Origin of the sequence: Paenibacillus sp. GCM10023252 (assembly GCF_042653305.1) — a bacterium.
Taxonomy (GTDB): Bacteria; Bacillota; Bacilli; order Paenibacillales; family Paenibacillaceae; genus Pristimantibacillus.
Genome location: NZ_JBHSHW010000009.1, coordinates 57,672 through 114,721, shown reverse-complemented (window position 1 = coordinate 114,721; position 57,050 = coordinate 57,672). Strand labels below are relative to the sequence as shown.

Annotated in this window: 54 protein-coding genes (2 of these 54 cut by a window edge); 13 read left to right on the top strand and 41 right to left on the bottom strand. The window is 53.7% G+C overall.

Annotation, left to right across the window (positions count from 1 at the left end; all coding sequences use genetic code 11):
* The 6 genes from ACFO9Q_RS06480 to ACFO9Q_RS06455 all read right to left on the bottom strand — a co-directional run.
* Positions 1 to 623 carry the 5' portion of an XdhC family protein gene (locus ACFO9Q_RS06480; protein ID WP_379179924.1) on the bottom strand. Its footprint begins 454 nt before the window's first position, so only the first 623 of its 1,077 coding nucleotides appear in the window; its start codon is at positions 621 to 623; its stop codon lies beyond the left edge, outside the window.
* 284 nt (positions 624 to 907) lie between these two features.
* On the bottom strand, positions 908 to 1,558 hold the full coding sequence (locus tag ACFO9Q_RS06475) for an NTP transferase domain-containing protein (protein ID WP_379179922.1): 651 nt from the start codon (positions 1,556 to 1,558) through the stop codon (positions 908 to 910).
* A 37-nt stretch (positions 1,559 to 1,595) separates the two neighbouring features.
* Positions 1,596 to 2,927 (bottom strand): 5'-deoxyadenosine deaminase, encoded by a 1,332-nt coding sequence (locus ACFO9Q_RS06470; protein ID WP_379179920.1) that lies wholly within the window; start codon positions 2,925 to 2,927, stop codon positions 1,596 to 1,598.
* 1 nt (position 2,928) lies between these two features.
* The gene (locus ACFO9Q_RS06465; protein ID WP_379180602.1) at positions 2,929 to 4,542 is read right to left on the bottom strand and encodes a PucR family transcriptional regulator; all 1,614 of its coding nucleotides are present in this window, start codon (positions 4,540 to 4,542) and stop codon (positions 2,929 to 2,931) included.
* Positions 4,543 to 4,837: 295 nt separating this feature from the next.
* Entirely contained in the window at positions 4,838 to 5,185 is a 348-nt protein-coding gene (locus ACFO9Q_RS06460; RefSeq protein WP_379179918.1) for a hypothetical protein, read from the bottom strand.
* A gap of 23 nt (positions 5,186 to 5,208) precedes the next feature.
* Positions 5,209 to 5,538 (bottom strand): hypothetical protein, encoded by a 330-nt coding sequence (locus ACFO9Q_RS06455; protein WP_379179916.1) that lies wholly within the window; start codon positions 5,536 to 5,538, stop codon positions 5,209 to 5,211.
* Positions 5,539 to 5,676: 138 nt separating this feature from the next.
* Here ACFO9Q_RS06455 and asnB point away from each other — a divergent pair, with 138 nt between their 5' ends.
* The gene (asnB, locus tag ACFO9Q_RS06450) at positions 5,677 to 7,521 is read left to right on the top strand and encodes an asparagine synthase (glutamine-hydrolyzing) (protein WP_379179914.1); all 1,845 of its coding nucleotides are present in this window, start codon (positions 5,677 to 5,679) and stop codon (positions 7,519 to 7,521) included.
* A 128-nt stretch (positions 7,522 to 7,649) separates the two neighbouring features.
* Here the strand turns inward: asnB and rdgB are convergent, their stop codons facing one another.
* The 3 genes from rdgB to ACFO9Q_RS06435 all read right to left on the bottom strand — a co-directional run bounded on the left by rdgB (position 7,650) and on the right by ACFO9Q_RS06435 (position 10,276).
* A complete protein-coding gene (gene rdgB / locus ACFO9Q_RS06445; RefSeq protein ID WP_379179912.1) occupies positions 7,650 to 8,297 on the bottom strand; it encodes an RdgB/HAM1 family non-canonical purine NTP pyrophosphatase in 648 nt (215 codons plus the stop codon).
* Entirely contained in the window at positions 8,298 to 9,038 is a 741-nt protein-coding gene (rph, locus tag ACFO9Q_RS06440; protein WP_379179909.1) for a ribonuclease PH, read from the bottom strand.
* Between the two features lie 161 nt (positions 9,039 to 9,199).
* A complete protein-coding gene (locus tag ACFO9Q_RS06435; RefSeq protein ID WP_379179907.1) occupies positions 9,200 to 10,276 on the bottom strand; it encodes a GerMN domain-containing protein in 1,077 nt (358 codons plus the stop codon).
* Positions 10,277 to 10,404: 128 nt separating this feature from the next.
* Here ACFO9Q_RS06435 and ACFO9Q_RS06430 point away from each other — a divergent pair, with 128 nt between their 5' ends.
* A complete protein-coding gene (locus ACFO9Q_RS06430) occupies positions 10,405 to 10,944 on the top strand; it encodes a phosphatidylglycerophosphatase A (RefSeq protein ID WP_379179905.1) in 540 nt (179 codons plus the stop codon).
* A gap of 141 nt (positions 10,945 to 11,085) precedes the next feature.
* On the opposite strand, the gene ACFO9Q_RS06425 is transcribed toward ACFO9Q_RS06430, so the two are convergent.
* The 3 genes from ACFO9Q_RS06425 to ACFO9Q_RS06415 all read right to left on the bottom strand — a co-directional run bounded on the left by ACFO9Q_RS06425 (position 11,086) and on the right by ACFO9Q_RS06415 (position 13,382).
* The gene (locus ACFO9Q_RS06425; RefSeq protein ID WP_379180600.1) at positions 11,086 to 11,511 is read right to left on the bottom strand and encodes a GNAT family N-acetyltransferase; all 426 of its coding nucleotides are present in this window, start codon (positions 11,509 to 11,511) and stop codon (positions 11,086 to 11,088) included.
* A 106-nt stretch (positions 11,512 to 11,617) separates the two neighbouring features.
* A complete protein-coding gene (locus ACFO9Q_RS06420) occupies positions 11,618 to 12,643 on the bottom strand; it encodes an MBL fold metallo-hydrolase (RefSeq protein ID WP_379179903.1) in 1,026 nt (341 codons plus the stop codon).
* Positions 12,612 to 13,382: a class I SAM-dependent methyltransferase gene (locus ACFO9Q_RS06415; protein WP_379179901.1), complete on the bottom strand. Its 771-nt coding sequence runs from the start codon at positions 13,380 to 13,382 to the stop codon at positions 12,612 to 12,614. Before ACFO9Q_RS06415 ends, ACFO9Q_RS06420 begins: the two co-directional genes overlap by 32 nt.
* A 189-nt stretch (positions 13,383 to 13,571) precedes the next feature.
* Between ACFO9Q_RS06415 and ACFO9Q_RS06410 the strand changes: the two genes are divergently transcribed.
* The 3 genes from ACFO9Q_RS06410 to ACFO9Q_RS06400 are packed head-to-tail and all read left to right on the top strand — an operon-like array spanning position 13,572 to position 17,100.
* Positions 13,572 to 14,906 (top strand): spore germination protein, encoded by a 1,335-nt coding sequence (locus ACFO9Q_RS06410; protein WP_379179899.1) that lies wholly within the window; start codon positions 13,572 to 13,574, stop codon positions 14,904 to 14,906.
* Positions 14,903 to 16,012, top strand: a complete 1,110-nt coding sequence (locus ACFO9Q_RS06405; protein WP_379179897.1) for a GerAB/ArcD/ProY family transporter — start codon at positions 14,903 to 14,905, stop codon at positions 16,010 to 16,012. Before ACFO9Q_RS06410 ends, ACFO9Q_RS06405 begins: the two co-directional genes overlap by 4 nt.
* Positions 16,012 to 17,100, top strand: coding sequence for a Ger(x)C family spore germination protein (locus tag ACFO9Q_RS06400; RefSeq protein WP_379179895.1), 1,089 nt, complete (start codon positions 16,012 to 16,014; stop codon positions 17,098 to 17,100). Before ACFO9Q_RS06405 ends, ACFO9Q_RS06400 begins: the two co-directional genes overlap by 1 nt.
* Here ACFO9Q_RS06400 and fni read toward each other — a convergent pair.
* The 8 genes from fni to ACFO9Q_RS06360 are packed head-to-tail and all read right to left on the bottom strand — an operon-like array spanning position 17,093 to position 26,405.
* Complete coding sequence (gene fni, locus ACFO9Q_RS06395) at positions 17,093 to 18,160, bottom strand: type 2 isopentenyl-diphosphate Delta-isomerase (RefSeq protein ID WP_379179893.1); 1,068 nt, start codon at positions 18,158 to 18,160, stop codon at positions 17,093 to 17,095. The genes ACFO9Q_RS06400 and fni overlap by 8 nt on opposite strands.
* A gap of 27 nt (positions 18,161 to 18,187) precedes the next feature.
* Positions 18,188 to 19,669, bottom strand: coding sequence for a phytoene desaturase family protein (locus ACFO9Q_RS06390; protein ID WP_379179891.1), 1,482 nt, complete (start codon positions 19,667 to 19,669; stop codon positions 18,188 to 18,190).
* Positions 19,666 to 20,958 (bottom strand): glycosyltransferase, encoded by a 1,293-nt coding sequence (locus ACFO9Q_RS06385; RefSeq protein ID WP_379179889.1) that lies wholly within the window; start codon positions 20,956 to 20,958, stop codon positions 19,666 to 19,668. The genes ACFO9Q_RS06390 and ACFO9Q_RS06385 overlap by 4 nt, the downstream gene beginning before the upstream one ends.
* Positions 20,934 to 21,686 carry a lysophospholipid acyltransferase family protein gene (locus ACFO9Q_RS06380; protein WP_379179887.1) on the bottom strand — a complete coding sequence of 251 codons (753 nt, stop codon included), beginning with the start codon at positions 21,684 to 21,686 and terminating at the stop codon, positions 20,934 to 20,936. Before ACFO9Q_RS06380 ends, ACFO9Q_RS06385 begins: the two co-directional genes overlap by 25 nt.
* Complete coding sequence (locus tag ACFO9Q_RS06375) at positions 21,655 to 22,461, bottom strand: carotenoid biosynthesis protein (RefSeq protein ID WP_379179885.1); 807 nt, start codon at positions 22,459 to 22,461, stop codon at positions 21,655 to 21,657. Before ACFO9Q_RS06375 ends, ACFO9Q_RS06380 begins: the two co-directional genes overlap by 32 nt.
* Positions 22,458 to 23,348 carry a phytoene/squalene synthase family protein gene (locus ACFO9Q_RS06370; protein ID WP_379179883.1) on the bottom strand — a complete coding sequence of 297 codons (891 nt, stop codon included), beginning with the start codon at positions 23,346 to 23,348 and terminating at the stop codon, positions 22,458 to 22,460. The genes ACFO9Q_RS06375 and ACFO9Q_RS06370 overlap by 4 nt, the downstream gene beginning before the upstream one ends.
* Entirely contained in the window at positions 23,317 to 24,864 is a 1,548-nt protein-coding gene (locus ACFO9Q_RS06365; protein WP_379179881.1) for a phytoene desaturase family protein, read from the bottom strand. The genes ACFO9Q_RS06370 and ACFO9Q_RS06365 overlap by 32 nt, the downstream gene beginning before the upstream one ends.
* Entirely contained in the window at positions 24,855 to 26,405 is a 1,551-nt protein-coding gene (locus tag ACFO9Q_RS06360) for a phytoene desaturase family protein (RefSeq protein WP_379179879.1), read from the bottom strand. Before ACFO9Q_RS06360 ends, ACFO9Q_RS06365 begins: the two co-directional genes overlap by 10 nt.
* A gap of 245 nt (positions 26,406 to 26,650) precedes the next feature.
* On the opposite strand from ACFO9Q_RS06360, the gene nagB reads away from it, so the two are divergent.
* Both nagB and nagA read left to right on the top strand, forming a co-directional pair.
* Positions 26,651 to 27,376, top strand: coding sequence for a glucosamine-6-phosphate deaminase (gene nagB / locus ACFO9Q_RS06355; RefSeq protein WP_379179877.1), 726 nt, complete (start codon positions 26,651 to 26,653; stop codon positions 27,374 to 27,376).
* Positions 27,373 to 28,593 carry an N-acetylglucosamine-6-phosphate deacetylase gene (gene nagA / locus ACFO9Q_RS06350; protein ID WP_379179875.1) on the top strand — a complete coding sequence of 407 codons (1,221 nt, stop codon included), beginning with the start codon at positions 27,373 to 27,375 and terminating at the stop codon, positions 28,591 to 28,593. Before nagB ends, nagA begins: the two co-directional genes overlap by 4 nt.
* A 185-nt stretch (positions 28,594 to 28,778) precedes the next feature.
* On the opposite strand, the gene ACFO9Q_RS06345 is transcribed toward nagA, so the two are convergent.
* The 7 genes from ACFO9Q_RS06345 to citZ form a co-directional block, all read right to left on the bottom strand.
* Positions 28,779 to 29,573, bottom strand: a complete 795-nt coding sequence (locus ACFO9Q_RS06345) for a DeoR/GlpR family DNA-binding transcription regulator (protein WP_379179873.1) — start codon at positions 29,571 to 29,573, stop codon at positions 28,779 to 28,781.
* Between the two features lie 2 nt (positions 29,574 to 29,575).
* On the bottom strand, positions 29,576 to 30,532 hold the full coding sequence (locus tag ACFO9Q_RS06340; protein ID WP_379179871.1) for a sugar kinase: 957 nt from the start codon (positions 30,530 to 30,532) through the stop codon (positions 29,576 to 29,578).
* Positions 30,533 to 30,571: 39 nt separating this feature from the next.
* Entirely contained in the window at positions 30,572 to 30,997 is a 426-nt protein-coding gene (locus ACFO9Q_RS06335; RefSeq protein WP_379179869.1) for a hypothetical protein, read from the bottom strand.
* A 133-nt stretch (positions 30,998 to 31,130) separates the two neighbouring features.
* Positions 31,131 to 33,341, bottom strand: coding sequence for a DNA helicase RecQ (gene recQ / locus ACFO9Q_RS06330; RefSeq protein ID WP_379179867.1), 2,211 nt, complete (start codon positions 33,339 to 33,341; stop codon positions 31,131 to 31,133).
* A 108-nt stretch (positions 33,342 to 33,449) separates the two neighbouring features.
* Positions 33,450 to 34,391 (bottom strand): malate dehydrogenase, encoded by a 942-nt coding sequence (gene mdh, locus ACFO9Q_RS06325; RefSeq protein WP_379179865.1) that lies wholly within the window; start codon positions 34,389 to 34,391, stop codon positions 33,450 to 33,452.
* Positions 34,392 to 34,443: 52 nt separating this feature from the next.
* Entirely contained in the window at positions 34,444 to 35,739 is a 1,296-nt protein-coding gene (gene icd, locus ACFO9Q_RS06320) for an NADP-dependent isocitrate dehydrogenase (protein WP_379179863.1), read from the bottom strand.
* 110 nt (positions 35,740 to 35,849) lie between these two features.
* Positions 35,850 to 36,962 carry a citrate synthase gene (gene citZ, locus ACFO9Q_RS06315; RefSeq protein ID WP_379179861.1) on the bottom strand — a complete coding sequence of 371 codons (1,113 nt, stop codon included), beginning with the start codon at positions 36,960 to 36,962 and terminating at the stop codon, positions 35,850 to 35,852.
* A gap of 361 nt (positions 36,963 to 37,323) precedes the next feature.
* Here citZ and ppx point away from each other — a divergent pair, with 361 nt between their 5' ends.
* Complete coding sequence (gene ppx / locus ACFO9Q_RS06310; RefSeq protein WP_379179858.1) at positions 37,324 to 38,859, top strand: exopolyphosphatase; 1,536 nt, start codon at positions 37,324 to 37,326, stop codon at positions 38,857 to 38,859.
* Between the two features lie 4 nt (positions 38,860 to 38,863).
* Here the strand turns inward: ppx and ppk1 are convergent, their stop codons facing one another.
* From ppk1 to ACFO9Q_RS06265, 9 genes are all read right to left on the bottom strand, one after another.
* Positions 38,864 to 40,921: a polyphosphate kinase 1 gene (gene ppk1 / locus ACFO9Q_RS06305; RefSeq protein ID WP_379179856.1), complete on the bottom strand. Its 2,058-nt coding sequence runs from the start codon at positions 40,919 to 40,921 to the stop codon at positions 38,864 to 38,866.
* Between the two features lie 85 nt (positions 40,922 to 41,006).
* Positions 41,007 to 41,408 (bottom strand): FxsA family protein, encoded by a 402-nt coding sequence (locus ACFO9Q_RS06300; RefSeq protein WP_379179854.1) that lies wholly within the window; start codon positions 41,406 to 41,408, stop codon positions 41,007 to 41,009.
* Positions 41,409 to 41,427: 19 nt separating this feature from the next.
* Complete coding sequence (locus tag ACFO9Q_RS06295; RefSeq protein WP_379179852.1) at positions 41,428 to 41,958, bottom strand: acyl-CoA thioesterase; 531 nt, start codon at positions 41,956 to 41,958, stop codon at positions 41,428 to 41,430.
* A 101-nt stretch (positions 41,959 to 42,059) separates the two neighbouring features.
* Positions 42,060 to 43,814 (bottom strand): pyruvate kinase, encoded by a 1,755-nt coding sequence (gene pyk / locus ACFO9Q_RS06290; protein ID WP_379179850.1) that lies wholly within the window; start codon positions 43,812 to 43,814, stop codon positions 42,060 to 42,062.
* Between the two features lie 93 nt (positions 43,815 to 43,907).
* Positions 43,908 to 44,975, bottom strand: coding sequence for an acetyl-CoA carboxylase carboxyltransferase subunit alpha (locus ACFO9Q_RS06285; RefSeq protein WP_379179848.1), 1,068 nt, complete (start codon positions 44,973 to 44,975; stop codon positions 43,908 to 43,910).
* Complete coding sequence (accD, locus tag ACFO9Q_RS06280; RefSeq protein WP_379179846.1) at positions 44,965 to 45,843, bottom strand: acetyl-CoA carboxylase, carboxyltransferase subunit beta; 879 nt, start codon at positions 45,841 to 45,843, stop codon at positions 44,965 to 44,967. Before accD ends, ACFO9Q_RS06285 begins: the two co-directional genes overlap by 11 nt.
* Before the next feature lie 41 nt (positions 45,844 to 45,884).
* On the bottom strand, positions 45,885 to 46,073 hold the full coding sequence (locus ACFO9Q_RS06275) for a glutamate decarboxylase (protein ID WP_379179844.1): 189 nt from the start codon (positions 46,071 to 46,073) through the stop codon (positions 45,885 to 45,887).
* 60 nt (positions 46,074 to 46,133) lie between these two features.
* Entirely contained in the window at positions 46,134 to 46,628 is a 495-nt protein-coding gene (locus ACFO9Q_RS06270) for a phosphatidylglycerophosphatase A (protein ID WP_379180598.1), read from the bottom strand.
* Between the two features lie 974 nt (positions 46,629 to 47,602).
* Positions 47,603 to 51,268, bottom strand: a complete 3,666-nt coding sequence (locus ACFO9Q_RS06265) for a DNA polymerase III subunit alpha (RefSeq protein WP_379179842.1) — start codon at positions 51,266 to 51,268, stop codon at positions 47,603 to 47,605.
* Positions 51,269 to 51,358: 90 nt separating this feature from the next.
* On the opposite strand from ACFO9Q_RS06265, the gene ACFO9Q_RS06260 reads away from it, so the two are divergent.
* The 3 genes from ACFO9Q_RS06260 to ACFO9Q_RS06250 all read left to right on the top strand — a co-directional run bounded on the left by ACFO9Q_RS06260 (position 51,359) and on the right by ACFO9Q_RS06250 (position 52,750).
* Positions 51,359 to 51,784, top strand: a complete 426-nt coding sequence (locus ACFO9Q_RS06260) for a YtrH family sporulation protein (RefSeq protein WP_379179840.1) — start codon at positions 51,359 to 51,361, stop codon at positions 51,782 to 51,784.
* 6 nt (positions 51,785 to 51,790) lie between these two features.
* Positions 51,791 to 52,306, top strand: coding sequence for a hypothetical protein (locus ACFO9Q_RS06255; protein WP_379179838.1), 516 nt, complete (start codon positions 51,791 to 51,793; stop codon positions 52,304 to 52,306).
* A 144-nt stretch (positions 52,307 to 52,450) separates the two neighbouring features.
* Positions 52,451 to 52,750, top strand: coding sequence for a YtpI family protein (locus ACFO9Q_RS06250; protein ID WP_379179836.1), 300 nt, complete (start codon positions 52,451 to 52,453; stop codon positions 52,748 to 52,750).
* Between the two features lie 28 nt (positions 52,751 to 52,778).
* Here ACFO9Q_RS06250 and ACFO9Q_RS06245 read toward each other — a convergent pair whose 3' ends face one another.
* Entirely contained in the window at positions 52,779 to 54,131 is a 1,353-nt protein-coding gene (locus tag ACFO9Q_RS06245; RefSeq protein WP_379179834.1) for a DRTGG domain-containing protein, read from the bottom strand.
* A 93-nt stretch (positions 54,132 to 54,224) separates the two neighbouring features.
* Complete coding sequence (locus ACFO9Q_RS06240) at positions 54,225 to 54,692, bottom strand: hypothetical protein (RefSeq protein ID WP_379179832.1); 468 nt, start codon at positions 54,690 to 54,692, stop codon at positions 54,225 to 54,227.
* Positions 54,693 to 54,886: 194 nt separating this feature from the next.
* Here ACFO9Q_RS06240 and ACFO9Q_RS06235 point away from each other — a divergent pair, with 194 nt between their 5' ends.
* Positions 54,887 to 55,228 (top strand): helix-turn-helix domain-containing protein, encoded by a 342-nt coding sequence (locus ACFO9Q_RS06235; RefSeq protein WP_379179830.1) that lies wholly within the window; start codon positions 54,887 to 54,889, stop codon positions 55,226 to 55,228.
* Between the two features lie 79 nt (positions 55,229 to 55,307).
* On the opposite strand, the gene ACFO9Q_RS06230 is transcribed toward ACFO9Q_RS06235, so the two are convergent.
* The 3 genes from ACFO9Q_RS06230 to ACFO9Q_RS06220 form a co-directional block, all read right to left on the bottom strand.
* Positions 55,308 to 55,601, bottom strand: a complete 294-nt coding sequence (locus ACFO9Q_RS06230) for a hypothetical protein (RefSeq protein WP_379179828.1) — start codon at positions 55,599 to 55,601, stop codon at positions 55,308 to 55,310.
* 100 nt (positions 55,602 to 55,701) lie between these two features.
* Positions 55,702 to 56,130 (bottom strand): GNAT family N-acetyltransferase, encoded by a 429-nt coding sequence (locus ACFO9Q_RS06225; protein WP_379179826.1) that lies wholly within the window; start codon positions 56,128 to 56,130, stop codon positions 55,702 to 55,704.
* A 38-nt stretch (positions 56,131 to 56,168) separates the two neighbouring features.
* Positions 56,169 to 56,504 (bottom strand): YlbF family regulator, encoded by a 336-nt coding sequence (locus ACFO9Q_RS06220; protein ID WP_379179824.1) that lies wholly within the window; start codon positions 56,502 to 56,504, stop codon positions 56,169 to 56,171.
* 211 nt (positions 56,505 to 56,715) lie between these two features.
* On the opposite strand from ACFO9Q_RS06220, the gene ACFO9Q_RS06215 reads away from it, so the two are divergent.
* On the top strand, positions 56,716 to 57,050 hold the 5' end (the start) of the coding sequence (locus ACFO9Q_RS06215) for a YheC/YheD family protein (protein ID WP_379179822.1). Its footprint extends 1,036 nt past the window's final position; 335 of the gene's 1,371 nt are visible here — the first part of the coding sequence; the start codon lies at positions 56,716 to 56,718; its stop codon lies off the right edge, out of view.

Sequence of the window (57,050 nt, the reverse complement as noted above, 5' to 3'; positions counted from 1 at the left end):
AGCAATCCTTCACGCCGATCGACGACGATGACAGAGAACCCTGAACAAGCGGCCAGCTGCACAACCGGCTGAGCATCCTGGCCAGCACCGATGACGATAAGACGTGGATTAGGCTCGTAGATCAAGGTAAGCCTATAATCTGGACACTGTTCACTCCCACGGCCGAACCGGGCATATTGTCCTCCCTCCGTCATCAGCCGATATTCGCTTACCGTTCCATCTTGGCTACACGAGCGCTGCAGCTTCAAACTGCCGCCTAGATCAAGTGCCTCCTCCATCGCACGAAGCACACGCCGAAGGTTCCCTTGAACTGGCTCCAACAGCACTTGAAGGCGTCCTCCGCATCCGACGGCCTCTCCCCAAGACAGGTCGTCCTCCGTCCTCATGTCATACTCTACTAGCGTGGTGATGCCTGAATTCCGCACGGATTCCGCTTGACCGTGCAGGTCTGACTCCACACAGCCAGGACTAAGCTGGCCGGCTGACCAACCGTTCTCACCAAGCAGCATCACGGCGCCGGCCTTGCGGTAAGCATGGCCTTCCGCTCCAATCAGGGTTGCCAGGACATAGCGCGCGGAGCTGCCGGAGTTCAGAAGCTTAAGCAAGGAATGCAGACTGTTCATATGCCGATCCCATCCTCTCCCGCTAATTGTCGACTTGCAGCAGGCCTTCTCCCATTCACCTTATCCATCCCATATCCGATATCCCAAAATACTTAAAATCAATATATGAAAACGTTATGTAAGTGTCAACTAATCTGACACAAGTTTGTCGATGAAGCCAAAAACAAAAGCGGTGCTTGTGCTCTATGCACTTAACACCGCTTAAATGTAACCTATAAATAACCCCGCTGCGGAAGTTGTTGCGCTGTTGTTCCACAACGATTACTCAGTTATTAAGCATAGTCCTACGTTCCGGAAACCAGCCCCTGATCCCTCCACTTGCATACCTTGTCCCAATCCTCAGCTGTATCCACATCATAGAAAAAATGTGGTTCCGCTCGGACGAAGGCTCCCCTCAGGGCACCATCCCCCAACAACCTCCTTGCCCCTTCATCCCCTCGAAGCATATAGGCGGCTTCATATAGGGATGAAGCAAGCAGCACAGGCGGCTTCATGACATCCTCGTCCAGAGATGCGGCATAGTCTAGGCCAAGGGATTGCCTCCAGCACCTGACCAAGCTATCCAGATGATTCGAGTCAATGAACGGCTGGTCTCCCAGAATAACTACAACCGCCTCAGCATGAGCCTCCTCTGCAGCTGCGACACCCGCCTGCAAGGAGCTGGACAAGCCTTCTACAGCAGAAGAGCAAGGAACAACCATACATCTGTCATCAAGCAAGGCCTGCTCCGGCATCCATATCAACTCATCATCCGGCCGCACCACGATATAGATGCGGTTCATCTCCTGCGAACGGAGTGCAGCACGCAGCGCTTCTCCGCCTAGATAACCGTTCCCATCGGGCCAAGCAAGACTCTGCTTCGGGCGGCCCATTCGCTTACTGAAGCCTGCAGCCAGATAGACGACGGCAATCCTCTCACTCTCACTCCGCTTCATTTTCGTCCTCCCTCTCTTGGAGAGCTGAATGGACTCTCTAAGAAGGGATAGCCCGAAGCAAGCGTGCAATCGCACGATCTGCCTCTGGCAGGATGAGCTGCTTGTCAACCGTCCGCAGCCGCTTCCTCTCCATCACTTCGCGGCCATCTATCCAGACCGAATCCACATCACCGCGTCCGGCAGCATACACCACTCGTGAGAACAGATCAGCATCATAGGACGGGAAGGTATGGAATTGATCCAGATTAAGCAGAATCATATCCGCCTTCTTGCCGACCTCCAGACTGCCAATCTCCCGTTCCATTCCTAGCACTTCAGCTCCGCCCATCGTCGCCATACGAAGCACCTTGCGGGCATTCATCGCCGTAGGGCCATGGCTCACCTTGTGAATAAGCGCGGTCAGCCTCATCTCTTGGAACATATCCAGCGTATTGCTGCAAGGCGCGCCGTCCGTGCCGATTCCAACCGGGATTCCTTGCTCCATTAGACCAGGCACGCCGGCAATGCCAGAGGCGAGCTTCAGGTTGGAAGCCGGACAATGCGTCACCTTCGTCCCTGTCCGCTTAATGATCTCGCGTTCCATATCGTTCAGCCAGATGCAATGGGCCAGCACAAGCCTTGGCGAGGCGAGACCGATATGCTCCAGATACTCGATATTGCGCATACCCGTCTCTCTCTGAACGATCGCAATCTCCTCTTGATTCTCAGCCGCATGGGTATGAACCAGAACGCCGTACTGTCTCGACAACTCAGCTACCTGCCGCAGCAGCTCCTCAGTGCAGGAGACGACGAATCTCGGGCAGAAGGCATACTTCAGACGCCCTCCGTCATAGCCGTCCCACTTATCCAGCAAGCGAACACTCTCCGCCAGCGACTGCTCCGTATTCTCCTGGAGGACAGCCGGTACATCGCCGCCCTTCTTATCCATCATAACCTTGCCAGACACCGCCCGAATCCCGCTCTCCGCCATAGCCCGGAAGGCGGAATCGGTATGGTTCACCGTCTCCATATCGAGCAGAGTCGTCGTCCCGCTCTGAATGAGCTCGCCAATACCAAGCATGGCCGAGTAGTAGACAGACTCCTCATCATGTGCAGCCTCAAGCGGCCATATTCGCTTCCGCAGCCAGTCCATCAGCTCCATGTCATCCGCCCGCCCCCGGAACAAGGTCTGGCAGAGATGGACATGCGTCTGAACGAAGCCCGGGAGCAGCACTTGCCCTCTAGCCTCCACAATCTTATCCGCCTCGGCATCGAGCCCCTGCCCGATCTGGGTAATTCGGTCTCCCTCTATGAGCACATCCCCGGTCAACACTTCATTGTCCCCGTTCATCGTAACAATCTCAGCTTGTCTAATTAGGACTCTCCCCATGCTACTTCCCCCTGTTGCTGTAATCGACAACCGCATCCTCCCGAACAACCTTCCGGAATAAGAAGGCGAGCTTAAGCCTCAGCAAGTCCATCGTCCGCTTGAAGTCAACCTCTAGCATCTCGGATATCTTCTCAAGACGGTAAGCAGCGGTATTACGGTGAATATATAGATGCTTGGCCGCTTCCCCCACTTGAGCATCCTGCTCCAGGAATACCTCCAGCGTTCGCATCAGCTCGCGGTCTCCCTCACTCTCTTCCTCATCAAGCTTGCGGAACATGAGCCGGCAGAATCGAGCCATCCGCTCTCGCGGCACTCCTTCGAACAAGTATGCAAGCTCCATCTCCACGAACGGAATGACTCTTGCTTCCGGGGCAAGTACAGCCCCAAGCCTAGCCGTGTCTACACATTCGGAGTAGGCTTCTCTCAGATCACTTGGCCCTGACTTCTTATGCGACACCGCCATGCGAAGGAGCGGCATTCCGCCCCTCTTGTCCAGAGCTGCGATACATTCCTTAAGCACCGCACTTACTCCTTCTACATTATGAAATTTCTCAGCGGGTATGACGAACAAGCTCCCCTCCTCCACCGTGAAGTGAACGATCTGAAGACCGGTCAGACGAGGATGCGTCATCATCGCTTCACTAAGATAACGATCGACCCCGGAGCTTCCAGCTCCCTTGCCGCTTACCCCCGTGTGGCTGTGGGTGCTTAGAATACAGTAATATTCCCCGTTGCATAACATGACTCCGATGCGGCGAGCGCGGTCCATTAAGGCTCGAACCGTCGCATTGCCCTGCAGATAACGAAGGAACAGCGTTCCCAGATCATCCTGCGCAGGAAGACCGTAGCTCGGTCTGCTCCAATCCTCCAGATGATGCGATATGATCTCCGATGCTTGATGCAAGAGGCTCTCCTCCATCTTCGCGAGCGGGCCAGAGACACGGTAGAGCACATGTCCGATACGCTCTTCCCCAAGGACGAGCGAGATTCGGCACAAGGATACGCCGGCGATTGTCATCCACCTCTCGCGCTTCGGCCATGGCCATTGCTTGAGCAGCTTCGCCTCATCCACCATCGTGGAGTTGAACACGAGCCGGCCATGCCCGTTCACAACGGCGATGGGAAGATTAAGGATGGTCGACAGGGAGGCGAAGCGCTCTTGCGCCGGCTCTCGCCGGAGAGCGAAGCGCATCAGCTTCTTCTGCTTGTCTAGAACCGTCTGCGCCGCTTGCATATGACCCTGCATCTCCGCACGGAACAGTCCTCCAACCTGATCAGAGAAGGTGAATCTAGCCGGCAGCTCTATGAGCGGGAAGGACAAGCGATCAGCTTCCTCTGTAATAGAGGCAGAGATGGCATCCCACTCTGGACCAGGCTTCACACCAAGTCCTGCTGAACCCTGCTCGTTAAGCTTGCGAAGCAGCCGTACATCTCCGTCACATTCCTGAAGCATATAGGAAGTCATGAACAACATCTCGCCTTCCCTCACCCATCTGGATAAGTCAGGCGTCTCCATGACATTCACTGCTCTCACAATTCGCTGCAGACCTGCCCCGCCCGCAACCAGCTTTCCTTCCGACAAGGGGTATACCGCTAACGCTTGCTCCACCGTCATATGCACCTTGCATCCCTCCAAGAAGCCAGATTCAAGATTCACCGTTTGCGACATGTCAATTTATATGACATTTTAAGCCTCATATCTGGTTTTTGGCAATACATATGTTATGTAACCTCACTCATCTTTCGTTTATCGGTTCCATAATTTCCAATTCTTATCTCTTTTTCGCATCGTAAAAAGGCCGTTCCTAAGGTCATCTCTTGGTGACCTGGAACAGCCTCAGCCTCATTCACATACACATACAATCTCAGCGCCAGCTATAGATAGGCACGCGGCAGATGCCACGCGAAGCTTACTCCTGACTTAACTGCCTGGCGAGCCCGTCTCTCACATCCCCGTGAGCGAGCACCTGCTCCTTGAAGGACTCGCGCGCTCCCCAATCCGTCTTCACATTCTCATTCTCGAACAGCTCATTCGTTATGTTCTCGAACGCTTGGTGCATATTGTTGTCGTACCAGTCAATAGCTGTATTCGCGTCATTACGGACAACAGCTTGCAGATCATAATCATTGTCCAGCGAGGAGGAGAAGTAGGCAAGCACCGATTCCGCTTCCGGGCTGTCTGTCTGGACCTCTACCTCTACACAGCGCAAGCCGTCGCGATCAACAGCTCTCCGAACATGTGCATCGATTACATGCATGAATGTGATTAACCTCCCTCATTCTAGAACAGCTGCATCGTCTCGATATGCCGCTTCGTCTGATCTGTTCCGCATTCATAGAGCAAGCGATAGATGCTCTGAATAAGCTGGTCATACCCGGCATTTATTCGCTCAACTCCCGTCGCCCCATAAGGATGCCAGCTGAAGTGCACCGCCTGCGCTTCATCCATCGAGCTAAGCTCCTCCATCAGCTCCTGGAGGCGGTTCAGCTCTTCCTCATTAGCTGTTATCTCAAGCTCATAGGCGGCTGCTCCGGGATCTTCGAGAATCTGACCCGCTCCTACCGATACGTAGAACGGCTTGCGGTCCAGCTTGGCGCTCTGATCGTCCATATCAGGATGCCAGCTCCTTCCTTGTTCATGACTTGTTCCTTCCGTAGCATCCCCATTGGGACAGACATTTTATCCCTTTTTTCAGCATATAACTGATATTATCGTTGCAGTAGTCCAGCAATAGAGAGGAATGAGATCATGTGTGGAATTACCGGCTGGATCGATTGGACCCGTAACCTTACTCATGCAAGCGACAGTCTGGAGAGAATGACCGAGACATTGGCGCTGCGGGGACCGGATGCTGCAGGCACCTGGATATCCTCCCATTGCGCGCTGGGGCATCGACGTCTGTCGGTCATCGACCCGGAGAACGGTGCTCAGCCGATGATTCGACATACCGGAGACGACACTTATGTAATCGTCTATAACGGAGAACTGTATAATGCGCTGGAGCTGCGGGCAGAGCTTGCAAGCCGGGGAAGACAATTCACGACAAGCTGCGATACGGAAGTGCTGCTGGTCGCTTATATGGAGTGGGGCAAGTCTTGCATCGAGAGGTTCAACGGAATATTCGCCTTCGCCATCTGGAGTCAGACCGAGCAGGAGCTGTTCCTCGCCCGAGACAGGCTTGGCGTGAAGCCGCTGTTCTACAGCAGAGCTGGAGGACTGTTCCTGTTCGGCTCCGAGCCGAAGGCCATACTAGCTCACCCTGCTGTCGCACCGGAGGTCGGAGCAGAAGGCTTGGCTGAGATCTTCATCATGGGACCGGCCCGCACGCCCGGCCAAGGAGTCTACAAGCATCTGACCGAGCTGAAGGCTGGGCAATGCATGACGGTTGACCGGTCTGGCGTCCGCGTGACAACCTATTGGAAGCTGGAGAGCAAGGAGCATGAGGATGACGTGGAGACGACCGCCAAGCGGGTGGGAGAGCTCCTGCGGGACACGACCGAGCGGCAGCTGATCTCGGATGTGCCGGTTGGCACCCTGCTCTCGGGAGGTCTGGATTCCAGTGCGCTCACTACGCTGGCTGTTCGTTATTACGAGCAGACCGGGCAAGGCAAGGTACACACATATTCCGTCGATTACGTCGACAATGACAAGAACTTCCAAGCCCATGCATTCCAGCCGAATGCGGATGAACCCTGGATTAACCGGATGACTACCCATCTGGGGACGATTCATCATCCGATTCAATTCGATACGCCTGAGCTGGTAAGCGCGCTTCGCGATGCGACGCTCGCCCGCGACCTGCCAGGCATGGCTGACGTGGACGCGTCCTTGCTGCTATTCTGCCGGGAGATTAAGAAGGGAGCGACCGTGGCCATCTCTGGTGAAGCTGCAGATGAGATATTCGGCGGCTACCCCTGGTTCCACCGGGAAGAGGCACTGAATGCCGGCACCTTCCCATGGTCACTCGCCTCATCCATGCGTACAGAGCTGCTCTCGCCAGACATCGCGGAGTGGATTAAGCCGCTTGACTATATTGGCGACCGCTACAGCCAGGCTATTGCAGAGGTGCCTCATCTAGATGGTGAGAGCGAAGCCCTTCGGAAGATGCGGCAGATGTCCTATCTGAACATTACCCGCTTCATGCCTACGCTTCTTGACCGCAAGGATCGGATGAGCATGGCAGCTGGACTGGAGGTGCGAGTCCCCTTCTGCGACCACCGGCTCGTTGAATATGTGTGGAACATCCCATGGGACATTAAGACGGCAGGAGACCGGGAGAAGGGCATCCTGCGTAAGTCGCTGAAGGGCGTACTGCCGGATGATGTGCTCACGCGCAAGAAGAGCCCTTATCCGAAGACACACAATCCGAACTACCTCGCCGCGGTGAAGGAGAAGGTTATTGCCATATTGGATGACCCCTCTTCGCCGCTGCTGCCCCTTATTAATGTGAAGAAGGTCAGAGAGCTGGCCGAATCGGATTCGGCGAAGTCGAATACCCCATGGTTCGGTCAATTAATGTCCGGCCCGCAGCTGTTCGCCTATCTGTATCAGGTGAATGTGTGGCTGAAGGAATATAAGATTGTCGTAGGTTAATGCGTTCCGCAAAAAAAACTGCCCCGCTGCAAGCTTCTCTGTTACGAAGCCTGCAGCGGGGCAGTCTATGTTGGCGATATTTTGCTCTGGCTCACATCGGAGTGGGCCCAGATGCAGGCCATCACCTCCTATAATGCAAGGTGAGCAATCAAGCGGGCAAGCGCATGGCCTCTGTGGGAGATCGCTTGCTTCTCCTCTGTCGTCAGCTCAGCCATCGCTCTACCCTGCGAAGGCAGCCAGAACAACGGGTCATACCCGAAGCCTCCTTCACCGCGCGGACGGTCTGCGATGAAGCCGTCAACCGTACCCTCCGCTTCCAAGAAGCTGCCCGTTGCAGGATCATACAAGGCAAGCGCACAGACGAATTGAGCCTCGCTCAGCAGCTTCGTTCCGTCAGCAAGTACATCTGCACGGTCGACTGGTCCCAGCTTCCCAAGCTCTGCAAGAAGCTTCGCATTATTATCAGAGTCCGAGGCGTGCTCGCCCGCATAACGGGCGGAGTAGACTCCAGGCTCCCCGCCAAGCTTCATGACACGAAGGCCTGAATCGTCTGCCAGCACCGGAACGTCAAGCGCATCTCCTGCTGTCTTCGCCTTAATCCGAGCGTTCTCCGAGAAGGTCGTCCCATCCTCTGGAATGTCAGGGAAATCCGGATAATCGAGCAGACTCCTCACCGATATCCCGTCTCCGACTCGGCTTAATGCATGCGCGAACTCTCTCGCCTTGCCCGCATTCTTCGTCGCAACAACAATCATCTGCTCCCCGCCAGCTGCCATCTATCCCCCTCCGATGCGCTGCCCTGCAGCTCCTAGCACTTCACGCTGCTTCGCAATGAGGTCGAGGATGCCGCCTTCCGCAAGCTCCAGCAGCTGGTTCAGCTCTTCACGCGAGAACGGTGCTTCCTCGCCCGTCCCTTGAACTTCAACGAACTTCCCGCTTCCCGTCATCACCACATTCATGTCAACCTTAGCCTTCGAATCTTCCTCGTAGTTCAGATCGAGCAGCGCCTTGTCTCCGATAACTCCCACACTTACTGACGCAAGATAGTCTGTCAGCGGATACTTCGCGAACGTCATTCTCTCAGACAGCTTATGTATCGCTAAGGATAAGGCAACGAATGATCCCGTAATCGAAGTTGTCCGCGTTCCTCCATCAGCTTGGACTACATCGCAATCCAGCGTAATGGTGCGCTCACCGAGCGCCTGCAGGTCAACAATAGAGCGAAGCGCACGGCCAATCAGCCGCTGAATCTCCATCGTACGGCCGCTCAGCTTGCCCTTGTTCGCCTCCCGCTGATTCCGCGAATGGGTGGCACGCGGCAGCATAGAATACTCAGCGGTAATCCAGCCCTTGCCTTGACCCTTCATGAACCGGGGAACGCCCTCTTCAATGGTTGCCGTACAGATGACCTTCGTGTCACCGACTTCAATCAGCACCGAGCCCTCCGCATATTTGTTAACCCCTGTCGTTATCGTTACCGGCCTCAGCTGGTTCTCAAGTCGACCGTCTATTCTCATCGTATGTCCTCCTGGTCTTGTCATCCTCTATGGTTAAGGTGTCCTGTAACCTATCCTATTCTAACAAACTGACTTATGAAAAGCATCCGCCCAGCTCTAAAACCAAAAAACAAAAAAGAGAGACCCGTGTATATCTTGGTCCCTCTTCCTCAAGCTTACAGTTACGCCTTCAGCTCATTCACGTGATGCGGACGGCCCACCGGCTTGCTGTAATCCTTATTGTCGCTGTCGACGATGTTCTGCTTCCCGTTAAGCACGATCTGGACACTCTCAGCACCAGTAACCTCTGTCAAGGATAGAACAACTGCCTGAAGCATCTCGGACGGCGCCTTCTGCCCTTCCAGATAGGAGCTGTCCTCCAGGTTGACCGTTACCGTACTGTCCTTCTCCTCGATGCTCTTAATCTTCACATCATCCGTAATGACAGCACTCAGGTCGCTCGTAGCGAGCGGTCCGGCGATTAGCTGCTCGAGCGCAGCCTGTGCGGGAGAAGCTGAGGCCGTCCGGTTAATCAGCCTCGTCACTGGAACATAATACTGCTCATCGTTAGCGGTCACGGCTGAGAAGTACAACGTAACCGGTGTGGATCGGCTGTAGTCAACGCCTTCAGCTGCTTCCAGGTTAATGCCTACTGCTCTTGTGAGAGGCTCGTCTAGCGGATAACTCCCTACCGGCATCTCATCCAGCTTTTTGCCCTCTGACCAGATCTCGACGCCTTCAATTCCCGGCATTGCCGTCAATGTCCACGTGATGGATTCCACAATTCTGCGCTCATCTTGCAGATTATACTGCGTGAACGGTGACGAGAAGTCTACGACTGCAATCTTATTCTCCTGCTTGTCTGTTACAATATCGAACCCCTTAATCTGCGTACCCTGCGGCAGTACTGCGGCGAAGCCCTCTGGCAGCTGGGAGGCATAGGCCCCGCCATCAACCATCATCTCAAGCGCCTTCTGTCCCGGCTTCTCCTTCTCACCGAATGAAGTACGTATAGCGATCGGCGCCAGATAGCCGTTCTCATCCTGGAGATACACCGTCATCTGCGTATCGCCGGCTTGTTCCCCCTTCACTCCTGCTTGTCCGGTTTTCTGACCGTCTAGCCCGCTAGGCACCTCTGTCTGCGGCGGATCAATCTCCTTGCTAGCGCTCTGTGAGAATAGTCCGCATCCCGCTGTCAGGATTGGCAGCACCAGAACCCCGGTGAATGCAGCACGGCGAATCCACTTGTTTTGAATCATATTGACCTTTCCTCCCTAATCGGTATTTGCCATAGCGGCTTTGTACAACTCCTATTTTGTAGTATTATGTATACGAGCCCTTCCATGAAATAGACCAGTTGTCCACAAAATAATGAGGGGGAGTAACCTTGAACAAACCGATACCATACAGTCTGAACAGTAAGCAAGTGGCAGACGCTACTGATGAATGGCTGGCGAAGCGCGGAGTAACCAGAATATCGATTGCGCAGCTGGCGCATTTCCTACAGAAAGACTATTATCCTGATCTCACTCTTGATGAGTGTATAGACAATGTTGATGCTGTACTGTCCAAGCGAGAAGTGCAGAATGCGGTGCTGACAGGCATCCAGCTTGATCTGCTCGCGGAGGAGGGCAAGCTGATTGCTCCGCTTCAAGAGATGATTAAGAATGACGAGGGGCTGTACGGCTGCGACGAGATCCTGGCGCTGTCCATCGTTAACGTATATGGGAGCATTGGCTTCACGAACTTCGGTTATATCGATAAGCTGAAGCCAGGCATATTGACCAAGCTGAACGATAAGAACGACGGAGAGATCCACACATTCCTCGACGATATCGTCGGTGCGATAGCTGCTTCTGCCGCAAGCCGAATCGCCCACCGCAAGCAGGCGGAACGCGAAGGAGCCTTGAACGCTAAGGCGGAGTAGGGAATCATAGGCATGATATATACAAAAACGGGATGAAGCAGATCGATTCTGCTTCATCCCGTTTTTGGTTCCTGCGAGGAGCGCTCCAGATGGTGCAGATGTGCGTGCACCAAGTTGGCCGCCGGCGAGCCGAGGAACTGCTTACATGTCATCCTCATCGGCCTCGTACGTACATCTGAATCGTTCCGTACCAGGATAGGTCTCCCCGAGGCTAACGACAGTGAACCGGCTGCTCCGGTAGAAGTCTACGGCATCCTCATCCGTCTCAGCTACGAGTACAGCAGGCTGCTCGAGTGCAAGCAGCTCCAGAATCAAGCCGCGGCCGTAGCCCTTATTCCGTTCAGCAGGGGTCACAGCGATATGATCAATCTTGATGCAGCCCTCACTAACGACATGATACCCAATTAATCCGATTATCTCGCCTTCCGATTCATAACCAAGCAGCTTGTGCTGCCCATTAGGCTTGTACAGATCTATAGCCCGCTTAAGACTCTCCGGTTCGGGAAAAACAGCCCAGCTCAATAGCTCCTGAATGCCGGCTTCATCCAGCCGAGAGGTTATATCCATTAACACTGCGAAAACCCGCCTTTTTTGCTCATATATTTGGTGAACAGCCGATTGCTGTAATGTCCTTACTATTCCTGGCTATACGTCGTTGTAATGGCATTCATCGCTATACGTTGTTCCCATCACCAATACTGTTATACGTTATTGTCTCCTCTTGAATCGTCTCAGTGATCTGCCCTCGCCGGGCTAGGTAGACAAGATGAGCGAGCGTCTCTGACATAGCGAAGCGGAGGTTATGCGGATTGTCGCGCAGACGCTCCCCGAACAGCTCCTCGCACATCTGGAATCCGGTCCGAGCCCGATGGGCAATTAATTCCTGAATGGCAGTCAGACGCCTTGCGTGATGCTGCAGCAGCTCTCTAATTCTACCCGAGAAGTCCTCGAACGGGTCTCTATGGCCCGGATACGCGAAGCTGACGTCATAACCTAGCAGCTCTTCCCAGCTGAGCAGAATGGAGTGGAGCGGGTCCTCCTCATCTCCAGGCACCAGACTCACATTCGGTGAGATATGCGGCAGCACCTGATCTCCGCACAACATCCACCGCAGGTCCGGCTGATAGAAGACGAGCTGCCCTGTGGCATGACCCCGCGCATCAAGGATAGACCACTCCCGGTCTCCCAGCTGCAGCTTCCCCCCAGCCTCTAGATAACTCACTTGTGGCTGAGGAGATACCCTCTCAGCGAAGCTCCCAAGATTGTGATCAATCGCCGCCAGCAGCTCTGCCGGCATACCATGCTTACGGTACAGCTGCTGAAGGTCAGCTGAGAACACAGAGTCCTCTCCCCACAGACGGAGCGCATAGCGGTGGGAGTCTCTTGACATATACACCGGAGCTCCGGTTCGCTGCTGGAAGGTGCCTGCCAATCCATAATGATCCGGGTGCTGGTGAGTGAGCACGATGCGCTGAATATCTCCATTCGCTATACCCGCCTGCTCCAATACGAAGTCCCATACTCGAAGGGCCTCATCCGTCTTAAGACCGGGGTCTACCATCGTATAGCCGGCGCTATCGGGTATGAGATACGCATTGACCCATCTTAGAGAGAAGGGGACCGGCACCTTCACCTGAAGCCATCCTTCTTCCCATTCGGTGACATAATCATTCCGCAGCCGCGCCATCTTCACATCCATCCGCCTTCCCTACCATAATCATGCGCGGGGAGTGAAGCGGATCATAAGGGGAACCATCGTAATTCCCATAGGCTTGCTGCAGCAGCAAGCCAGCTTCGCTCAGCTTCTCCTCGAACCAGGCCAGCGGAAGTAAGCGGACCCGTTCCATATACGTCCTCTCGTCCTCGCCGCCCTGTCTCGACACGGTAATGTCCTTCATCACCCAGCCGTTATGTATTCTCCGCTTCTCTACAATACGAAGACCCGTCTCATCATCCACACGCTCCGAACTCGGTACGAGATGCTGCTGGACATAGGTCGGATTCAGGAAGTCAATTAAGAATGATCCGCCTGATCGAAGCACTCTCCGAATCTCGCGCAGCACCCGATTATTGTCCTCATCCTCTTCGAAGTATCCGAAGGAAGTGAATAGGTTGACTGTCGCGTCGAAGCTTCGTCCTTCGAAGGGCAGCTCCCGCATATCCCCTCTTAGCCAGGTCACGCGCTGCTCTGTGTCATGCTTGACAGCTTCGCTAAGCAGTACTTGTGACAGATCGATGCCTGTCACTTGAAGTCCGCAATCTGCTAGGGCCAGGGCGTGCCTGCCCATGCCGCAGCCGATATCGAGCACCTCTGCGCCGGCAGGAAGAGTCAGCCACTCCGCCATCATCTGTACTTCCCGGTAAGCGTTGCTCCAATCCCTATGCTTGTACACCACCATATAATCTGCTCCAAAGCTCTGTTCATACCACTTCGACATTCCCTCTACTCCTTCGGCTCCCATGCCTGCTTCAGTGTCTATAACTACCATCTTACTTCATAACCGCATCTTCAGGCAAAACCGACATGCGTAATTCGAGGCATAATTATCCTTCCTGCGGAACACACTATGGGAACTTATGTCATCCCACTTCCGACTTACCGCTCTCATAAAAGGAGGAGTACAAGTATGCTGCTGGACCGTATTCATATCTTGTTCGCCTCGGCGATTGATCTCAAAACGCAAAAGCTCGAAAATGAATGGATGACAATAGAGGTTGCCTACATCTCCTCCTTGATTGATGAAGATAAGGTCAAAGGCTTTATTACGGTTCCTTTTACCAAATACGAAATACCTTATCTCGATCAATTGGCTACCATCGCTGACTATCATGAGGTGACTGATCCCGCCCAGTGGTCCGAGCTGCTCCTGACTGGATTCGTACTCATTGAAGCAGGTGGAAAAATCTACTCGCTGTTCGCTGCGAAGATTATTGCCAATTCGAATGCGCAGACCCAGGTAGAGAGCGCCATTCAAGGTCCCCAACTCGCTCTGAGCGAGAGCCTGGACCTGTCTATGAATCTCATTCGCAGCATGTATCCCTCACCTGATCTAACTACAGAGCTCCATACCATCGGCTCCTTATCCAAGACACCAACCCTGCTCGTATTCGATCAGCGAAGAGTAGATCCAACGGTGCTCAATGAGGTGAGGGAGCGTATTCGCAGCATAGAGACAGAGATGCTCCAAGCAGCAGGTGAGGTGGAGAAAATACTTACTGGCCGAAAAAGGCTGCTGTTCCCTACGATGCTCATTACAGAGCGGCCCGACCGCATTACGAGAGCCATCTCTCAAGGGAAAATCGCGCTGCTCATTAAAGGGAGCATGTTCGCCATCATCCTGCCTGCAACCTTCTTCGACTTCATGCACGCGGTCGAGGACAACTATGAATCCTATTGGATGACACGCTTCCTGCTGGTAGTTCGATATATTGGAACCGTGCTGACCATTACGCTGCCCGCCTTCTATATTGCGGTAGTCTCCTACAATCCTGAGTTATTCCGGGTCCAGCTGGCCTTCTCCATTGCCGGCAGCCGGGCCGCGGTGCCCTATCCCTCCTTCATCGAGGTATTCATCATGCTGTTCATGATTGAGACGCTCATTGAAGCAAGCACTCGTCTGCCGCGCTATATCGGATCTACCGCAACGACCGTCGGGGGACTTATTCTCGGACAAGCCGCCCAGCAGGCCGGACTCGTCAGCTCCATTATGATTATCGTTACGTCGGTTGTCGCGATCTCCAACTTCGTTGTCCCAGTCAATTCACTGTCATTCGCTATTCGGTTCCTGAAGTACCCGCTCATCATACTTGCGATCTTCTTCGGAATAACAGGGATTGCTGTCGGAGTGTTCGGCTATCTCGTCTACCTCTGTTCGTTGAGAAGCTTCGGCAAGGCTTACTTCCGGGTATTCGGTCATATTCAGTCGCCAGAGGGGGATATTGGGCAGGTGAGAATCGAATGAACCGCTACTTCTACTATAACTTCCTGCTTGTCGGATTAATGAATCTCATGCTCTACGTTCCCCACGTGCTCATTCGCAACCGGTACGATGGAGCGGTCATGTCCATCCTCATTGGAGGAATGGTCGGAACCATCCTCGCCTACATGTTCATGAGTGCGCTGGAGAAGTATCCTGGCAGAGGAATGCCGGAGATATTGGCTCTATATTATCCCAGATGGGTTGTTACTCCTATTATGTTTGTACTTGGGAGCATGTGGTATTTCTCCGCTCTGATCGTCATCGTCGCCTATGCGTTTCTCATTAACCGATTTTTCAACCCGGATATGAGCGCCATCTTCATTCTAATTCTGTTAGTCGTAGCATGCGCCTATGGTGCTTCCCGTTCAACACTAAGCGTCGTGATGATGATTGAAGTGGGACTGCTGCTTAACGCGCCTGTAATCTTATTCATCCTGTTCAAGGCCATCCGCGATCCTCATCTAAGCTGGGATGCGATGCATACGATTGCGAATTATGTAACGGAGATGCCGAATCTAACTTCACTCAGCGCGGCTACGTTTGTTTTCACCGGGTATGTCAATATGACCTTGTTCAACCGAATTATGCCCCCTAATTTCAAGTTCAAGCATCATTGGCTTATACCCGTCATTGGGTTCACTATCTTAATGATTACCTTCTTCGTGCCGATTGGCATTCATGGAACGGAAGCGGTCAATTCCTATCTCTATGTGTGGAGCATGACGTCAGACGCCCTCATTATGCAATACGGCTTCATTGAGCGTGTCCTATTCTTGTTCCTAATCGTCTATCTCAATCTGTCCTTAGTGTACACGATGTCGAATTGGCATCATGCGATGGAATACTTCAAGGTATGCTTCTCGCGCGACAAGCCAGATACAGACCCGAAGACGGTACCTGCCATTAATCTCTACATCTGCGGTACGTTCGCTGTAGTCAGCGTTCTATACATGTGGCTGACCACGGAGAAGCAGGATCAGACGCTGACACAGATCTGGCTTATCGTTCGAATGTTCATGGAAGTGACGGTTGCCATCTGGCTCTTCGTACAGAGCCGCAGGCCAAGGTTAAGGAGTTATGGGAATTAATGAGAATAATGACATACATCATCATGGCAGCGGGGCTAGGTCTGCTGCTTACAAGCTGCGGATTCAAAGATATTGATAAACGGTTCTTCGTAGTCGCTCTCGGCATTGATCGAACCGATAATGAGCAGAAGCCTTACCGACTGACCCTCAGACTAGCTATTCCCTCCTCTATGGTGGAGCCCGGCGAGGCCAAGGCTGAGGTGGAGACCATTAACACCTCCTCAATTGCTGAGGGATTGCGGATGATGAAGTCGCATGTGGACAAGGAGCTGGACTTTGGCCATTGCAAAATATTTATGCTGGGAGAACGATTAACAAGTGAGGATTACAGAGATACGCTCCAATGGATGAGCAGGCGCAGAGATATTCAGAGCGTCGCAGACATTGCAATCGGGCGGCCCGCAGCGGAGCCTGTCCTTGAGATCATGCCTCAATCCGAACGCTATCCTGGCAATGCCCTGTTCCTCAGCTTCGGCTCGGACGGTACGGAGTCCTCGTTCACTTATGTCACATCACTCTCCGAACTCATTCGCAGGAGCGAGGAGAACGGACTCGATCCAATCCTGCCTATCGTAACGGAAGATAAGAATACGTATACGATTAATCGTGCTGCTCTGCTGGACAAAAAGCAGTCCAAGCTTGTGCTGCTACCTAGCGAGACGGAACTATTCATTCAGCTCACCGGAAGTAAAACCAAGTCTTCCACGAACGGAATGTTCGAAGGCACTCGCCTTGTTGTCGGCATCAACCAGCTGAGTACGCGGTTCAAGATTGAGAAGCGGAACGGAACTCCTGTCATCGTATTCCATGTCTCGATGAAGGTGATCTTAGAGGATGCACCGCGAGGGCTCTACGATAAGCATTGGGGTCCAATTGAACGTAAGCTGGCCGGGGAGTATGCTGAACAGTCCATTGCCCTGCTGAGAAAAATTCAGAAAGCGGGCGTCGATCCGTTCGGATTCGGGCTCCGTTACCGTGCGATGCACCCCGGCAACGGAGCTTGGGAGGAGTGGAAGCGAATCTATCCAGAAGCAGACTTCGAGGTGAAGGCTAAGTTCAAGATCGAAGGAACGGGGTTAATTAAGTAGAGCCTAGCTTCATAAGTCGACTCGTGCTCGCAAGCTCATCAATCGTACTTACGCCGATGCCGAACATGGCTGTACGCAGCTCGTATTCAATGCGAGAGAATTGCTCTGCCAAGGAATCGAGCGTTCCGCTCGCTGCGCCGGGCAGCAAGGCTCGCCCGTAGCCAACAAGGTTAGCGCCTAGCGCTATAGCCTTAGCCGCTTCAACGCCCGTCTGCATGCCTCCGCTTGCAACCAGAGGGATGCTGTCTAGCCTCTCCCGAACCTCAACCAGACTATCAGCCGTCGGTATGCCCCAGTCCGCGAACGCTTCCGCAGCTTGTCTCTGAATGCCGTTCGCGCTTCGATACTTCTCAACCTGACTCCAGGAAGTGCCGCCGGCTCCAGCAACATCCAGGAAGGAGACGCCGGCTTCCAAGAGCCGATTGGCGGTATCTCCATCTATGCCCCATCCGACTTCCTTCACGCCAATCGGCACCTCGGACCTTCGGCATACTTCTTCAATTCGGCTGAGCAGCCCGCGGAAGTTGGTGTCCCCTTCCGGCTGGAATACCTCTTGCATGCTGTTAAGGTGGAGGACAAGCGCATCCGCTTCCGCCAGATGTACAGCTCTCCGGCAAGAGTCGGCGCCGAAGCCGTAATTAAGCTGGACTGCGCCTAGATTAGCTATGACAGGAACGGTAGGCGCTTCCGCTCGAACGGAGAAGGAGGAGGCAAGAGCATCCTTCTCAATGGCTGCTCTCATCGAGCCAAGGCCAATTGCCCAGCCCCTTGCCTCTGCTACTTCCGCCAGTCTGCGGTTAATCTGACCCGCTTCAGCCGTCCCTCCGGTCATGGAGCTCACTAGCAGAGGTGTCCTCATCTTACGGCCGAACCAACTGGTGCTCAGCTTAATGTCATCATAGGCAATCTCAGGAAGAGCCTGATGACGGAATCGATACCGCTCGAATCCGGTCGTAATTCCGACGCTGTTCACTTCCTCCTGCAGGCATATGCGAATGTGCTCCCCCTTGCGCTTCTCGGTCGGGGCGTTCCCCTGTCCTTCTATCGGTTGCTCTGGCATGGTGCTGCTCCTTCCGTCATTAACGAATCATGTGCCGTACTGCTCGATGACATGCTGTGCGACTAGCTGTCCGGATTGGGTAACGATGGGAGTCCCTCCTCCGGGGTGGGTCGTTCCTCCAACGAACCAGAGTCCCTCAATATCCCGGGAACGGTTGACGGGGCGGAAGAACGTCTGTCTTGCGCTATTGGAGGATATGCCGTAGATCGACCCGCGATGGGCGAAGGTGTCGGCCTGCAGCTTGGATGGAGTGTAGCCGATTCTCACCTCAGCTTGACGAAGCCCTGGCAGACCTCGGCTCTCCAGCTTGGAGAGAATAAGATCGCCATACCGATCCTCCTCTTGCTCCCAGTCCCATCTCGTTGACAGATACGGCGCATTGACGAGAATGAACAATGAGCTGCCCCCTGGAGGGGCAGAACCCGGTTCTGACACCGCCCCATTGCATATGTAGATTGCTGGATCCTCCGGCGGACGCAGCTCGGTGAATATCTGGCGGAATTCCGCTTCATACCGCTCAGGATAATACACGGTGTGATGCAGCAGCTGACTATATGACCTCTGTACTCCTATCAGCTGTACGAAGCCCGACAGTGACGGCTCATACCGCTCTATCTGTCGATTCGGCACGGAAGGCCGATGGGCGGGCGGGATGAGCTTATCGTAGATCGATAATACATCGCCATTGGCTAGCACAAGGTCAGCTGGGATAGATCCGGCTGAGCTCTCTACTCCCGTTACCTTCCCATTCATCACGACAATCTCATGCACGGCAGTGTCCGTGTGTATCGTGACTCCAAGCTCCCTTGCTAATTGAACGAAGGCTTCCACGATAGAATAGGTACCGCCTTCTACCCGGTAGATGCCAAGGTCGCTCTCCACATGGGCGAGCATAGCGAATATCGCAGGAGACAAGTATGGCGAGGACCCAACGTAGGTTGCATAGCGGCCGAACATCGCCAGCGTGTTCGGATGGCGGAAGTAACGGAGAAGCAGCTGCTGCAGCGTCGTGAACGGCTTCACCCTCATGAATCCTGCAGCCATCTGCGGGCTAAGCTTGTCGCGGAACCGCAGCATCAGCTTGCCCAGGAACCTCTCTTCAGCCAGCTGATACAGGCGCATCGCCTCCTCACGGAAGGCGGGGAACGCCGCCGCATCCTCTGGGCTGTATTCCGCAATCTGAGACATGGTCGCTTCATAGGAACTCGTCAGATCCACAACATGCCCATCGGCGAAAATATTACGAGTCGCAGCCTCCAGCCGGTGCATGGTAACGTAATCCCCCATGCGCCGTCCTACATGCTCGAATACTTGCTCGAACAGATGAGGCATCGTAATCGTGCTCGGCCCCCGGTCGAATCGATACCCGTCCTTCTCAATACGCTGCAGCTTGCCCCCCGGCTTATCTTGCTTCTCCAGGATCGTTACCCTGAAGCCAGCATGTGCCAGCCGAATAGCCGCCGACAATCCGCCAAGTCCTGCTCCGATTATGACCACTGACTCTCTCATCCATACACCCTGCCCTTCCACACATAACCTTTGCCGTTCACCGCTCCCAGCCATGAGGCAATACCAATAGCCGTTATTGCAGCAATACTGAGAGGAATCAGCAGCGCAAGCCATGCCGGCTGGCCTTGCGATCGATCCGAGACCAGCTTGATGAACACACCCAGCCCGTAGCCCGCTATAGAAGGTATAAGCAGATCAGGCATCCATAGGGAGAGTAACAGGCCAATTGCCGGAAGCAAGTACAGCAAGCTATACAAGATCAAGACGGCTGCCAGCAGCGGTAAGCTTCGACCTACACCTGCGTACATATTTTTTTTGTAACCATTCCATACTTCCCTTGCATTCCTGTACATCCTCATCGATACCTGATCCTTCACATCCGCGAGGATGACAGGATGTCCTGCCTTCTTAACAGCCCGGGCGAGCGCCATGTCATCTACCAGGTCTGCACGGTTCGCCTGATGTCCCCCTGCTGCTTCGTAGGTGTGACGAGCAACAGCGATCCAAGCCCCATGCGCAGCTACGAATCTCGCATCATCCGAATGGCGAACGAGATGTATAGGCAGATGGCAGGCGATGGTGAAGCCCATCATAGGCACGACAAGCCTCTCCAGCCAGCTTCCTGTCACTTGATAGGGGAAGCCGGTAATAAGCCCCTGCCTCTGCTCCATTGCCGCAGCTTCGAGATGAATAATGGCATCCGAAGACATACGGGCATCGGCGTCCATGTAGAGCAGCCACTGTCCCCGGGCAGCCTGAGCGAGCTGATGGCAGGCGTACGCCTTCCCCATCCAGCCTTCCGGCTTCTCCCTGCCTGTGTTGAGTCTGACTCGGGGATCATTGGCAGCCAGCTGCAGCACGATAGCAGCCGTCCGGTCCGAGGAGCCGTCATCCAGCACGATAATCTCTATTCCTCCGCTGCTTGGCATGCTGTTCATAATGGATCGAAGACATTCCCCTATATTCGCTTCCTCGTCCCTGGCAGGAATGAGAACAGAGAGGAAGGGAGGCTCGTCCGCTGTGCTTGATGCCGCATGGTTCGGTGTCGTACTGCATAGTGCGGCATTGCTCATTGGTGCATTACTCAGTGCCGCACTCCCCAGTGTTCCCCTGCTAAGTTGATGCTTGCACTGTCGATCTCCGCGCTCAGCAGCCTTGCCCTTCTCTCCCGCCCGGTACGATGAGCGAACTCCTAGCGAGCGGAACGGAGGAAGCTGACGCACATTCCATAGGACGAATACCAATTGAGCAGCGAGCAGCACAATTACGATCCTAAGAACGACTTCCATCTGCTCACCTTCTCCTTGAACGTTAGGAATGTCTGGTCTGTGGACTTGCCTGCAGGCAGCATGGAGAGGAAGTCCGAGGCTGGCAGCGGCTCTCCATAGATTATTCTTCTCTTGTGGCTGTCGAGCTGGCGTTGCAGCGTCTGCTGGAGTCGATCTGTTATATCTTCCTTCGACGCGGAGTTCCATGGTCCCTCAAGCGGGGAACCCGCCATCAGCGTCACTTCAGGCTTCTGGTGTTGGTACATGGAGTAATATGCCGTTACAGGAATAACTACCGTGTCAGGCGCCTTCCTTAGCACATGTGCCGCCCCTCCCATCACTTCCAGGGGACGATGCTCCAGATGATGGATGTCCCCTTGCGGATACATCCACACCCGCTTGCCGCTCTGCAGCAGTGATACGGTATAGCGCAGGGAAGGGATCATGTGAGCCGGTGAGCTCTTGTTAATCGAGTAGGCCCCCATCTTGCGAAAAAAACGATAGTTCCGCAGCTGTTGTTCGTCCATCATAACGTAGTGATCCCCGTAGGAGCAAGAATGGAACACATGGTAGGCGATGAGCCCGTCCCACCAAGAGCTATGGTTCATCACGTACAGAATGCCGCGGTTCGGATAAGGGTCAAGCATGCCTTGGAAGCCGGCATAATGGAAGTGCCTTCGCAATAAATAATGAAGGTTGTAGTAATAAAATACCCGGTCAAACCAGCTGCTCTTGCTTGCTTCGATCATGGCGTATCCCTCCTTCAAGTACAAGCGCAGTGAGTAGAGCGATGGCAAAAGGCCCCCACAAGCCGGCCTTAAGCGCAAGAAGCCCAAACATCGCAAGCATGCCTTGGTACAGGCGCAGACTCGCCTTGGGAACAGGTGTCTGCATGGGACGAACAGGATATAGGAAGGAGAGCAGGAAGGCGATTGTGAACCAGGAAGTGAAGTTCTGCCAAGGAACGCCATAATACGTCCCCCAGGCTCCCTCGCTGCTCCATTCCCAGAATCGCAGATGATAAGCGACTGGGTCAAGTACAAGGTCGAATACGAGCGCATACATTCCAGCTTGGACCCCGCGAATGAATCGATTAGAGCTCGTTGACAGCATGACAGACGTCGTCATGACGCCAATCCAGGCCCAAGGAATAGCAATCGGAATGCCTCCATCCCACAGCCTTAGCGTATTCGTATACACATAGCTGCCGAAGGGCCATCCTGTTATTGTCCCATTCCATTCAATGAGGTACGTGATGACGCCAACCATCAGCGCTCTTAACAAGTCCTGGAAGCGGAAGCCTCCGAGCCTGCTCTGAAGCCAGCCCTCTCCATGGAGGCCGCTGGCTTGCCCCCTCTCAAGATAGAGAGAATAGACAGCGAAGAACAAGAGGAACAAGGCATTGCTGAATTGGAGGAAGGAGGGTACTCGATAGATAAGCAGGAGCACAAGCCCGATGCTGAACCATGTCCAGAATAGATAGGGCACAGCGGCCATCCTGTCCTCTCTTAGTCTGGCAATCATGATACCGCGCTGCTCTCTTGATTATCCTTCAGCAGTGCGGTCATACCGTGCTGCACCGCCAGTCGCTTCAAGATAGCCATCTTGCGAAGACCGGTCACATAGGCTCTGCGCGTATACACATTATAGTGGTGATGCTTCACGTCATCGAGTATTCCTTCGTACATCCTAGCAGCCATTGCGACACAGAAGCCGCTGACGGCAGGATAGGAATCGAGATTCTCCATCCCCCGTTCGAACCATTCGCGCGCCAGGACCGACAGCTCCTGAACTAGAGAGATCCAGGAATCGTTCACTAGGCCGGCTCGCCACTCCGCTTCAGAATATCCATGCCGAGCCATGAGGTCGAGAGGGATATACCTTCTTCCCTTCCCTTGATCCTCACCAACATCCCGAACAATATTGACAATCTGCATCGCCTTGCCCAGCCATATGCCAGATTGTACGATCGAAGCATCCGGACAATCATGAAGCACAGGAAGCAGCATCTCCCCTACTGTCCCAGCTACGTGATAGCAATACGTCTCGAGCTGCTCCATCGTATCGTAGTGAGTGAGTATCTCATCCATTCGCTGTCCTGCTATCTGCTCGTAGAACGGTTCCTTGGACAGGGGGAATCGTTCGAACAGCCAGCGCAGAGCCGGCCAGATGAAGTGTCCCTCTGCATCCTCAAGATGGTCGAAGAGCTGCACCAGCTCATCCAGCGTATAAGGGGACTTCTCAGGCTCATCCATTGCATCATCAATCATCCTGCAGAAGGCATAGATGACATATACCGCTTCACGTCTGGGACTGGGCAGGAAGCCGAAGGCACGGTAGAAGGTAGTGGACCCTTCCCGTATCATATTCTCACAAGCCTTAAGTACCGAATTCAGATGGCTCTCCATCATCCCACTCCTCCAATATGTGATCAGCCAGCATTCTAGCCCCAAGCATGACGATAGGGATGCCGCCCCCGGGGTGGATTGAAGCGCCGACACTGTATAATCCGTTGATTCCGCTCCCGGAGAACTGAGGACGGAACGCGCCGGACTGAAGCAAGGTGGGGGCAATGCCGAAGCTTCCCCCTTGATACCAGCCCTCCTCAGCACCGTCCATAGGCGTACGTATATGCTTCCACACGATGGACTCCCTGAGGCCGGGATAGGCTCTTCGCTCCGCATCCTCCAGCACTCGATCAGCCAGATCATGGACGTCCCTTAACCAGTTCTCCGGAGACTGTTCAGCTCCTGCTGCTATCGGTACCGGAATTAACACGTACAGCGCACTGTGTCCATCTGGCGCAGCTTGTTCGTCGAGTTCGCATGGGTTGAACAGATAGTAAGCAGGCAGCGGATCCTCTCCACCCGGCAGCCGGCCTGAGAGTGCCATACGCTCAAGACTTGCAGGCAGGTCATCCGGAAGGAAGAACTGATGGGCACTCGTCCGACCTTCGGAGCTGTCTGATTGTGGTTCGTATTCACCGGTCCATCGCTTGTTGGTCCCTAAGTATATCAGAATGCATCCAGATGAGGGAACGAACTTGCGCTCCTTCCTCGGCTTCCTGTCAGGAAGCATAGCAGCCAGATGCGGGAAGTCTCCATTGTAGATCACCTTGTCATGCGGCAGGAAACTGCCATCCTTCGTCTTAATCCCCAGTACAGAGTCGCCATCAGTTGCTATCTCTGCAACCTCACCCTGCACGCCTGTTCGAATCGCAACGCCCTCACGCTGCAGTGCTGCTGCGAGCACTTGGACTAGGCTGGCGTAGCCCCCCTTCATATACCAGATGCCATACGCATGCTCAGCGTAAGGGATGAAGGTATAGAGAGAGGGCGATCCTGTTGGCAGACCGCCGATATACAGCGTCTGCAGCGAGAAGGCATCGATGACCTTGGAGCTCTTGAAGTAGCGCCCTGCCATACCCCTTGCACTCAGATACACTCTAAGCCTCGCCAGCAGCCGGACATTCCGCCAAGTGAAGAAGGAACGAAGCTTCAGGAATGGCCGCTCCAGGAAGGAACTCTTGCCTTCGTGGAAGGCAGGAGCCATATCCTTCATATATCGGCGGAAGGCTGCGGATTCTCCAGGAGCGAATCGATCCAGCTCCTCTGCCATCTGCTCCTCATCGCTCCACTTCGTAAGCACCGACCCGTCCTCATAATGAATTCGATACATAGGATGACAAGGGATAAGTTCATACTCTTCCTCACTGATTCCAGCCTCGCCCAGGACAGCAACCAGTGTCTCGGGCAGCAGGACGATCGTCGGGCCGCGATCGATACGGTATTCGCCGCTTCTCTCGAAGGCCAGCCGACCGCCGAGCTCACCCTTCTTCTCGTATAGAGTAACCTTAACCCCCCGGCGGGCAAGCAGCAGTGCGCTGATCATGCCGCCTACTCCGCCTCCAACGACCGCTACTTCCATACGGATGCTCCCTTCCTTCCACTTACTCGTATACGAGCGGCAGCTTCTTCACTCCGCATATCCTGCTCTTCCAGGAGCCTCACACTGATTCTAGCCGATTCGATAATCGTCGGCAGTCCGCTGCCCGGATGGGTCCCGCCGCCTACCAGCCAGCAATTCGCTGCGTCTTCGAACTGATTATGCGGTCTTAGCATCATCATCTGATCAATGGAATGGGCCATGTTGAATGCAGCCCCGCGATAGACATGCATGGAATTCTGCCAATCCAGAGGCGTAATGACCGACTCTTCCTCAATATGAGCCGACAATCCGCTCAGTTCCGGCTCTTGTTCCAGTCTAGCTATCACGTCATTGCGAACATCCTGAAGCTTCTCAGGGGAGGACCAATCCGTCTCCCCGTCCAGGTTCGGTACGGGCATCAGCACATAGAGAGAAGACTTGCCCTCCGGGGCGAGCGTCGGATCAAGGATGCTCGGATTATGTACGTAGAGGGAAGCATCCCTGGAGAGCTGACCGAGCTTCATCTCCTTCAGATTGTTGCTGTAGTCACCCGCGAACATGACCGTATGATGAGGCATATCAATCTTCCGATTCACTCCTAGATACAGCATATAGGTAGAGATCGACCACTTCATTCTCTCTATACGCTCCGGCTTCCACTTCTTAAGCTGCTCCGGCTTGAACAGCTTCGTCACCGCTGTGCCGAAGTCCGCATTCAGAACAACGTGATCCGCATCCAGCCGCTCGCCTGACTCCAGCTCGACGCCAACCGCAATCCCTTCCTTCGTTACAATTTGCTTCACTCCTGAGGAGACTCGTACGTTTCCGCCATACTCCTTCGTTACTTCAGCCATCGCCTCACAGATGCGATTCAATCCCCCTATTGGATGCCACAAGCCATAAGCATGCTCAATATAGGATAGTATTGTGAACGTTCCGGGGCACTCCCAAGGAGACATGCCCAGATATTTGGCCTGGAAGGCGAATGCATAACGAAGTCTCTCATCCTGGAAATACTTCGAGAGCCTCCCGTATACAGTGTCTGTCAAATGCAGCTTAGGAAGAGCTCTCGCGGTATCCTTCTTAATATAATCACTCAGCTTGGTGAACGGACGCTGAAGCAGAGGGCGAATGCGGTCGAACTTATCCTCTTCTTCCTTCATGAACCGAAGGTATCCTTCCGACTCCCCGGGGAACAGCCGATCCATCTGTTCAATCATAGAATCCCGGTCTGTGCTCGGCTCGAATCTTACATCACCGAATTGGAGACGGTATAACGGGTCTACCCGCTTCAGCTCCACGTAATCATGCAGGCTGCGTCCGGCTGCTTGGAATAGCTCCTCCAGCAGCTGCGGCATCATAAGGAAGGTCGGTCCGCGGTCGAATCGATACTCGCCTACTTGCAAGGCAGAAGTGCGTCCTCCGACATAAGGCTGTTTCTCCAAGACAGTCACTTCATAGCCCTTCGAGCTGAGAAGCATAGCGGCAGCTAATCCGCCTGGACCCCCTCCAACGACTGCAACCTTCTTTTTCCGTGTCATGGTCTCATCCTTATCTTATACAAATATTATACATACATTATACACGGATGGTGATTTGATGTAAATGAATGAACGGACTCTCATCTCTTTATCGTATTACTAATCCTATCAGAAGTAGTCCACCATTTACATTATGATCATATACTTCATTAAATTGATTTTTACAATCATTTTTATTGTCACAATGTTTAATTTCCAGTACTATAGATGAAGAGAGTTGGAATAGGAAAGGTGGATATTGCAGGATGAATATTAAAGTATTCGATACGAAGCAGGAGCTTGATGCTTACGCAGCGGACCTATTATGTGCCAAGGTAGCCGCTAAGCCCAATGCTGTACTTGGACTGGCAACCGGCTCGACACCGATTGGCATCTACAAGGAGCTGGCTGCACGACATCGCGCAGGGCTGTCCTTCCAACAGGTAACGACTTACAATCTGGATGAATATGTTGGGTTAGATGCTGCGAATGACCAGAGCTATGCTTATTATATGAGGGATCAACTCTTCTCCCTGCTCGATATACCAGCAGATCAGACCCATCTTCCTCAAGGAATGGCTGAGGATCTGGACCTCGAGTGTGAGAGATATGACACCATGCTGCAGGCGCAGCCGGTGGACATTCAACTGCTTGGCCTCGGCCATAATGGACATATAGGCTTCAATGAACCCGATGCCAAGCTGAGCGGAGGCACACATGTCGTGAAGCTGAAGGAAGAGACGCGTGAGGCGAACGCCCGCTTCTTCTCATCTATGGACGAGGTGCCGCGCTATGCAATTACGATGGGCGTCGGATCCATCCTCAAGGCCGATACGATTATTCTTGCAGCATGTGGAGCAGACAAGTCTAGCATCGTGGAACAGGCACTGACTGGGCCGATTACGACCGAGATTCCAGCATCCCTGCTGCAGACTCACCCGAGGGTAATCGTGCTGCTAGATCGAGAAGCGGCGCAGAGGCTCACTCTATGAAGGATACGGCGAATGCAGTGACTTGGATCATTCATAATGTGAAGATTGTAATGGGTGATGAGTGGCAGCATGGCAGTGTAACCGTGGTAGACGGCCGCATCCATCGCATTGCTGAGCAAGGGGAACCTGAGACAGACCTGTACGAAGAGAGTCCAGAGCTTGTCCTAGACGGACAGGGCGGCTGGTTAATGCCGGGCTTCATCGATGTGCATGTTCACGGCGGCTTCGGGTCGGACTTCATGGATGCTTCTAAGGCCAGCTATGATACAATAACCAAGTTCCATGCCGCGCATGGAACAACCGGCATGCTAGCCACGACGGTTACTGCCTCACCCGAAGCGATAGAAGCTGTGCTGGCCGCCTCCTCTGCCTACAGGCAGGGAGAGATGCCCTATGCAGAACTGCTGGGCGTTCATCTGGAAGGACCCTTCATCTCCAGCAAGTGGCCTGGCGCGCAGAATCCTTCCTACATCGTGGAACCGAGGATCGACTGGCTCCGGCGGTGGACGAGTAACTATCCTGACTTAGTCCGCATGTTAACCCTTGCGCCAGAGAATGAAGGGGCACTAGAGGCAGTCGCATGGCTCGCTGGACACGGCATTGTAGCAGCATGCGGCCATACGGATGCCACTTATGAGCAGCTCATCAAGGCTGTCGACGAGGGCCTCAGCCATGCGGTGCATACGTATAATGCAATGCGAGGACTGCATCACCGAGAGCCTGGTACGGTAGGCGCGGTGCTAACCGAGAACCGCGTGTCTGCAGAGATTATTGCGGACGGCGAGCATGCCCACCCTGCTGCTATCCGACTGCTCGTCTCAGCGAAGCCATCCGACAAGCTGCTGCTCATTACCGATGCAATCTCGGCAGCAGGCATGGCGGATGGGGCCTACGACCTCGGCGGACTTCCGGTGACAGTGCATGAAGGTGTAGCTCGCCTGACACAGGGAGGTGCTCTTGCCGGCAGCTCGCTGACGATGATTCAAGCATTCCGCTATATGCTAGAACATACGGGGCTCTCTGTTCCTGAAGTAAGCCGGCTGGCCAGCGGTAATGCTGCGAAGCTGCTTGGGATAAGTGAAGCAACAGGATCCATCGCCTTAGGCAAGCAAGCCGATCTCATTCTGGTTGATTCTGCCCTCTCACTCCGCAGCACTTGGGTACGAGGCAGACAAGTTTATAATGCACAAGAAGGGGCTCCTTCTCAAGGTTTCTAACCTTGAGAAGAGCCCCTTATCTTATACCGAACCGACTGCAGCTATCCCTTGATGGATCAAGCAAGTGTACCTGAGATGCAGTATCGCTGAGAGAAGATGAGCCATACAATCATTGGAATGGAAGTGAAGTCGACTCCGGTGAGCAGCATCTGATATCCGTCACATACTCTCCCCGGCAATTGAAATTATATAGAAGCAGCCTCTGCGATATACACGGTAATTCCGTGCTGATCCAGCTCGCTGGACAGCCCCTCTGGCAGAGAGCGGTCAGTGATGACGGCATACAGACCATCCAAGCTGGATATAGAGAATAGCGAGCTGCGGCCCACCTTGCTCTGATCGAATACAGCATAGGTCTCACTGGAGCGGGAGATCATGGCCTTCGCAATCTGCGCTTCTTGCTCGGAATAGGTCGTAATTCCGCCAGCAGCAGATATACCATCCACGCCAATGAACATCTTGTTAATATTCAGATGAGCAACCATTCCTTCACCTAGAGGTCCGCACAGCTCGAAGCTGTTGTGACGCATAATGCCTCCGGTCACAACGACTTGAATCTCGCTTCCTGCCAGCTCCATAGCAATGTTGACCGCATTCGTGACGACGGTCACCCCTCTGCGAGGCTTAAGCAGCTTAGCAATCAGATAATTGGTCGTGCCGCCAGACAGCCCAATCACATCTCCCTCGAGAATGAGCGAGGCTGCCTTGGCGGCAATCTGCTCCTTCTCCAGGAAGGACATGCCTTCCTTCTCGGAGAAGGCCAGATCACGAACCCCGTTCATCCCGTCATACATCGCGCCGCCAATCGTCCGAATAACCGGATATTGCAACTCCATCTGCTCCAGATCACGTCTGGCTGTCGCCTCCGAGCATCCGAATCGTTCCACCATCTCGGATACCGTAATCCGACCTTGCTGCTTGAGCAGTTGAAGGACAGCCTCCCGCCTCCGGTCTCCCTTGGACCCTAGAGCATCTGCCATCGCTATCTCTCCACCCATGCTTGGCTGGAGAGCCGCTGCTCGACCGAGGACCATTCCGGGAGCGCTTCCCAGTCACCGCGCATCTGAACGACGAGCGAGCCGCTAATACTTCCTAGCCGGACTGCATCAGCGGGCGACATCCCTCGCATAATTCCCGCGAGGAAGCCCGCGCAGAAGCCGTCCCCTGCTCCAACCGTATCCACTACCTGATCTGCTGGATAGAACGGGATAATGTCCTCTTGACCGTTGTCCAGAACAATCGTAGCGTCGCCCTTGCCCTTGACGATGGAGACAGCCTTAAGCTTGCTGAGCTCCGACTTCACCTGTTCATAGTCATCCGTATTATAGAGCAGCTTCAGCTCGTCCCAGCCAGGCAGATAATAGTCCGCTTCCTCTGCTATAGGCAGCAAGAAGGCTCTCGCTTCCTCAATCGACCATAGCTTAAGCCGCAGATTCGGATCGAAGGAGATGAGCACTCCCGCATCCTTCGCTATAGCAATAGCACGGTGAATCGTTGCGCGGCAGTCTTCACTTAGCGCCGCTGTTATCCCCGTAATATGCAGCAGCTTCGCTCCGCGAATATACTGTTCATCCAAGTCAGCCGGGGTCATGCGGCTGGCAGCCGAATGCTGCCTGTAATAATGAACCGCTAGTCGTCCTGCCACACTCTCCCGGAACATGAGACCAGTGCGGGCTTCCCGGCTTAGCCGGGAGCGAGAGACGTCGACCCCTTCGCCTCTGAGCTCTTTTTGGATCATTTTGCCCCAGGGGTCATCACCTAGTATGCCGAACCAGCCGACCGAGCCGCCAAGACGCGCGATGCCGATGGCTACGTTGCTCTCTGCTCCGCCGAAGCTCTGTTCCAGCATAGCTGCCTTCTCCAGCGAACGATGCTCGCCGGGCATGAACAGGGCCATCGTCTCTCCGAAAGTAATAATATCTGGCGATTGTGTATGCAAGTGAAGAACTCCTCCCAGCCGGATCTTAACCTACTTAACCTACTCGAACATAGGGTACTGCATGATATAGATAATAACTAGATAGATAAGCAATACGATCACGCTCATAATGCGAGCCTTGCTAATGTGCGAGGTTGCGCTCTGTCCGCTTGCAATGGAAGATACAATTCGCTTCAGCGGCTTCGTCATGATTCCGGATACCGCAGCAATGGCAAGGAACAACACCGTCGTGAGAATCATCCAGAGAACGCTGTAATCCGATTGAGACATCAGATATCCGCCAGTTAACAGCTGTACGATCAGGAAGTACTGTGCAATCCGATTACCTGCAATTAACCCTTCAGCCAGTCCTGCTTGGCCTGCGCCGGCAAGCTTAGCAGCACGCCCGACTAATGCCGGAAGGACCACATAGAAACCCATTCCAACTGCGCCGATTACGTGCAAGAACAACATAAATTGAGCCATTACCTTCGAGCCTCCTCATAATATCGTGCTAATCTACCATTCAGTATACTAAATGAAAATGTCAAATACAAAGCAAAACCTAACGTTCCTGTGACAGATTAGCTAAGCGTCAGTCCTAATACATAGCAGTTCCTTAGCTACTCTTCAGTCCATGCTTGCTGATTACACCATGTATGGCGAAGTACGTCACTTCCTCCGGCAGCGCATCCTTAATCGGACGAAGCTTCTCTATCCCCACCTCATGAATGGCTGCAGCAATGAGCTCTTCCTGTCCATCTGGGATGATGCGGCTCCAGTCCAGCTCATGCCCCTCATCGGCTGCCCGAATGATATGTCCTTCAATGGTCACCTTGCTGAATCCCCTGCTCGAGGCAATCTCCTCAACCTCTTGTCCCGCGTTGAACAGCTCCAGCGTCACGAGGTGGCTAGGCTGCTCGTCACCAGCAGCAGATGCATCGCTCATTCGCACTTCCGCTGACGCGCTTCGCCTGTATTCACCTGCCATCCCCTCGCTCCCATTGCCGTTACCGCTGCCGGCTGCAGCTCCGCTCCCAGAGCTGTCATTCCCAGCGAATGGAGCAATGATGCCAAGGAGAGCCTGTCCATAGCGCCCTGCCTTGGCTGCGCCGACTCCCTTCACGGCAAGCAGCTGCTCCTCATCCGTTGGCCGCCGGTCGGCAAGCTCCTTCAGCGTAGCATCGAAGAACAGCATGAATGGCGGAATGTTCTCCATCGCAGCCGTCTCCTTGCGCCATGCGCGAAGCGCTTCGAAGAGCGGCGATGATGCCGCCGAATCTGCAGACGCTGTTCGCTTCACAGAAGTTCGCATCCGCTGCATGACGGTCTCTCGTCCCTCCAGCACCGGTAGAGCCGACGGCGCCAGTGATACGGTCGGGTACTGCCCCTCGCTCATTCTCATATAGCCTTCCGAGACAAGCCAGTACAGCCAGTCAGCAATCTCCTTCTCCGGCATGCTGCTGAACAGGCCGTACGTCGTAAGTCTATCTAGTCCGAACTCAAGCAGACGCTTGTCCCGCGAGCCCTTAAGTACCTTCGCCGCCATTGTGACGCCGAATCTCCCCTTCATTCGGCCTACACAGGAGAGCGCCTTCTGCGCATCGGCTGTGCGATCGACCAGCTCACTCTTATCCAGGCAGGAGCTGCACTTGCCGCATGGCTCTACTCCGCTCTCGCCGAAGTAATCGACGATGAACTGCTGCAGGCAGCGCTGTGTCCGGGAATAATTCATCATCGTATACAGCTTCGACAGCTGTATGCCCTTCCTGTCCGAATCACCTGATCCCTGCTCAATCAGGAACCGCTGCACCTGCACATCGGCCGGTTCGAACAGCAGGATACATTCACTCTCCTCGCCGTCTCGCCCAGCACGCCCCGCTTCCTGGTAATAAGACTCCACGTCGCCAGGCATCTGCCAATGAAGCACATAGCGAACGTTAGGCTTATCAATGCCCATGCCGAATGCGTTCGTAGCGACCATCACGCGCAGCTCGTCGAAGCGGAACTTCTCCTGCGCCTCAGCACGCTCGGTATCAGACAGCCCTCCATGATACTTCCCTGCTGCAATGCCTTGCCGCTGCAGCTGTTCATGCACCTGCTCCGCTTCCTTCCGCGTTGCGGTGTAGATGATGCCAGACTGATCCTCACGCTCCTTGACGAACCGCTGCAAGAACTTCTTCTTGTCAGTGCCGGTTACGACCGACAAGGAGAGATTGGGACGTGCGAAGCCCGTTACGAATACATTCGGTGAGCGCAGCGACAGCATGGCAGAGATATCCTTCGCTACTTCCTCCGTAGCCGTTGCCGTGAACGCCGCTACGAGAGGCCGGCCTGGCATTCTTGCAATCCAGCCGGCAAGCTGCCGATAGCTTGGCCGGAAGTCATGTCCCCACTGGGAGACACAGTGCGCCTCGTCAATGGCAATGAGCGGAATGTGCATCTGCTCCGCGAGTGCTCCGAACATTGGAGCATCGAGCCGCTCTGGCGCTACATACAGCAGGCTGTACTCCCCGTTGACAGCTCTCTTCATGACCTCTCGATATTCCGATGAGGACAGCGAGCTGTTCAGGAATGCCGCAGGAACACCGAGACGATTCAAGGCATCAACCTGATCCTTCATCAGAGAGATTAAGGGAGACACGACAAGCGTTGTCCCATGGAGCAGCATCGCAGGAATTTGGTAGCATACCGACTTGCCCGCTCCTGTAGGGAGAATAGCGAGCGTGTCTCTCCCCTGCAGCAGACCATGAATAATATCTTCCTGTCCCTTGCGGAAGGAGTCGTAGCCGTATACCTTCTTCAACAATTGCCTAGCTTGATCAAGCAATCTTCCTTCCTCCTTCCAGCCCTATGACACGTCGTGAACATACAGAGGAGGACCCTGGCAGCTAGTGTCAGGGTCCTCCTGGACTTCTCATTATACAACTTCGATGAACTAGCCGGTTACAATCGCGATGACATTGCGAACGGATTGCGCGGACTTATCCAGCGCTGCCTTCTCATCCTCTGTGAGCTCCAGCTCAAGCACCTTCTCGATCCCGTCTCCGCCAATAATCGCAGGGACGCCCATGAACAAGTTATCATACCCGTATTCACCTTCCAGATAAGCGATTACCGGAAGGATCCGCTTCTTGTCCTTGACGATCGCTTCTGTCATCTGTACAAGCGAAGCAGCAGGAGCATAATAGGCACTGCCGTTGCCCAGCAGATTCACGATCTCACCGCCGCCTACGCGTGCACGCTGAACGATTGCTTCAATACGGTTCGCTGGAATCAGCTTGTCGATCGGAATGCCGCCTGCGTTGGAGTAGCGAACGAGCGGAACCATATCATCGCCGTGTCCGCCAAGCACGAAGCCGCGAACATCCTCGACCGATACATTCAGCTCTTGCGCGATGAACGTGCAGTAGCGTGCAGTATCAAGCACGCCGGACTGGCCAATGACGCGGTTCTTAGGGAAGCCCAGCGTCTGGAACGCCGCGTAAGTCATAGCATCTACAGGGTTGCTTAGTATAATGACGTAAGCGTCTGGAGAGGTTGTCTTAATGCTCTCGCATACCGACTTCACAATGCCCGCGTTCGTATTCACAAGATCATCACGGCTCATGCCCGGCTTGCGGGCAATACCGGCCGTAATGATGACCACATCGGAGCCAGCGGAATCCGCATAATCGGACGTGCCGACAATTGCGGAATCTACGCCGAGCACTGGAGTAGACTCCAGCATATCGAGCGCCTTGCCCTTGGTTGGATTCTCAAGCTGCGGGATATCGAGCAGAACAACGTCTCCAAGCTCTCTCTGAGCAAGCATAAGCGCTGTAGTGGCCCCGGTGAAGCCGGCGCCTACTACCGTAATCTTGTTACGACGAATAGCCATTAGTGATTACCTCCTTCGGATGGGTCAGTCTGTCGGGCCGTGAGTCCATCTATTACATATTCGAGATGATCTGGTCAGCGAAGGCCGAGCACTTCACTTCAGTAGCGCCTTCCATCAAGCGAGCGAAGTCATAAGTAACGGTCTTGTTGTTGATGGATGCAGTCATTCCCTTGTAGATCAGGTCAGCCGCTTCCTGCCAGCCTAGGTGCTCAAGCAGCATGACGCCGGACAGGATAACCGAACCCGGGTTAACGACATCCAGATCCGCATACTTAGGAGCTGTACCATGAGTTGCCTCGAAGATAGCATGTCCAGTCAAGTAGTTGATGTTCGCGCCAGGCGCGATACCAATGCCGCCAACTTGTGCAGCTAGTGCATCTGACAAGTAGTCACCGTTCAGGTTAAGCGTAGCGATTACGTCGAAGTCCGTTGGACGCGTAAGGACTTGTTGAAGAGCGATATCGGCAATCGCATCTTTGACGATGATTTTGCCAGCCGCTTCAGCCGCCTTCTGTGCCTGGTTAGCTGCATCTACGCCGGAAGCTTCCTTAATGCGGTCGTATTCGCTCCATGTGAAGGTCTGCTCAGCGAACTCTTGCTCAGCCACTTCGTAGCCCCAGTTCTTGAACGCGCCTTCGGTGAACTTCATGATGTTGCCCTTGTGGACAAGCGTCACTGACTTGCGGCCATGCTTGATTGCATACTCAATTGCAGAGCGAACGAGACGCTTCGAGCCTTCAGCCGATACAGGCTTGATACCGATACCTGAAGTCTCAGGGAAGCGAATCTTGTTCACGCCCATCTCCTGCTGCAGGAAGGCAAGTACCTTCTTAACGGCATCGGAGCCTTCTTGATATTCAATACCAGCGTAGATATCCTCTGTGTTCTCACGGAAGATGACCATGTCAACAAGCTCAGGACGCTTAACAGGTGAAGGAACACCGTCGAAGTAACGTACAGGACGCAAGCATACGTACAGATCCAGCTCTTGACGCAGCGCAACGTTCAGGGAACGAATGCCGCCGCCGATTGGCGTCGTTAGAGGTCCCTTGATGGCAACGATATATTCACGAATAGCCGTCAGCGTGTCCGCAGGCAGCCACTCCCCATATTCATTGAATGCCTTCTCACCGGCGAATACTTCGTACCAAGCGATCTTCTTATCGCCTTTGTATGCCTTCTCTACTGCAGCATCCAGTACGCGCTTGGAAGCTTTCCAGATGTCACGGCCAGTACCGTCACCTTCGATGAAAGGGATAATCGGGTTGTTCGGAACGTTCAGCACGCCGCCCTCGATTGTAATTGCATTGCCTTCCGTTGGTAGAGCGTATTTGTCGAATTGAGCCATTGTATATTTCCTCCTCGAATGATATGCAGATAGGTACAAGTATGCATGCAATGAGAACGAACGCACCATGCATTCGTTCTCGTCTAAGAACAGACTAGGCTAAGTATAACTTAACGGGATTCAATCGGGATATACTTCTCGCCGACTGGTCCAACATAATCAGCGCGAGGGCGAATAAGCCGGTTGTCTTCGTACTGCTCGAGGATATGCGCGGTCCATCCGGATAGGCGGCTGATCGCGAAGATTGGCGTGAACAAGTCGCGCGGAATCTCAAGTGTCGTATAGACCGAAGCGGAGTAGAAGTCTACGTTAGGCTTCAGCCCCTTCTGGCCGGTAACGAGCTCTTCGATCTTAATGGACATCTCATACAGCTCCATGTTGCCAGTCAGCTTGCCCAGCTCGCGTGACATCTTCTGAAGATGCTTCGCACGAGGGTCGCCATTCTTGTACACACGGTGGCCGAAGCCCATAATCTTCTCCTTGTTGCTTAGCTTCTCGTTAATAACGGACTCCACATTAGCTGCTGAACCAATCTCTTCCAGCATGACCATGACGGCTTCGTTAGCACCGCCGTGAAGAGGGCCCTTCAGAGCGCCGATAGCCGAAGTTACGCCGGAGTAGATGTCAGACAGCGTCGCTACGGTTACGCGTGCGGCGAATGTCGATGCATTCAGCTCATGATCGGCATGGAGAACGAGAGCTTGGTCAAGTGCCTTAACGGCTACTTCAGCAGGCTCATTGCCAGTCAGCATATACAAGAAGTTATAAGCAATCGATACACCAGTCTTCGGAGCTACCGGCTCAAGACCTTGGCGAATGCGAGCGAATGCAGCGACAACGGTCGGCAGCTGCGCTTGCAGCTTAATCGCCTTGTGAAGGTTCGATTCCTTGGACATATCATTAGCTGCCTCATCATAGAGAGCCAGGCTCGATACCGCTGTGCGAAGAGCAGCCATGGAGTTCGTGTCCTGCGGGTACAGCTTGATCCCCTGGAGCACTTCGGCCGGAACAGGAGCATATTGGTCGAGCTGCTGCTGCAGCTCAGCAAGCTCAGCCTGGTTAGGCAGCTTGCCATACCATAGTAGATAAGCTACTTCTTCGAAAGTAGCGTTCTCCGCAAGATCATCAATGTCGATGCCGCGGTAAGTCAGTACACCATCAATAATGGAGCTGATGGAAGACTTGGCTGCGACGATGCCTTCAAGACCTTTAGTAGCTGTCATTCGTTTCTCTCTCCTTTAACTCGCAAATTATACCATTAAGAAAAAGTTAGTTATCCCATTCTGCTAACAGCATCATGTTTAATCATAAATGATTTCGGAAGGGAAAGGAACAAAATGAGACATAAAATTGCTTTATCGCTGTCATAAAGTTTTTTTTCGCTTACCTAACCGTGATACCTATTGCGAAGTCCCAGATTGAATGTTTCCCCAACTAGCCCAATTTTAACCTTCCGAACTTATAAGATTATGCAAAAGCGGTCTTCTCCGCAATAAGTCAGCTATTTCTATCAACAACCAAGTTCTGTTACACTATTCGTTAGGCAGACGCTTATTATGGATGAACCGGAGGTCCTTGACTGAAATGATGGAACAGCGCATCGGCATTATAGATATAGGCTCCAACTCCGTTCGGCTCGTCATCTACGAACGGACAGCCAGCGGAGCTCATCGTGTGATTGACGGAAGCAAACGGCCGGTGAGGCTTAGCGAGCGCATTACCGAAGACGGCAGCTTGTCGGAGGAGGCTGTGACTGAACTGCTTGATACGCTGCGGCACTTCGGACTGATATGCGCCCATCACCAGACGGGCCATATTCGAGCGGTCGCAACGGCAGCAGTACGCAACGCAGCCAACCGTGATCAAGTACTGAGCCGAATTCAAGCGGAGAGCGGTCTCGTTATTGAGCTGCTGTCAGGCAAGGACGAAGCGGAATACGGCTTCATTGGCATGATTAACGCAATGGATGTGAAGGACGGCTACCTTATTGATATCGGAGGAGGCAGCACTGAGCTGTCACTGTTCCAAGACCGCAAGCTCGTTCATTCCATCTCCTTCCCGTTCGGCTGTGTCAGCTTGAACCGCCGGTTCGCGGCGAAGGGCATGGTGAGTGACGAGTCAATGCGGGCGCTTGAATCATTAGTGAGCAGCTCGCTGTCCTCCGTCAGCTGGCTCCGCGACTTGCCGGGGCTTCCCCTTATTGGGGTCGGAGGAACCGTCCGCTCCTTAGGGAAGATCTCGCAGGCGGTGACGAAGTATCCTTTTACCCAGACCCATAACTATCCCATTACCGGTGACGCTGTAGACCAGCTGTTCGACCAGCTCCGGAAGCTGCCGCTCGACAAGCGACGCAAGTTCCCAGGCTTGTCCAAGGACCGTACCGATCTAATCGTCCCCGGCCTCGCGGTCCTGCGCGTCATCTACAAGGCCATTCATGCTTCTCATTACAAAATATGCGGAGCCGGGCTGCGCGATGGACTGTTCTACACGACTCGCTTCCCGGACCGACCTAAGCTGTCGGATGTGTTATCCTACAGCCTGCAGAACTTGAGCGCCCTTCATCCAGAAGCGCCCAAGCAGCATGTGTCCCAGGTCAACCGGCTCGGACTGCAGCTCTTCGACTTCCTGCACCCGCTTCGCCAGGACAAGCTCCCCCCTCGGGCAAGAGTGTGGCTGGATACGGCCTCTACTCTATTCCGAATCGGTGCTTCCATTGATTATTACGAGTACAGCAAGCATTCCTTCTACTTGATTACGAACTCCAGATTGAACGGCTTGTCCCACCGGGAGATTCTAATTATAGGAGCGATCGCTTCGTACAAAAGCAAAAATCGGGTTCGTCAGCTCCTTGCCGATTATAAGGAGTTGCTGAACGAAACCGATTATCAAGTCATCTATGAATTAGGAATATTGCTGCATCTAGCCATCGCGCTCGACCGCAGCGAGACGCAAGCAATCGGCAGATTATCGATGGAAGAGGAGGGCAAGCAGCTCCACCTGCTGCCTGTCCGATCTCATGGATCTCTCGCGGTGGAACGGCGGGAGGTCGAAGCTCTCTCGGAGGATTTCTACAAGCTGTGGAGCGTCTCTCCCGTTCTGGCACAGACGGATTATACGTGATTCGTTACTTCTTCCAATTAGCAATATGTCTAGCTTCGAACTGGCTCCGGAACGGCGGCAGATCATTCTCTACCCGGGTGTAACTGCCGCTCGACTGCAGCTCCCTAGCCTTCACATTGTCATTCAAGTTCATCTGCAGCATATTAATGAGTGAACTGCGGAGGCTCGGATCGAACACGGGCGAGATTAACTCAATTCGCCGTGTCAGGTTCCGAGTCATCCAGTCTGCGCTCGACAGATACACTTCCTCTTCTCCTCCATTGCAGAAGTACATAATCCGCGCATGCTCCAGGAAGCGGTCAACGATGGAGATCACTCGTATATTCTCACTGCGCCCCGGCACTCCAGGACGAAGACAGCATACCCCTCTGACGATCAGCTCAATCTGAACCCCAGCCTCGGATGCCTCATACAGCTTGTCGATCATCTCCTGGTTAGACAGGGAGTTCATCTTCGCAATAATTCTCGCCGGCTTGCCTTGAAGCGCATTATCCTTCTCCCGCTCGATGAGCCGGTACAGCTTATCCTTCAGATCCGTAGGCGCAACGCCGAACGCCTTCCAGTCATACGGGGAAGAGTAGCCCGTCACTTCATTGAACAGAGCTGAAGCATCGCCCCCAATGATAGGGTGGGATGTGAACAAGCCAATGTCGGTATACAGCGTTGCTGTGCTGTCATTGTAGTTGCCCGTTCCGACATGCACATAGCGCTTCAGCAGGCCCTGCTCTCTCCGGACAACCAGCAGAATCTTCGCATGCGTCTTCAGCCCTACGAGGCCGTATACGACATGGCAGCCTGCCTTCTCCAGCTGGCGCGCCCAAGCGATGTTGCGTTCCTCATCGAATCTGGCCTTCAGCTCCACGACAACCGTTACTTGCTTGCCTGATTCAGCCGCCTTAGCGAGTGCCTGTACGAGCTTCGATTGGCCGCTGACCCGGTAGAGGGTCATCTTAATCGCGAGCACATCCGGGTCGTAGGCCGCTTGCATGAGGAAGTCTGTCACCGCCTCGAACGCTTCATATGGGTGGTACATGAGAATATCTCGCTCACGGATCACATCGAACATATCATCATTCTCATCGAATTCCTTCGGATAGACCGGCTCGAGCCGCTCATACCGCAGTGAATCATAGCCCGGCAGCGCATGCGCGAACTTCATCAGGAAGCTGAGGTCCAGCGGACCGTCGATCTCAATGAGGTTATCTTGAATCTCGAGCTCTTCCTGCAAGGTCTGCAGGGCATAAGGATGCATCCCCTTGCCAACCTCCAGCCGGACGGGCATTCCCCAGCGCCTGCGCCGCAGCTCCTTCTCAATCTCCTCTAGCAGATCCTCCGCACCTTCCTCGTTCAGCGTCAGGTCTGCATTGCGAGTGAGGCGGAACGGATGGACAGCGAACGGCGTATAGCCGTTGAACAGCGTATGAATATGCTCCTCAATCAGATCCTCTAGCAGGACGAATTCAGACTTCTTGCTGTTGATTCTCCCCGGTACCCGTACGAAGCGGGACAGGATAGAAGGAACTTGTACAATCGCGAAGTAAGGCTCCTCATCCGAGCTGTCATGCTCACGGCGAAGCAGCACAGCTAGGTACAGCTCCTTCGTATGGACGAGCGGGAATGGACGGCTCTGATCGACAGCCATCGGTGTCAGGACGGGGAACACAATCTCGTGAAAATGCTCGGAAACCGCCTTCGTCTGCGTAGCATTGAGCTCATCGATGGAACGAATGCAAATGCCTAACCGCGACAATCCGCGAAGCACCTCCCGATAGGTACGATATTGCTCCGTTACCATCTGGGTCGTTCGCTTAATCAATCTCTTCCATAGGCCGGCTGGTGTATAGCCGGTAAAGTCCGTCTTCGTATAGCCTGCCTTCATCTGATCCTGAATGCCGGCTACACGAACGCTCATGAATTCGTCTAAGTTGCTGGAGACGATGGATAGAAACTTGGCACGTTCAAGCAGTGGAGTGCGAACCTCCTGAGCTTCTTCCAATACGCGTCGGTTGAACTCAATCCAGCTTAAATCCCGGTTAACATAGTGGGACAATTGTTTGGTCATAGTGATTACGGCCTCCCCTGTAGAACCCCATTATGCCTTATATTTATTATTGTCATGTTAAAGGTTTGTAAATATGAGGTAAACATCAGGTTCGACGGATCGTAAACCCTCCGCCTCCACCTCCGCGCATCTTGCGCTCCAGCCACTTCAGCATCAGACCGCGATAGACAGGTCTCGTTCCCGGGAACAAGAAGGTTATTCCGATGAGATCGGTTATAAATCCCGGGAACAGCAGCAATATCCCGCCGACTAGAATACATAACCCGTCCAGCATCGTTCTCCCCGGAATCTGACCTTGCTGCATCTGAAGCTGAGCCGATGCCCATACCTTGCGCCCCTCGGCTAATGAGAGATAGGCGCCGGTGACGCTGATTAAGATGAGAATTAGGAAGGTCGTCCAGCCTCCCAGCCAGTCCCCAACCTGCAAGATTCCCCACAGCTCAATCGTCGGTATGATTAGAAAGGCTGCTAACAGCCACTTGTACATAGCCCATCCTCCATCTCTCTTATGAGTTAATCGTCTCAGGTCCGCCGGTGGCCTCTCCATCCATCAAGCTCTGAAGAAGCTTATACAGCACTGGAATGGAACGGTCCAGACGGGACGGACGCCACTCCTCGTTCACCCACACATGACTCGTTCCGCCTTGAACCAACAGCTCACCTGGCAGCTCCTCGTTCCCGTTCCAGTAACAGTCACCGCTGAGCTGGCTCACGCTCTCCTCTTCCACCCTTCTCACTTGCGATTCGAAGGTCATTCGAAGTGGAGATAATTCCGTAACTCTCGTACAGATGATGACCCTATCATCATATCGAGCCGGCAGCACATACTTGCACCTTAGATCAATGACAGGCAGCAGCAGTCCGCTCTCCTCAATGGATCGATAATTCCAGCCGGCAGCCCTTATCCATTCTGTACGTCCAATCTCGAACCAGGTAACATAATTGCCATGGAATACAACACCCATCCGATCCGTCTCTTGGTATCTTACCCGAAGCGGATGTATGACCCATGGTGAAGCGAGTCTATTGATGGTCAATGAGGTGTCTCCTCCCTTCGTGAATAGGTTAGATAAAAAGCCGTTCATCATGGGATGAACGGCTAATTGGAGAAGGTTGCGTGTTAAAAAAGTGGAGCCTCTTACAGTACCTTGGATTGACCAGAGTAGATGACGCCAGTCTCTCCATAGATCGTAACTTCCATGCCGTCCTTCAGAAGCTCAAGCGCGTTCTGAATGCCAAGAATGACCGGAATGCCCAGGTTAAGTCCGCATACTGCTGCATGGCTTGTAATACCGCCTTGCTCTGTAATAACGGCAGATGCCTTCTCGAAGGCAGGCATATATTCCTTATCCGTAGACACTGTCACTAGAATGGAGCCGCGCTCCATCTTCGCTATTGCTTCTTCCGGTGTACGAGCAACTACAATACGTCCAGTAGCTGTCTGTGAGCCAATGCCTTGGCCTTGGGCCAGCAACTCACCGATATGGTGAATCTTGATCAGGTTGGTCGTACCTGCACGGCCGACTGGAACGCCGGCTGTAATGACGACCGTATCACCCAGGCTGAGGATTCCTGTAGTCATTGCACCGTTAACGGCGGTCTCGAACATCTCATCCGTCGTATTCGCATCCGCGCCAAGCACAGGCGTTACGCCCCAGATCAGAGCAAGACGACGCATAACCTTCACGTCTGATGTAATTGCGATAATCGGTGACTTCGGACGGTACTTCGACACCATACGAGCGGTGAAGCCGCTCTGAGTGGAAGTAATAATCGCCTTCGCCTTCAGATCAAGTGCAGTATTCGCTACAGATTGGCTGACTGCTTCCGTAACGGAAGTCTGCTGCGCACTTGCTTGCTTCTTGAAGATCTCACGGTATTCCAATGCTGACTCTGCACGAGTAGCAATGCGTGACATCGTAAGGACGGATTCCACCGGATACTTCCCTGCAGCAGTCTCGCCGGACAGCATGATCGCATCGGTGCCGTCGAAGATCGCATTCGCCACGTCACTTGCTTCTGCGCGTGTTGGACGCGGGTTGCGCTGCATGGAATCAAGCATCTGTGTAGCTGTAATGACTGGCTTACCCGCACGGTTACACTTGCGAATCATATCCTTCTGTACGAGAGGAACCTCTTCAGCAGGAATCTCGACGCCCAAGTCTCCACGTGCGACCATCAGGCCGTCGGATACTTCAAGGATCTCGTCCAGATTGTCTACGCCTTGTTGATTCTCGATCTTCGAGATGATCTGAATGTGGGATGCGTTGTGACGCTCCAGCAGCTCACGAATCTCCAGTACGTCGCTAGCCTTACGAACGAAGGAAGCTGCGATGAAGTCGATGCCTTGCTCGATACCGAAGACGATATCATTCGCATCCTTCTCGGTAATACCAGGAAGGGAGATGTGAACGCCTGGTGCGTTAACCCCCTTCTTGCTCTTGATCTGGCCGGAGTTGACGATGCGGCACTTGATCTCCGTACCTTGAACATCCTCAACGGTCAGACCGATCAAGCCGTCATCAATTAGGATTGTTGAGCCGACATTCACGTCCTGTGGAAGGTTCGCGTATGTGACAGGTATACGGTTAATATCACCAAGAATCTCTTCTGTTGTCAGCGTAATGAATTGTCCAGCTTCCAGCTCAATCGGCTCTTCTTTTAGCTTGCCAAGGCGAATCTCTGGGCCTTTGGTATCGAGTAGAATCGCTACGTTGCTGCCAAGCTCTTCGTTCGCTTGACGAATATTTTTAATTCGGTTGCCATGCTCTTCGAAGTCGCCGTGTGAGAAGTTCAGTCGAGCAACGTTCATTCCTGCATGAATTAGTTTTTTTGTGTTCTCAAGCGACTCGCTTGATGGACCGATTGTACATACGATTTTAGTTTTGCGCATAGTAGGTTTCCTCCGATTAATGCTTCTGTGTTCATCTCATACTTACTCATCATACACCCTTATTGATTCGCTTAGAGGCTGGGCTTGTCCATCCTAAGCTTGTGCTGGCTGCGTAACTTCTTTCTGTGCAGGTTCTGAGACTGGCTCGGAATCAGCTGGAACTGCAGCAGGCTGCAGCTCGGCTTCTTCCATCTTAGGCTCGACATGAGCGGTACGGAACTCGCCAATCTTCCGGAATTTATCATAACGGTCCTGAATCAGCTCTTCCGATGTCATGTTCATGAGCGGCTCAAGGTGCCGCCATATCGCTTCCTTAATATGCTCAGCTTGCATCGCCATATCACGATGTGCTCCGCCTTGCGGTTCGGGAATGATATCTTCAATCACACCGAATTCCAGCAGATCTTTTGCCGTAATTTTCATAGCTTCTGCAGCAAGGTCTGCCTTCGAAGCATCCTTCCATAGAATGGAGGCTGCTCCATTGGGAGAGATGACCGAATAGATGGCATTCTCCAGCATGAGAACACGATTGCCCACACCAAGCGCAAGTGCACCTCCGCTACCGCCTTCACCGATAACGACGCAGATGATCGGCACGCCGAATCCGGCCATCTCCCTTAGATTGCGGGCGATCGCCTCCGATTGACCGCGCTTCTCCGCGGTATCCCCGGGATAAGCACCCTTGGTATCAATGAAGGTAACGATCGGACGGTTGAACTTGTCAGCTTGCTGCATTAGCCGAAGCGCCTTGCGGAATCCCTCTGGATGCGGACTGCCGAAGAACCGAGCGATGTTATCTCTCGTATCCTTGCCTCGCTGATGCCCGATAACGGTGACGGGCACGCCGTTCAGCTTCGCAAGACCACCCACTATAGCCAGATCATCGGCAAACAACCGGTCTCCATGAAGCTCAAGGAAATCGGTGAATACCGCTCCGATGAAGTCTAATGAGGTTGGCCTGCTGTGATGGCGTGCCACATGCATTCTCTGGGCTGGGGTCAGCTCGCTGTACAGCTCTTCCTGAAGCTGCTTACAGCGCTCTTCAAGCCGAAGAATCTCCTCCGTGAAGTCAATACCCTTCTCCTCGGCAATCTTCTTCAGCTCTGTAATCTTGCTGCGCATATCGTGCAGCGGTTTCTCAAAGGGCAGCTCACCCGCCATGGGACAATCCCTCCCTTACGGTATGCATATCAAGCAGCTTAGTCAGTGTCGGCTTCATATCCTTGCGGTGAACGACCTTATCCAGCTGTCCATGCTGAAGATTGAACTCAGCCGTCTGGAAGTTGTCCGGAAGCTTCTGCCGGATGGTCTGTTCAATAACGATGCGGCCAGCGAAGCCCACTACAGCACCAGGCTCGGCCAAGTTATAATCTCCGAGACTCGCGAATGAAGCCGATACACCGCCCATCGTGGGGTCGGTGAACACGGAAATAAACAAACCGCCTCCGCCTTGGAACTTAGCAAGTGCTGCGCTTGTCTTCGCCATCTGCATTAAGCTTAGTATGCTCTCTTGCATCCGGGCGCCGCCCGAAGTAGAGAAAATAAGAATAGGCAAGCTCTTCGCCATTGCTGCTTCGATTGCTCTTGTTATCTTCTCCCCAACGACGGAGCCCATGCTCCCGCTGAAGAAGTCGAAGCTCATAACCGCAACAACGACAGGGTACCCGCCAATCGTGCCTTCACCGGTAATAACGGCATCGCGAAGTCCGGAATTCTTCTTCTGCTGCTCCAGCTTATTCGCATAGCCTGGGAAGGTCAGCGGATCTTCGGATTCCAGATCGGCGTCGTACTCATACAAACGCCCGTCATCGAGCGTCATTCCGATCCGTTCCCACGCACTTAATCGGAAATGATGGCCGCATGACGAGCACACCTTCAGGTTCTTATCCAATTCTTTGCTGTACTGAATGGTGCCGCATTTGGAGCACTTATTCATCAGTCCCTCAGGAATGTCCCGCTTCGGACGATCTTGGGATGCTGAAGGAATGGTAGCGTACTTCTTCTTGTAAAATAAGTCCTTAATCTGCACGTGTGACACCTCTCAAGGGCGCAATAGTATGGGGCTGTTCCTCAGGATTGAATAATGGAATTGAACACTTCCTGTATCTCTTCCAGTTCACCGGACGGAACTAATATCTCATATTGTTGTTTGGAGAGATTAACCGCTCGAATCTTCACCAGGAAGCCTTCCTCGGTTAGGCGCTTCTTAATGCTCTCCGCGAATCTCGCTGATGGAGCGATATAAATGACCGTCCACATGAAAATGGTACCCCCTAAACTCTCGGTAACAGGCCATATGATGTCATAATGATACCATAGTCATGGGGAATCGGGCAAATCATACCGGATAGCCTTAGGGTCCTGATGAGCAATGCGAGCCGATGCAGCCGCAGCCACGCCAGCAACGAGGTCATCCAGGAACACATGAATCCTCTCGCCCTTCAGGTTAAGCTGCTTAATAATGCCCGGCTTGACCTTGTCCAGATAGCCGAAGGAAGTCAGGCCTATCATCCCATACACATGCGTAATGCCGAGCGCCAGCGTCTCATCTACCCCGTACAACGATTCATCATTCTCCATAATGGCCTGCAGTGGTTCGGGAAGCAGTCTTCGCTCCGCCAGCTCATCAAGCGCTATCCCCGTATACAATACATATTGAACTTCCCGCTTGCCTAGCACCGTCCGCACACTGTCCAAGCATTCCTCAATAGTCAAGTCCCCATTATAGGGTCTCTGCAGCGTATACACGATCTCTGCTATATCCTCTACCTTGACGCCGCGCTTCATGAGCCAGTTCTCGATGCCAGATGTCATAAGCTTCCCCTCCTGATCCGCCTGGCGAGCAGGCTGCAGCGGCAGGCGCTGCCTTAGGGCGGCGCGTATGCCGAATCTGCTTGTATCACCAAGTGTATGCGGCCATTCCTTAGAATGTGCATACGAACTTGACAAGCCTAGGTCAGGAGCAGCACTGGGGAAGCCGCCGGCGCTGGGCTGGGCGCGTCTGGCGCTTGGCGCGGTAGTGCGTGGCGCTTGGCGCGTCTGGCGATTCGTGCGGTAGTGCATGGCGCTTGGCGCGGCAGTACATGACGCTTGGCGCGTCTGGCGCTTCGCGCGGCAGTGCGTGGCGATTGATGCGGCAGTACATGACGCTTGGCGCGTCTGGCGCTTGGCGCGGCAGTACATGACGCTTGGCGCGTCTGGCGCTTCGCGCGGCAGTACGTGGCGCTTGGTGCGTCTGGCGCTTGGCGCGCGGCTTCTGGTGCTGGGATCCGGCATTTCAACAGTGCGTGACGCTTGGCGCGGGCCTTAGTTAGAAAATAGTAGCATATGAATCAAGGTTAATGTTTGACGCTTCGATCGCTTATGTCGGGACGGAACTCAGAGACCTTATTTGAACCGAAAACTGCTTAATTTGGAGGTCTAGCGGAACTGCAAGCCCTTATTTACCTGTAAAAGTGGATTTTACCTTCATCGTTTGCCCAATAAGGCTATTAGTTCCGTTAGCCTCGAAAATGATGCCCAGATGGCCGAATAAGGGCTGTTGGTTCCGCTAGCATCTATTCTGTTGAAACTTCACCATAGGTGACAGTTGCTAAGTTAGCATTCTATAGCGTCTGGTAATTCAACAATGAGGCTACCTGACGCGGCGATGGGGAGCTCTGGTGCTGGGACCAGGACAGCAGCAATTCGCGGCGCTCAGAGCGGAGACTCTAGTGCTGGAATCCAGTACTTCAGAGCTCTGTCGCTTGGCGCGGAGCCCTAGTGCTGAAGAGCTGGGCTCGGCAGCGTTACTTCACGGCGGCTGAGCCGCTGCCGAACAGCTGCTCAATCGCCGAGAATAGCTGCGGCGATGGCTTCACGTTGAAGCTGTCGCTCAGCGCCAGCGTCCGTTGCTCGCGCTCGTAGAACAGAACGGTGCCAAGCGGCCCCGGATGTTCGGCGAGCAGCGCCTTCAGTCTGGCGAGCGCGGCCGGCTGCTCCCGCGCCGCCGCGATCTTGATGTACACCCGCTGCCGCTTCCGCTCAGCGGGTGCCTTGCCCGGCGCCGCCGCAGCCGCAGGCGGCGCTGCCCCGGGGCCGGGCCGTGCCGGCTTCGCCGCTGGCACGGCAGGCCCTGCCTGCGGCTGCGCCAGGCCGGCCCGCTTCGCGGGGCCGGCGGGCCCAGCCGCAGGCTTCGCGGCTGCGCCGCGGGCTGCGCGCGCGTGCGCTTGGCGCTGCAGCCGCCGGACCTGCCCGGGCAGGTCAAGGTCCGTGCGGCCTATAGGGACAACGTCTTCGACAATGAGCTTGAAGTCGTCGTCCCCTTGCTGGACGGTGGCCTGGATGATCGCCAGGCCGCCCTTCTCAATCTTATCCTGGCATCGCCGCCAGGTGGACGGGAACACCACGGCCTCAACTCGTATAATGCGGTCCTCGACTTCAAGGAAGCCCATCGCATCCCCCTTCTTGCTCGTGAATGGCTTCAGGGATACGATCATGACGCCTAGTATAGCAACTGTCCCGTCCGGCGCCTCAGCCAGCTCCACCAGCCGGTCCAGCTGCAGCGACTCAAGCTCCGGAGCTGCCGCATCCAGAGGATGGCCGGACAGGTAGAGGCCGAGCAGCTCCCGCTCGAGATCAAGCACTTGGGTAGTGGTGAACGGCATAATCTCCGGCAGCTCTACATCCCAGTTCTGCACCTCGTCGAAGCCGAACAGCTCGATCTGCAGCTCCTCCCGCTCCTTGCGCCATCTGAGGGCGGCTTCCACGGTCTCCTCGAGCGCGCCGAGCTGCTGAGCGCGATGGCCGGGCAAGGAATCCAGCGCCCCTGCCTGTATCAGCGACTCCAGCACCCGCTTGTTCACGACTCTTAAGTCTACCCTGCGGCACAAGTCCAGGAGACTGACGAACAGTCCTTCCTGCCTCTCCTTCAGCAGCGCCTCGATCGCATGGGTGCCGACATTCTTGACCGCAGCTAGTCCGAAGCGTACGCCGCCCTCCTTGGGAGCGAACGACACCTCGCTCTCATTCACATCAGGTGGCTGGACGGCGATGCCCATTCTCCGGCATTCATCTACATACTCGGCCGTCTTGCGCTGATTGCCTACGACTGAAGCGAGCATGGAAGCCATGAAGGGAACCGGGTAATGAGTCTTCAGCCAGGCGGTCTGGAAGGCTAATACTCCATAGGCAGCAGCATGGGCGCGCGGGAAGCCGTAGTCAGCGAATCGTACGATCATATCATATACATGATTCGCCTCTTCGGCTGTGAAGCCTTGCCCTAATGATCCGTGGACGAAGTGCTCCCGCTCCTTGTCCAGCACTTCACGCTTCTTCTTCGACACGGCCCTGCGGAGCAGGTCGGCTTCCCCAAGAGAGAAGCCCGCCATCGTCGACGCAATCTGCATAATCTGCTCTTGATAGACGATAATGCCGTAGGTGTCACTCAGGATAGGCTCCAGAGCAGGGTGCGGATACTCTACCGCAAGCTGTCCATGCTTGCCGCCGATATACTTCGAGATGAATTCCATAGGACCTGGTCGGTACAGGGCCAATACTGATACGATATCCTCGAACTCCGTCGGCTTCAGGTCACGGAGCACACGGCGCATGCCGGAGGACTCCAGCTGGAAGATGCCCGTCGTGTCCCCCCTGCCAAGCATCCGGTAGGTCTCCTCATCATGATCTGGAATCGTACGGAAGTCGATGTCCCGTCCATGCTGTACCTTCACCCATTGAAGCGTACGCTCCAGGATTGATAACGTACGCAGGCCGAGGAAGTCCATCTTGAGCAGTCCGACTGCTTCCAAGCTCTCCATAGGATATTGGGTTAGCGCGCTGCGCTCCCCACCAGCCTGCAGAGGGACATAATGCGTCAACGGCTCTTCCGAGATGACGACTCCTGCGGCATGAGTAGAGGCATGGCGAGGCATACCCTCCACCTTCAGTGCCATCTTCATCATCGCACCAGTCTTGGGCTGGCGTTCACAAGCGTCCCTAAGCTCCTGACTCTGTGACAGCGCCCCCGCAAGCGTAATGCCAAGCTGGGCGGGAATAAGCTTCGCCGCACGATCAACCTCGGCATAGGGCACGTTCATCGCCCTTCCCACATCGCGAAGCGCTGCCTTCGCGGCCATCGTCCCGAATGTAATAATCTGAGCAACATGGTCTTCCCCATACTTCGCTCCAACGTATGCAATTACTTCATCCCGTCGTTCATCATTGAAGTCGATATCGATATCCGGCATCGATATCCTCTCGGGATTGAGGAATCGCTCGAACAGCAGCTTGTACTTCAGCGGATCCACATCGGTAATTCTTAGCGTATAAGCAACCAAGCTGCCTGCAGAGGAGCCCCGTCCAGGACCGGTCCGAATGCCTCGCTCATGGGCGAATCGAATGAAGTCCCACACGATGAGGAAATAATCGCTGAAGCCCATCTTCTCAATGACGGACAATTCATAAGCTAGCCGATCCTCGGCTCTCTGTCTATAAGCGAGGTCCTCTGCCCACTCCGGCAGCCCCGCGTACCTTGCAGCCAGCCCGTCTGAACATAGAGCAGCCAGGTAATCCGCGGAGCTCATCCCGCCTGGCACAGGCCGGAATACGGGCAGTGCCGCTCGGCCGAGCGTTAGCTCAAGGCTGCACCTCTCCGCAATAAGCGCGGTGTTGCGAACCGCTTCCGGGACATGGCGGAACAACGCGGACATCTCTTCCTCTGTCTTCAGATACAGCTGATTGGTCATCATCTTCAGCCGGTCTTCATCTTGGGTCGTCTTGCCAGTGCCAATACACAGCAGAATATCCTGGACAGCTGCATCTTCCTCCTGCAGATAGTGCACATCATTCGTTGCAGCGAGCGCGATGCCTGTGTCGCGGGACAACTCAATCATAGCCTTGGCAACCTTCTTCTGCTCCAGCATGCCGTGGTCCTGCAGCTCCAGGAAGTAGTCTTCACCGAAGATCGCCTGGTAACGAAGGGCCGCCGCCTTCGCTTCCTCCGGCTTGTCATGGAGCAGATGCTGCGACACTTCTCCCTTCAAGCAGGAGCTCAGGCAGATCAGTCCTTCCCGATGCTCGGCAAGCACTTCCATATCAATACGAGGCTTGTAATGGAACCCTTCGAGATGTCCGATGGAGCACAGCTTCATGAGATTGCGGTAGCCCGTCTCATTCTTGGCGAGCAGGATCAGATGGTAGGTCGGTTGATCCTTGCGGGCGCCCTTCTCGAAGCGTGAGCCTGCGGTTATATACATCTCGCAGCCGATAATCGGCTTCACTCCATGCTCTATGCATAGCCGGTAGAACGGAATCGCCCCATACATGACGCCATGATCCGTCAAGGCGAGCGACTTCATGCCAAGCTGAGCGGCGCGCTTCACGAGATCGCGAATGCGGGCCGCTCCGTCAAGCAAGCTATATTCACTATGAACGTGCAGATGCACGAATGGTTCGTTCTGTCTTCCTTCGCTCATTCCAACCAACCTCCACCGCTAACAAGCGCTATGCCCCTAGTGTACCACAATCCGGCCGCATGCGAACACCTATTCCCGAAGGAGCCCAGGATGAGTGCTGAACTTTGCTATCATATTCCATCCCTTGACCCCCATAGACTAGTAGAAGCGAAGGACAAGCCGGATTCTAATAAGAGGCAGGTGATTGGAATGAATTACTTCTTAACGAAGGCAGGGCTGGACTTCTTCACTGCATTCGGCGTGGTGCTGGGCGGCGCGATGCTGGCAGGCATCGGATCGATCTTCATGATGCTTCCGCCGACGGCGATGATGCTCGATACAGCTGACCGGTTGAAAATATGGGCCATCGTAGCAGCCATCGGCGGCTCCATCGACCCGGTGCGTGTCATTGAGAGCAACATTAACCTCGGTCATCTATCTCCAGCCTTCCAACAAATCTGTTATATTATTATCGCCTTCCTCGGAGCCCATCTTGCTACTGAACTGGTCAGGCTCATATGCAAGGGAGCGGCATAAGAGACGATGCGAATTCCTCCCTTCTACCGGTATGTGCGGATGATGCAGATGGTTGGAGTGTTGCTGCTGGGCATGATTATTGGAGCGATTATCTACAACACACTGTTCCAGGCCCAGTTCGATGCTCTGCTCAATACGAATATTGGACAAGAGATGCAGCTCATACAGAATGAAGAAGATATCAGATACCTCACCCAGTTCAAGAACAAGCATACGGTCATTAAGAGCATCCTCCCCCGCATTGAGTCTGAGTCGGGACCGAAGGCGGAGAGGCTGGAGCTTAGCCAAGTGAGGCAAGCCGAGTTAATGAAGAGAATTAAGGGAGATCTGAACGTATTCATAGGGAGCAGCATCTACGAGATCGATTCCAATGCGAAGTTCGCCCGTATCCTGCTCGACAGGAAGGTGTATGAGGATGTGCTGGAGAAGAGCTACACGGTTGAAGTGAAGACGATGCTTGTCGTCGACAATGTGCTCCATGTCTGGGTGAAGGTACGGGAATACCAGCGCCCTCCTGGCTAATCTCTGAGGTGTGACTGAGGTGTGACTGAGGTGTTATTGAAGTGTGACTGAAGCGTTACCGTAGCGGCTTCGCCATGAAGGTATTGTCCGCTCGCAATTCATGCTACAATGAGGACAATCTAATATAAGGAGCTGCACAATAGTATGATGTCTAACTTAATCTCCTTCGTGCTTGCACCCGGAATGATCATAGCGTTGCTGTTCACGGTCATCCACTCCCTTCGCGCGAGACGATCGCAGGACCCTCGAGCTAGAGGGCTGTACAGCGCTAGGATGAATGTCAGTATGGGAACGATGCTGCTCTTCATGGCAGCCATTCAACTGTTCCTATCGAATGAGTCGACGCTGCGCATCGTGATGGGGTCCCTATTCCTCGTACTGGGGGTATTCAATATATTCGCAGGCCTGCGCAACTTAAGCCATTATCGTACACTGAAGGGATAACCCAGCGCGGGTTATCCCTTCAGTGCCGTTAGTAGGCATCCATCATCTGCGCCGTCATCATCGCCTTCACGGCCAGCCCATCCTGGCCGCGAAGCTCAATCTCCAGCTTCGTAGACTTCCTGCTCAGCTCAAGGGCTCTGGGAGTTATCGTGATCTCGCTGTCGATCTGGACAGGCCTTACGAAGTAAGTCGTCATACTCTCGAGGATGTAATCTCTCTTCCCGAGCTCTCGTACCATCCGCCGGCCGGCCTGTGTCATCAAGGTGACGAGTATGCCTTCGGATACCATGCCGAGTGAACCTGACATCTGCGGCGTCACCACTCCGGTATAAGTCAAGCTGAGTGCGTCTTCTTGACGCTCTGGCTTCTCTTCCATGAAGCCCGACCACATGAGATCGTCGAACGTCTCTCCTGACTCGGGCTGCTTGCCCGCGAAGCGCATAGCATCCAGTACTTCCTGCCTTGTAATGACTCCAAGCAGCTTGCGATGCCGGTCAACGACCGGCAGCAGATCGATGCCCTCTGCAGCCATCGTATGGGCGGCGGACGTAACCGTAATATTCGGCGCTGCCGTAATCGGATGTCTCGTCATGAGCTTGTCGATTAGAACTTCGCCAGCTGCTCCCGCTGCATCCTTCGCCGTCATCATACCGATGACACGGCTACGCTCGTCTAGAACAGGGAAGCGTGTCTGCCCGGTGTCTAACGATAAGGTTCTGTATTCGCCAATTGAATTGCCTATGCGGAGTACATCAGCAGGACGGCTGAAGGTGACGATGTCTTCAATTAACATAATCTTGCGCTTGATGAGACGATCATACATGGCCCGGTTAATCATCGATGCTACGGTGAACGTATCATGCCTGGAGGTTAGAATCGGCAGACCTTGCTCATCGGCAAGACGCTGAACTTCCGCGGTTGGCTCGAATCCGCCCGTTATGAGCACTCCTGCTCCTTGCTCAAGGGCACAACGATGCGCCGATATCCGGTTACCTACAATGAGCAGACTGCCTTGATCAATGTAGCGCAGCATCGCCTCAAGCTCCATGGCGCCGATGACGAACTTGTGCAGCGGCTTGTCCAGCCCAGATGCTCCTCCGAACACTTGACCCTCTACAATGTCAGACACCTCCTTGAAGGTGAGCTGATCGAGCGATTCCCTCCGCTTGCGGTCAATACGGACAGTGCCGATTCGCTCCTTCGTGGATACTAGTCCGGCAGCCTCGGCCTCCTTAATAGCCTTATATGCGGTTCCTTCACTCACTCCCAGTTCCTTAGCCACAGCCCGAACAGATATTCTTGTGCCTATAGGCAGCGTCTGGATATGGCCTAGTATGAGCTCATGCTTCGTCGTCGTATCGCCGCCGTTCACCGTGTCCATCTCTGCTTGCCCCCGTTATTGTCGTAGTCATTCTATTATAGGGGATCTCTTGGATGAAGTCATAGCTCCTTGGAGCTATGCATCTGCTGATCGCTACCAATCAAGCAGCACCTTCGTTATTCTAAGCCTGGCGTTAATCTCCTCGCCATCCGCGTCTCGGAACCTGTACTGGTCGAAGAGAGGCTGCAGCGATTGACGATTAATAATCTTCACCGCACCGGAATCTATGAAGGACTTCCAGTCATAGTCGATAGGAAGCGGATAAGTAGCTTGATAGATGGGAAGATTCTCAATATGGAGCGGCTGAGTCCGAATCTCTGCATATTCGTGACGGAAGATGAAGCTGCCCCGCTTGCTGTAAGGCCTGGAGATTGGCACCGACTTCATATTAATCGTATAGTTTACTTCTTGATTCTGAGGGTTGACCTGACAAGAGAAGTTTCCGAACGCTTTGGCAGTCTCTTCAACCTTATACCGATAACGGTAAGTGAAGTTCACATAGAACGGCACTCGATGATATACCGTATGAACTCTTCTATAGAATTCGAATTCATCAATCATTCGCGATTCTCCTTGTCGAACAACCTTATATGGAACTTCTTGCAGGTATAAACCATCTTTTTACATTGATTATATTGAAGTGGATACAAACAGTCAATCCTAATTATTGTCTATAGTCATTAAAATAAATACTATCCATAGAAGGTTGTTGCAGGAATAGCAGTATTCTATCGTTAAGTTGAGGTGACAATGACATGAGCCAGATTGCCCGAACTATTGGAGAGAATATACGCAAGCTTCGCAAAGGAAGCGGCTTCAGCCAGGAACAGCTGGCGCTGCGAGCCGATATTAATGCCTCGTACATGGGCCAAGTTGAGCGGGGCGAGAAGAGTCCGACCGTTGATGTGCTGAGCAAGATTGCTTCGGCTCTTGGCGTTCCCTTAGAGCAGCTTGTTGCTGCGCCAGGCTCCTCCGCTCAGCAGGACTCGGGATATGAGGATAAGATAGCCCATCAGCTAAGTGGACTAACGATGAGGGAGAAGGAATCTGTCTATCGATTCGTGAAGCATCTCGTTCAATTCAAGGAGATGGAATAATACGCACGCAATAACGGACCTCTGGGCATCATGCCTAGAGGTCCGTTATTATTATCACCGTTATAACGTTCCTTAAGATTCAAGTCCCTTGAGCTCTCTTCGCTGCTGGCTTATGGGACCGTAGCAGCCTCTGCTCCCACAGCGCAGCCTTCGCACGCTTCACTCTCGCCAGCTCCGCCCGCTTCTGATCATTCATGAAGAATAAGGTATGAAGCTGTGCGATTAAGAACAAGGCAGCCAAGGCAGTCCATACCCAGGCGAAGGCGCTGGCCGCCGTCCAAGGAAGCGTGAACTGCAGGTTGGGCCAAGCATAGGTGAGCAATGTCAGTGCCGCTGCTGTATACAATAGGTGAATGAATGTTCTCGACTTCATAATGGCATCCGCTCCTTCAGGCATCGCAAGCCGAGGGTTGTCCCTCACTTGTACAGCCTATGCTTGGAGCTTACCGGTTATGCTGAAGTCTGCCTGTTAATCACATTATTTCGCCGTTATGAACGACACCGAACATGCCTGTCATTCCTTCATGGTGGTGGAATCCATATTGTTCGTAGAAGGTTTCTTTTCCTTGCGCGGCGAACAATCCAATAAACGCTTTTTCCGGTGCATGAACCTTCAAATAATTGGTGATCTCCGTCAAGATTAACTTGCCAATTCCTCTATTCTGATGATCCGGATGCACAGCTACGTCTTGCACGTAGAAATAGATCTGTCCATCGCCAATGACTCTGCCCATACCAATGATGTCATCCTTATGTTGGATAACAACACCAAATAAGGATCGACTCAGCGATTCCTCTGCAACCTCATAATTCATATAGCTTGTCCAACCAACCGAATCACAGAGTCTTCGATATTCTGCTAGAGTTGGTATCCTTACTATTACTTCGTACTCAGTACTCAATTCGTTCACCTCAACCTTATCGTTATTAGGCACATTAACTAATCAATAATAGACTTAAGCACATCGCCCATAATACGATTCACGTCCTCGAATACAACAGCGAATCTGCGCTCTGCTTCCAGCAGGCTTCCGACCAGCGGATGGAGAGAGATGACCTCATACAGCTTGTTCATCGTATCCATGTCGCTCTCCGAAGGCTCTTCCCCGGCCATCATCTTCTGCTGCAGCATACTCTGCCGGTCACGGAAGTCACTCAGCATCCGCTTCGCTTCGCTATCTGCCTCAGCCGCTTGCTTCGCAGCCTTAAGGACGATCGCTTCCTCGCATTCTCTCAGCGACTTGGCCAGTTCGTAAGCCTTGTCATAGACATTCATAGGTTATCTCTCCTCCACAATCGTTGAGATGCTTGCTTCCTGCTTATATTCCTATCATACGCCTGAGAACACACTAAGCCAAGGGTTCTGTGAAAAACATGGGCGTCAATCACCAAGGGATAGATGTCCTCATATGATGAAGTAATTCGTGTAAAACACCCAAGGCCTCTTCCCACTTCCTGTCATCCTCCTGCTTGGAAGGAGATTTACGATGCTCAAATCGAAAGTAGCCGTACAGGTGATTAGCTCCGGCATGCTGGCTGACGATGCGCTCATGCTTGGCGAGTCGCATATGAAGCAATGGAAAATACCGCAAGGGCAGCCCGTAGTGCTGAAGTTCGGCGCTTTCCGCCAGAATGTTAAGATCATTCCTGCCCCTCGCTATGAGGGCATGAGAATCAGCCAGAGCTTAGCTAGGCAAATGGGGATACATGGCGGTGCAGTGCTGCGCATCGGCTATAAATCGTCTGCTGCTACGCTCGCGCTCGGGCCATTGATCGGTGTCCTGATCTCCCGTGACTATCCACATCTTCCGGAGAAGCCGTT

Coding starts and splice junctions, on each gene's coding strand:
- ACFO9Q_RS06475 (WP_379179922.1), bottom strand. CDS start 1,558: ATGAAGCGGAGTGAGAGTGAGAGGATTGCCGTCGTCTATCTGGCTGCA.
- ACFO9Q_RS06470 (WP_379179920.1), bottom strand. CDS start 2,927: ATGGGGAGAGTCCTAATTAGACAAGCTGAGATTGTTACGATGAACGGG.
- ACFO9Q_RS06465 (WP_379180602.1), bottom strand. CDS start 4,542: ATGACGGTGGAGCAAGCGTTAGCGGTATACCCCTTGTCGGAAGGAAAG.
- ACFO9Q_RS06460 (WP_379179918.1), bottom strand. CDS start 5,185: ATGCATGTAATCGATGCACATGTTCGGAGAGCTGTTGATCGCGACGGC.
- ACFO9Q_RS06455 (WP_379179916.1), bottom strand. CDS start 5,538: ATGGACGATCAGAGCGCCAAGCTGGACCGCAAGCCGTTCTACGTATCG.
- asnB (WP_379179914.1), top strand. CDS start 5,677: ATGTGTGGAATTACCGGCTGGATCGATTGGACCCGTAACCTTACTCAT.
- rdgB (WP_379179912.1), bottom strand. CDS start 8,297: ATGGCAGCTGGCGGGGAGCAGATGATTGTTGTTGCGACGAAGAATGCG.
- rph (WP_379179909.1), bottom strand. CDS start 9,038: ATGAGAATAGACGGTCGACTTGAGAACCAGCTGAGGCCGGTAACGATA.
- ACFO9Q_RS06435 (WP_379179907.1), bottom strand. CDS start 10,276: ATGATTCAAAACAAGTGGATTCGCCGTGCTGCATTCACCGGGGTTCTG.
- ACFO9Q_RS06425 (WP_379180600.1), bottom strand. CDS start 11,511: ATGGATATAACCTCTCGGCTGGATGAAGCCGGCATTCAGGAGCTATTG.
- ACFO9Q_RS06420 (WP_379179903.1), bottom strand. CDS start 12,643: ATGGATGTGAAGATGGCGCGGCTGCGGAATGATTATGTCACCGAATGG.
- ACFO9Q_RS06415 (WP_379179901.1), bottom strand. CDS start 13,382: ATGTCGAAGTGGTATGAACAGAGCTTTGGAGCAGATTATATGGTGGTG.
- ACFO9Q_RS06410 (WP_379179899.1), top strand. CDS start 13,572: ATGCTGCTGGACCGTATTCATATCTTGTTCGCCTCGGCGATTGATCTC.
- ACFO9Q_RS06405 (WP_379179897.1), top strand. CDS start 14,903: ATGAACCGCTACTTCTACTATAACTTCCTGCTTGTCGGATTAATGAAT.
- ACFO9Q_RS06400 (WP_379179895.1), top strand. CDS start 16,012: ATGAGAATAATGACATACATCATCATGGCAGCGGGGCTAGGTCTGCTG.
- fni (WP_379179893.1), bottom strand. CDS start 18,160: ATGCCAGAGCAACCGATAGAAGGACAGGGGAACGCCCCGACCGAGAAG.
- ACFO9Q_RS06390 (WP_379179891.1), bottom strand. CDS start 19,669: ATGAGAGAGTCAGTGGTCATAATCGGAGCAGGACTTGGCGGATTGTCG.
- ACFO9Q_RS06385 (WP_379179889.1), bottom strand. CDS start 20,958: ATGGAAGTCGTTCTTAGGATCGTAATTGTGCTGCTCGCTGCTCAATTG.
- ACFO9Q_RS06380 (WP_379179887.1), bottom strand. CDS start 21,686: ATGATCGAAGCAAGCAAGAGCAGCTGGTTTGACCGGGTATTTTATTAC.
- ACFO9Q_RS06375 (WP_379179885.1), bottom strand. CDS start 22,461: ATGATTGCCAGACTAAGAGAGGACAGGATGGCCGCTGTGCCCTATCTA.
- ACFO9Q_RS06370 (WP_379179883.1), bottom strand. CDS start 23,348: ATGATGGAGAGCCATCTGAATTCGGTACTTAAGGCTTGTGAGAATATG.
- ACFO9Q_RS06365 (WP_379179881.1), bottom strand. CDS start 24,864: ATGGAAGTAGCGGTCGTTGGAGGCGGAGTAGGCGGCATGATCAGCGCA.
- ACFO9Q_RS06360 (WP_379179879.1), bottom strand. CDS start 26,405: ATGACACGGAAAAAGAAGGTTGCAGTCGTTGGAGGGGGTCCAGGCGGA.
- nagB (WP_379179877.1), top strand. CDS start 26,651: ATGAATATTAAAGTATTCGATACGAAGCAGGAGCTTGATGCTTACGCA.
- nagA (WP_379179875.1), top strand. CDS start 27,373: ATGAAGGATACGGCGAATGCAGTGACTTGGATCATTCATAATGTGAAG.
- ACFO9Q_RS06345 (WP_379179873.1), bottom strand. CDS start 29,573: ATGGCAGATGCTCTAGGGTCCAAGGGAGACCGGAGGCGGGAGGCTGTC.
- ACFO9Q_RS06335 (WP_379179869.1), bottom strand. CDS start 30,997: ATGGCTCAATTTATGTTGTTCTTGCACGTAATCGGCGCAGTTGGAATG.
- mdh (WP_379179865.1), bottom strand. CDS start 34,391: ATGGCTATTCGTCGTAACAAGATTACGGTAGTAGGCGCCGGCTTCACC.
- icd (WP_379179863.1), bottom strand. CDS start 35,739: ATGGCTCAATTCGACAAATACGCTCTACCAACGGAAGGCAATGCAATT.
- citZ (WP_379179861.1), bottom strand. CDS start 36,962: ATGACAGCTACTAAAGGTCTTGAAGGCATCGTCGCAGCCAAGTCTTCC.
- ppx (WP_379179858.1), top strand. CDS start 37,324: ATGATGGAACAGCGCATCGGCATTATAGATATAGGCTCCAACTCCGTT.
- ppk1 (WP_379179856.1), bottom strand. CDS start 40,921: ATGACCAAACAATTGTCCCACTATGTTAACCGGGATTTAAGCTGGATT.
- ACFO9Q_RS06300 (WP_379179854.1), bottom strand. CDS start 41,408: ATGTACAAGTGGCTGTTAGCAGCCTTTCTAATCATACCGACGATTGAG.
- pyk (WP_379179850.1), bottom strand. CDS start 43,814: ATGCGCAAAACTAAAATCGTATGTACAATCGGTCCATCAAGCGAGTCG.
- ACFO9Q_RS06285 (WP_379179848.1), bottom strand. CDS start 44,975: ATGGCGGGTGAGCTGCCCTTTGAGAAACCGCTGCACGATATGCGCAGC.
- ACFO9Q_RS06275 (WP_379179844.1), bottom strand. CDS start 46,073: ATGTGGACGGTCATTTATATCGCTCCATCAGCGAGATTCGCGGAGAGC.
- ACFO9Q_RS06270 (WP_379180598.1), bottom strand. CDS start 46,628: ATGACATCTGGCATCGAGAACTGGCTCATGAAGCGCGGCGTCAAGGTA.
- ACFO9Q_RS06265 (WP_379179842.1), bottom strand. CDS start 51,268: ATGAGCGAAGGAAGACAGAACGAACCATTCGTGCATCTGCACGTTCAT.
- ACFO9Q_RS06260 (WP_379179840.1), top strand. CDS start 51,359: ATGAGTGCTGAACTTTGCTATCATATTCCATCCCTTGACCCCCATAGA.
- ACFO9Q_RS06255 (WP_379179838.1), top strand. CDS start 51,791: ATGCGAATTCCTCCCTTCTACCGGTATGTGCGGATGATGCAGATGGTT.
- ACFO9Q_RS06250 (WP_379179836.1), top strand. CDS start 52,451: ATGATGTCTAACTTAATCTCCTTCGTGCTTGCACCCGGAATGATCATA.
- ACFO9Q_RS06245 (WP_379179834.1), bottom strand. CDS start 54,131: ATGGACACGGTGAACGGCGGCGATACGACGACGAAGCATGAGCTCATA.
- ACFO9Q_RS06240 (WP_379179832.1), bottom strand. CDS start 54,692: ATGATTGATGAATTCGAATTCTATAGAAGAGTTCATACGGTATATCAT.
- ACFO9Q_RS06235 (WP_379179830.1), top strand. CDS start 54,887: ATGAGCCAGATTGCCCGAACTATTGGAGAGAATATACGCAAGCTTCGC.
- ACFO9Q_RS06230 (WP_379179828.1), bottom strand. CDS start 55,601: ATGAAGTCGAGAACATTCATTCACCTATTGTATACAGCAGCGGCACTG.
- ACFO9Q_RS06220 (WP_379179824.1), bottom strand. CDS start 56,504: ATGAATGTCTATGACAAGGCTTACGAACTGGCCAAGTCGCTGAGAGAA.